Genomic DNA, 57,671 nt, shown 5'->3' on the forward strand with positions numbered 1-57,671 from the left:
CGATGCAACTCAATTGCAGGGCGATGCAACTCAATTGCAGGGCGATGCAACTCAATTGCAGGGCGATGCAAGACAATTACCAATTAAGAGACTTGTGTATACACCGTAGACCCCTAAGGGGAAGGGTAAAAAGCTTTTTGGTATGGTAAGCGATCTAATTCAAACATGCGCCCTTTCCCTTCCCCCTTGTTTTATTTATCTGAAAAACCCTGTAAGTCCAAAAATCAAATCGGATTGCAATAGTTAGAAGATAAATATAAAGTTTTATTTGCCAGAAGTGCTTCTGCTGTTTGGCAATCTAGGGGCTGGGAGAACAGGTAACCTTGACCGAATTCGCATCCTAGTTGCTGTAACCATTGAAGTTGCTGTGGTGTTTCAATACCTTCTGCAATAACATTTAATCCAAGTTGATTGCTCAAAGCAATAATGGTACTGACAACTTGGTAATTACGGTTTCCTTCCTGCATCTGACTCACAAAGGAGCGATCGATCTTCAAATTATCGGTGGGTAAGCGATGAAGATAATTGAGTGATGAATAACCAGTACCAAAATCATCAATACTAATCTGAATTTTTCTAGCTTTTAACTCAGTTAATAAATCAATTGTCTTACTGATATTCTCAATGAGCATACTCTCAGTAATTTCTAGGGCTATGGAATCCCCTGTTAAACTTGTTTGAGCGAGGATGCGATCGATGTCTTCAATTAAACTGCGTTGGCGAATATTTTGAGCAGAAAGGTTAATACTAATCTTCAGCGGCAAATGAGTAGTAAAGCTTTTTTTCCAGTTTGCCAGTTGTTGACAAGCTGTGTAAAGCATCCAGCGATCGATTTGCACAATTAACCCGGTTTCTTCGGCGATGGGAATAAATTCCCTCGGCAAAACAAACCCACGAGTCGGGTGTTGCCAGCGCAGCAATGCTTCAAATCCAATCAACCGGCCTGCTTGGGGTTGGCTTTGGGCGCCGTAGGCATCACCAAGGATATCAACAATCGGCTGGTAATAAATTACAAACTCTTCTCGTTCCAGAGCTTTGCGAATATCGGTTTCTAATGTCAGCCGATTTACGGCTTGAGTGTGCATTTTGACATCAAAAATTTTGTACGAACTTCTCTCGTGAGCTTTGGCTCGATACATAGCAATATCCGCATTTCGCAGTAAATCGGAGGCTTGACAATAATCATTTGTTCCTAAAACAATACCAATGCTTGTACTGATAACAACTTCGGCATCATCCAGTATCAATGGTGTTTGAAAATCTTTGAGGATACGCTCAGTAATTTGAATGGCTTTTTCAATACCAGAAATATCTTCTAGCAAAATTACGAATTCATCACCGCCAATGCGAGCGACTAAATCAACTTCCCGCAAATGAGTTTTTAGCTTTTGAGCAATATCCTTGAGTAATTGGTCGCCAGCTAAGTGTCCTAGACTGTCGTTGATGACTTTAAATCGGTCTAGGTCTAGAAACAAGACGGCATAACGATAACTTTCTACTCGTTTAGCTCGGCTAATGGCTAGTTCCAGCCGCTCCACCAAAAGTGTCCGATTCGGTAAATCTGTTAATGGATCGTGCAAAGCATTGTGGATAATTAACTCTTGTGCTTGTTTTTTGTCAGTTACATCCAACAAAACACCATACCAGACAATATCCCCATTCTCTCGAGACTCTGGACGAGCATTTGTCTGTACCCACTTAAGTTTGCCAGAGGGTGTAATTATTCGCCACTCGTAAGAGAATGGTTTTAAAGTTTGAGCACTCTGTGTCGCAGTTGTATAAAATTCTGCACGGTCATCAATATGAATTTGTCCAAAGCAAAGAGAGGCATTTTCTAAAACTCGATCTGGTGTTAATTCTAAAAGATCCAGACACCCTAAACTGATGTACTCAAAGGCAGCATAACCATCAGAATTGTGTACAAAGCTGTAAATCATTCCCGGTATATTAGATGCTAATGTTTGTAGCAACTTTTGGGCTTGTTTGCGCTCTGCTCGCACCTGTGCATCCCGAACTTCTCGACGCACTGCCTCTGGCAATCGATTTAAGTTATCCTTCATGACATAATCATGAGCGCCAGCTTTCATCATTTCCACAGCCAATACTTCGCCGATTGTGCCGGAAACTAAAATGAAAGGAATATCTCTGTTACTTTGCTTGGCTATTTCCAAAGCCGCAGGAGCATTGAATCCAGGCAATCTGTAATCCGAAATCATCACATCCCAGCTACCGCTATTGAGGGCTGAGTGTAGCTGTTCGGCTGTTTGGACACGGTGCCAGATTGGATTGAAACCACCACGACGCAATTCACTGAGAACTAACATAGTGTCAGTCTCAGAATCTTCAACAATCAGGACGTTCAAGGTTTCACTCATCCTACAATCTCCTTGGTAACCCATTGACTAATCCGCCAATATTTTCATTTCAATTTTTTTTAAATGCCTCCAGTATCGATAAATGAGTTAATTGAGGTTTGGCTATTGTATAATCTCCTCTATGACTCAACCAATTTTGGATTTTAGATTGGCCCGATGCCTCAAGGCGATGGCTCTGAGTAAAGAATATTAGATTTGGGATTTGAGATTTGTTCTCGCATTTTAATTCTCTTGGTCTGAAATTAGTTTTAAATTTTAGATTCAGAATATTCAATCGAAAATCTCAAATTCATCTGGGTAAGTTCCGATCTAAGGAAGCCTTAGCTTTTGATTTTCCGCAAAATCTAAAATTCGGTCAACCTGGCTTTGTCCTTCTGTGCAGTAATTACAGGCGGTTAAACTATGCTGGAAATTCCTGAATATCAAATTCGGACAAAAATCCATGAAAGTGTGAATTCACGGGTTTATAGAGGAATTCATGAACCGGATCGTTTGCCTGTAATCTTCAAGGTTTTGAAGAAAGACTACCCCACCCCAGAAGAAATCACGCGCTATAAGCTCGAATATGAAATTACACGCAGCTTATCATTAGCAGGTGTCATTGAGGCTTATGATTTCCAACAATATCAAAATACTTTTGTACTCATTTTGGAGGATTTTGGAGGAGAATCTTTAACAAAAATTATAACTACCAAAAAATTTACATTAACACAGTTTTTGAAGTTAGCAATTCAAATAACTCAGACTTTATGTGAAATTCATAGTGCAAATATTATTCATAAAGATATCAATCCATCCAATATTGTTTTCAACTCCGAAACTCAACAACTGAAAATTATTGATTTTGGGATTTCAACTGCCTTACCGCGAGAAACATTAACTATCAAAAATCCAACAGTATTAGAGGGAACACTAGCTTACATTTCTCCAGAACAAACAGCCAGAATGAACCGTTCTCTGGACTATCGAACTGATTTTTACTCTCTAGGTGCTACTTTCTATCAACTGTTGACCAATCGATTGCCCTTTGAATCCAGCGATGCGCTGGAGTTAATTCATTATCACCTAGCTTTAGAACCTGTTCCACCTCATTTTATTGACCCAGAAATTCCTGCGATGGTTTCTGAAATTGTCCTGAAACTATTAGCAAAAACACCAGAAGAACGGTATCAAAGTGCCTGGGGAATTAAAACTGATTTACAGGAGTGTCTCAACCAGGTACAACACACGGGACGAATTGAGCCTTTTTTGTTAGGGCAACAGGATATTTCTGATAAGTTTCACATCCCGGAAAAACTCTATGGCAGACAAAGGGAGGTGGAGACCTTATTAGCAGCATTTCAAAGAGTGGCAGGTGAAGAGGACGCGGTGAGGAAAGAAAACGTGGGGATGGGGAGACGCAAAGACGCCAAGGATCTTGGTGATAAATTCCCCGTGTCTTCTGGCCAAGTTGAACTGATGCTAATTGCGGGATATTCCGGTATTGGGAAGTCAGTTTTGGTGCAGGAAATTTATCGGTGGATTACACAACAACGAGGCTACTTGATTGCGGGTAAATTTGACCAGTATCAGCGCAATATACCTTATTATGCGATCGCCCAAGCTTTTGAATCACTAATCAAACAATTACTGACTGAAGACGAAGTGCAACTGGGCCGATGGCGAAAGCATCTGTTGGCTGCCCTTGGTTCAAATAGTAAGGTCATTACCCAGGTAATACCAGCATTAGAGTTAATTGTGGGTAGTCAACCAGACGTACCTGTTCTGCCGCCAACGGAAGCCCAAAATCGTTTTCACCAAGTTTTCCAGAATTTCATTAGCGTTTTTACTCACTCAGAACATCCCCTCGTCATCTTTTTGGACGATCTTCAGTGGGTAGATAATGCCTCCTTAAAGCTGATCCAATTGCTAGCTAGCGCCACCAAAGTGCAATCTTTGTTGTTAATCGGTGCATACCGAGACAACGAGGTAGATCTCAGTCATCCCCTCATGCAGATGGTCAAGGAAATTCAGCACAGTGGAGGAGTGGTAAATCAACTTTCTCTCTCTGCGTTGAGTCTAGCTGATATCAATCAGTTAATTGCCGATACATTGCACTGCCAGCTGACGGATTCTCTGTTATTAGCAGAACTAGTACAACTAAAAACTGGTGGCAATCCCTTTTTCATGAATGAATTTTTGAAATCTCTTGAGACTGAAGGGTTATTAGAATTCCATCGCCAAACTAAAAAATGGCAATGGTCGATAGAAAAAATTCGGGAGCGGGAAATTACGGATAATGTTGTATATTTGATGGCAAGAAAAATTCAAAAGCTAGACAAACAGACACAGCAAGTGTTACAGCTAGCTGCCTGCATTGGCAACTGTTTCGATCTCCAAACTCTGGCATTTGCCGCCCAAATAACCCAGCGAGAAGCCGCCCAAGCTTTAGGAGTAGCGATCGCCCAAGGGTTGATTCTGCCCCTGAGCAATGCCCACAAATCAGTGGTGTTGGATGTGCCACTAAGAACCGCTCTCCCTCCAGTAGAATACAAATTTGTCCACGATCGCATCCAGCAAGCAGCCTATTCCCTGATTCCCCAAGCCCAGCAAAGCAACATCCATTGGCGACTGGGACAGTGCTTGTTGCAAATAACTCCCACAGAACAATTAGAATCCAAAATTTTTGATATCGCCAACCAACTAAACCTGGGCAGAAAACTGCTCGAAAGTCAATCCCAGCAGCATAATTTGTCTCGATTAAACCTGATGGCAGGAGAAAAAGCCAAGGCATCAGCCGCTTATGACGCGGCTTGGAGATATTTGCAAATTGGTTTGGATCTCCTGACAACCGATAGCTGGCAAACAAATTATGACTTTACCCTGACCCTGTATAACGCAACAACAGAAGCAGCCTATCTCAGCGGTAATTTCGAGCAAGTAGAGCCACTATTTCAACAAGTACTTGACCACACAACAACCCTACTAGCCAGCTTAAAAGTTTACGATGTCAAAATTCAGACTTGTGTAGCCCAAAATAAATTACTAGAGGCAATTGAAATTGCTATAGAGTTACTTCAGCAATTAGGAGTTCACCTCCCCATCCAGCCAAGCTTTAAGGATGTCCAGCAAGCACTTTCCCAAACCGCTTGCAAATTGGCAAACAGACGCATTGAAGATTTGGTTAACCTGGCGATGATGTCCCAGCCAGAGATGCTGGCAGCAATGCAGCTTTTGTCAAGCATGTGTGCATCAGCTTATTTGGCAGTACCTCCCTTATTCCTACTGATTGTACTCAAGATGGTGGATTTGCTGGTTGAGTACGGAAACATGATGTTGGCTCCCTTTGCTTATGCTGCCTATGGAATTATTCTTTGTGGAGTTGTCTTCGAGATTGAAGCAGGCTATGAATTTGGTCAACTAGCTTTGAGTCTGCTCGATGGCCCAGATACCAAACCCATTCAAGCTAGAACCCTATTCGCGGTTACCAACCAGATTAACGTTTGGAAGACACACCTGAAAAATAGCCTCAAGCCACTCCAGGATTGCTATCAAATTGGTGTTGAGCAAGGAGATTTAGAGTTTGCTGGCTACGCGGCTATGTATTTTTGTGGTTATTCATTTGCGGCTGGTAAACCCCTGTGCGAACTCCAACTACATTTAACCAGTTATGCTCAGGCAGTAAAACAAATCAAGCATTCAGCTGGCATTGATTTTATAGAAATTTGCTGGCAGACTGTTTTGAACCTGGTTGAGGAAGTTGCCGATCCTCGGATGCTATGTGGTCAAGCTTACGATCAAGCAACTCGGCTACCCCAGATGCAGCAAACGAATTTTCACGGGGGTTTGTTCTATTTCTACCTGAATAAATTATTTCTCTGTTATTTGTTTGGCGATGCAAATCAGGCAATTGCCAATGGTCTCCTCACCCAAAAATATCTACCAGCCATGACCGGAGCGGCCTTAGCTGCCATCTTTCGGTTCTACGATTCTCTATGTCGGCTAGCAGTATATTCCCACACAGATACCGCCAAACAGTCACAGTTGCTGGAGCAGGTAGCAGAAAATCAGGCAAAAATGCAAAATTGGGCGCACCATGCCCCAATGAACTATCTGCACAAGTGGTATTTAGTAGAAGCTGAACGGCATCGGGTGTTGGGTGAGGTAGTGGAAGCAATGGACGCCTACGATCGCGCCATTGCCCTAGCGAGGGAAAACCAATACCTGCAAGAAGAAGCTCTAGCAAACGAACTAGCAGCAAAGTTTTATCTGGCAAACAACCGCATCACCATCGCCAAAGCTTATTTCCAAGAAGCAAGGTACGGTTATTTAAGGTGGGGAGCAACCGCTAAAGTCCGAGATTTGCAAAAACACTATCCCCAACTGCTAGAGATGCGGTCAGAAAAAACCACAATCCGTCAAATGAACACCACAGAATCAGCTTCAACCAAGTTAGAAGCACTTGACCTAGAAACGGTGTTGAAAGCCTCCCAGGCAATTGCCAGTGAAATTTTGTTAGATAAACTCCTGGCAAAACTGATGACAATCTTAATTGAGAATGCTGGGGCGCAAACAGGTTATCTGATTTTGCCGACACAAGATGAATGGCGCATTGAGGCCATGAAGTCCATTGGCGCTCGCCAAGTCATTTTACAATCAATTCCCCTGGAATCGATATCAAAAAACAACACACCTGAGTTGCCAACCACCCTGATCAATTACGTAGCCCGCACCCAGGAAAGTATCGTCCTGGATAATGCTGCTGCTGAAGGCAACTTTCAGTCCGAACCTTGGATTGTGTGCCATCAATCGAAATCAATTCTTTGTGCCCCACTGTTGAACCAGGGAAAACTCACCGGAATTGTGCTTTTAGAAAACAATCTCAGCACCAAGGCTTTTACCCCAGAGCGAATTGAAGTCCTGCACCTACTTTTTACTCAGGCAGCTATTTCCATTGACAATGCCCGTTTGTTAAAGCAGCAAGCAGAACTGAATGCATCGTTGCAAAGTGAAATTGTCGAACGCCAACGGGTAGAAAAAGACCGCGATCGCTTAATTGCCATGCTGGAGGCCACCACCGACTATGTTGGCATGGCAGACTCCCAAGGCAATGTCCTTTGGAATAATCTTCAGTGTCACAAATTGCTTGGTCTGTCCCCAGATGCAGACCTTTCCAGCTTGAGCATCGCCAACTATCATCCCCAGTGGGCGCTAGAGATGATTCAAAACCAAGGCCTTCCAACTGCGATTCAAGATGGAACTTGGGTTGGTGAAAACGCTTTGTTGAGTAGTGATGGCAGAGAAATTCCGGTTTCCCAAATGATCGTTGCTCACAAAGCAACAGATGGCAGTGTGGAATATTTTTCTACCATCATCCGGGATATCAGTGAGGCAAAACGTCGAGAAGCAGAACTAAAAAGAGCAGAAACAACGCTGCAAAATTTGGTTACAGGAACCGCTGCGGTTACAGGACAAGATTTTTTCCCAGCTTTGGTTCATCATATTGCCGAAGCTTTGCACGTCCCCTATGCCCTTGTCACCGAACTAGTAGAAGGCAAACTCAAAACTCTGGCTTTTTGGGCGCATGGGGCATTGCAACCACAAATATCCTACTTTCCGGCGCATACACCATGCGAATTTGCCTTGAGAGACGGATTGTTTTACTGCGAAAGCTGTATCCAGGAAATTTTCCCTGAAGACTTAGACTTAGTAGCAATGCAAGCAGATAGCTATCTGGGTATTTCCTTAAAAAATGCCAAGGGCGAACCGATTGGGAATCTTTGCATTCTTGACGTGCAACCACTGTCAGATAGGCGACGAATAGAGATCATTTTAGATGTATTTGCAGCGCGGGCAGCAGCAGAATTAGAACGCAAGAGGGCGATTGAAGCCCTGCATCAACTCAACCAGTCTTTAGAAATCAGGGTCAAACAACGAACTGCCCAACTAGAAACTGCTAATAAAGCGTTGGAGGCCTTTTCCTACTCAGTTTCTCATGATTTGCGGGCACCGTTGCGGGCGATCGATGGCTTTTCGAGAATGATGCAGGAAGACTACGGCGAACAACTCGATGCGGAAGCCAATCGTTACCTGAAAATTGTCCGCGAGAATGCCAAACGCATGGGTGAGTTGATCGATGATTTGTTGACCTTATCCCGTTTAGATCGTAAGGAAATGTCCCGGCAGCCCGTCTTTGCCAATGAGATGATTCAAATGGTGCTGAACGATTTAGCCCCGGATCGGTCGGGTCGTGAGATTGAATTGGCGATCGCCGATTTACCTGTATGTCGAGCTGACCCTTCTCTGCTCAAACAAGTTTGGATCAATCTGTTATCCAATGCTATTAAGTACACCCGCTACAAATCCGTTGCCTGCATTGAAGTGGGTTATCAGTCGATGGATGGTGAAGGAGTGTACTTCATCAGAGATAATGGCGCAGGATTTGATATGCGCTATGCCGATAAACTGTTTGGGGTCTTCCAACGTCTGCATCGGGAAGAAGAATTTGAAGGTACGGGCATCGGACTGGCGATCGTGCAACGCATTATTCAACGCCACGGAGGGCGCATTTGGGCAGAAGCAGCGATCGATCAAGGCGCGACCTTTTACTTCACTCTTCCCAATAACTAACCCATGACTGACCAACCCATCGATCGCTCCATTTGCCCATCTTCCGAGCAACCAATTTCCATTCTCTTGGTGGAAGATAATCGTACTGATGCCGAACTGACTATTCGGGCATTGCGTCGCGGCAGAATTGGTAATCAAATTCAACTGCTTGAGGATGGAGCAGCAGCTCTAGATTTTATTTTTTGTCAGGGAGATTATGCCCACCGCACCATAACAAATCAACCCAAAGTCATTTTGCTAGATTTGAAACTGCCAAAGGTGAGCGGACTAGAAGTTTTACGGCAACTCAAGTGCGATCGACGCACACAAATGATTCCGGTTGTAGTGCTAACCTCTTCCGCCGAAGACCGAGACATGATCGAGAGTTACCAGCTTGGGGTGAATAGTTACATCGTCAAACCTGTCGATTTTGAACAATTCAACCAAGCAGTCCAACAGCTTGGTTTTTATTGGGTCTTGTTTAACCAATTGCCAGTTTTATGAAGAGTGCTGATATTGGTGCAGGTATCGAATACAGTGTGGGCTTTTAGTACCCCTAAAAAGTTTACACTCAAGTCTGAGAAATATTCATTTCAAAAAGCTTACAACCTCCAATAGGAAGATTTTTTGCGAGTAAAATCAATTTCGTAGAGTACGAGTGTTTAAAGCTAAATATGAAACTTATTCGTCAAGGTTGCAGTGTAATTTTACCAGTATTAGCAGCAGTAACTTTAGCTAGCCCTGTACTTGCAGAAATCGTTAAGATTAATCTGTTGCAACTTAACGATATTTACGAAATTACTCCTGTGGAGAGCGGAACTCGTGGTGGTTTAGCGCGTGTTGCTACCCTCCGACAACAACTTTATAAGGACAACCCCCGCACCTACACTATGTTAGCCGGAGATGCTTTTAGCCCTTCGGCTTTAGGAACTGCCAAAATTAACGGTAGACCTCTGGCTGGTCAGCAAATGGTATCTGTGATGAACACCTTAGGGTTTGACTATGCAACTTTTGGCAATCACGAATTTGACCTACCACAAGACCTCTTCTATCAAAGATTGCAAGAATCTCGATTTCGCTGGGTTTCCAGTAATGTATCTGATAGTGCAGGGCAGCCCTTCAAAGGTGTTCCCCGCTCAATAATATTCAATGTCAAAGGCGATCGCACTGCTGTAGTTAGGGTAGGATTAATTGGTGTTACCCTTGATAGTAATCAACCTAAGTACGTCACTTACACCGATCCAATTGCAACAGCTAAACAGCAAGTTAGTCAACTCAAGGGTAAAGTCGATATTATAGTTGCTCTTACCCATCTTTCAATTGAAGATGACCGCAGACTAGCCGAAACCGTACCGGAAATAGACATAATTCTCGGTGGTCACGAGCATGAAAATATCCAACAATGGCGGGGTCGGGATTTTACACCGATTTTTAAAGCAGACGCTAATGCACGTACAGTTTACGTTCACCAATTGAGTTATGATACGGTTACAAGAAGCCTGGCAATTAACTCCCGACTGGTGCCGATTACTGATAAAATTCCTGACGAACCAAAAACGGCAAAGATAGTCAAAGAATGGCTAGAACGAGGTTATGAAGCATTTCGCGCCAATGGTTTTGAGCCAAATCAGCAAATTGCTCAACTGACATTTGCTTTAGATGGTTTAGAATCTAGCGTCCGCAACAAAGAAACAAAGCTGACAGAGTTAATTGCCCAGTCAATGTTAAAGGAAGTACCTGACGCAGATTTAGCCGTATTTAATGGCGGTTCAATTCGGATTGATGATGTCATTTTGCCAGGTTCAATTACCCAGTATGATGTGATTCGGATACTACCTTTTGGCGGTAAAGTTGTTGCAGTAGAGATAAATGGTGCGCTTTTGCAAAGAGTATTAGACCAAGGGCAAGCCAATAAAGGCACTGGTGGCTATCTGCAAACAGCCAAAGTTAGTCAACAAGCAAATTCAAAAAATTGGTTGATTCAAGGCCAACCTCTTGACCCTAAACGCACGTACAAAATTGCTATCAATGACTTTTTAATCAGTGGTAAAGAAAAAGGATTAGACTTCTTAAATCTTCAACAACCGGGGATTAAACTGATTGCCGAAAAACGGGATATTCGTTTTGCAATCATTGACCAGTTAAAGCTTCAGCAAGACGACAAGAGGACTCTTCAAATTAGGGGACAAGGAAAAACCCCATAGGGAAACTCTTTGCTTTGAGATCAAGCAACAGCAGTGCAAATTAAATTTCCATGCAGATATCTATAATCTCCGATAAATCTTGGCATCAAGAGACTTTCAAGCCTGTTGCCTGTTCCCTTCTATAAGTAGCGAAATAGTCGAAAAATAACTAGAGGCAAAGTACAGAGATGAAATCGATACAAGATAAACGGGCATTAGTTACAGGTGGTAACCGAGGGATTGGGTTTGCGATCGCTCAAGGTCTACTGACAAAAGGCTATGAAGTGATTATTACTTCGCGATCGCTTGACAATGCTAAACAAGCGGCTGAGAAACTTCAAGGAGAGGTAATTCCCATCGAATTGAATGTCACTGACGATCGCTCCATCAATGAAGCTGTAAAAACCCTGCACCAGAAGATTGATCGTTTAGATGTTTTGATTAATAATGCCGGCGTATATCCAGACAAAGATGTAAATATTCTCACCATTGACCGTGAGTTGCTCGATTCCACGATGAATGCCAACACGTTTGGCGCAATTCGGATGGTGCAAGCATTTTTACCCCTGTTGGAAAAATCCCCAAATGCTAGAGTTATTAACGTTTCAAGCGGTTATGGAGCATTGTCAGATTTATCTGCTGATGTCCCAAGTTACTGCCTATCGAAGCTGGCATTAAATGGGGCAACAATTATGCTGGCAGAAGCTTTGCACTCCAAAGGGATCGTTGTCAATTCCATTTGTCCGGGGTGGGTCAGAACGGATATGGGTGGGTCTTTAGCACCGCGTTCACCAGAACAAGGAGCCGACACTGCAATCTGGTTAGCTACTGATGCCCCAGGCAATATAAGCGGTAAGTTTTTGCGCGATCGCCAAGTAATTTCTTTTTAGCTTTATTTTGTTCTCACATCAGACACGACTTATAAAATTCTCCCCCAGCCTCTCCTGCCCCCTGCCATCAAACGGATGGGATATTTTTTAAATTGGAAGTCCCTCCCTCCTTCACCACCGCTACCAATTTTTCAATATGTGCTGCTTGATGAGTTGCCATTACAGATATTCTGATGCGACTTGTAGGTACTGTAGGCGGACGAATTGCTGGGGCAAAAATGCCCGCATCTGTGAGGTACTTTCCAGCTTTCAGTGCATCTGTGGCATTAGGCAATTGAAAACATAATATGGGTGATTCTGAAGGCAGTAATTTTAAATTAGGTAGATGTTCGAGCATAGCTTTCAAGTAACGCACATTTTCCCACAATTGGGCACGCCGTTGCGGTTCTTGTTGCACTATTTTGATTGCTGCTAAGGCTGCGGCTGTATCAGCAGGTGAAAGTCCAGTGGTGTAAATCCAACTCGGTGCGCGGTTCCGTAAAAAATCGATTAGGGCGCTACTTCCCGCTACATACCCGCCTAAACTAGCTAAAGCTTTACTCAAAGTACCAATTTGAATTAGGGGCTTTCCCGTACATCCAAAATATTCAACACATCCAGCCCCAGTTTTTCCTAGTATCCCAGTGGCATGAGCTTCATCAACTAGCAGCATACAGTTAAATTCATCAGCGAGATCCAACAGTGCTGGCATTGGACATAAATCGCCATCCATACTGAAGACGCTATCAGTCAGAATCAAACAGCGTCGGTAATGTTGTCGGTGGTGACTCAAGTGAGTTTTCAGTGCGACAACATCACAGTGCGGATATTCCACAATTGCTGCACCGCTGAGAATCGCCCCATTTTTCAAGCTGGAATGATTGTATTGGTCAGATAAAATCAAATCCCGCTTGCCTACCAAAGCGGTAATTGCACCCAAATTAGCTAGATACCCGGAACTAAATACCAAAGCATCTTCAGTTTGTTTGGTAGATGCGATCGCCTTTTCTAAATCTCTGTGTAATTTTCGATGTCCACTGAGTAATCTAGAACCAGTACTACCAGTACCAAATTCTTCAATAGCAGCGATCGCCGCTGTCATCAAACGTTCATCCCCAGCCAATCCCAAATAATCATTACTGGCAAAATTAATTACCTCTTGCCCAGCTAAAACCACCGTTGCACCCGGACGACCGTCAATAGTTTGTACTGAACGATACCAATCTGCCTGATGAATTGTTGCCAGAGATTTTTCTATCCAAGCATAAGGGTCATGGGGCATAGAGTTGAGTGGGGGCAGGGGGAGCAGGGGGAGAAGAAATCAGTCGTATTGGATGCAGGAATTGAGTAATTTAATTTTTGGATATCCCTAATCACAAATGACTAATGATTAATGACCAACTTGTTCGCTACTACTGAGATGAGCGATCGCTTGTTTAATCCAATCTTCTACATAGGCATCTTTTGGTAGTCCGATGTCTTCACTGACCACGTGCAAGGCGTGACTGACTTCATGGGCAGTATATCCCAAAGCGAAGAGCGTCATTTGCACTTCTTCGAGAATTCCCGGTGCAGGGCCGCCTGTGGCGACGAAGAAGCCCGCTGACTTGCGCCACTCAATCAATTTGCTTTTCAGTTCTAAACAAATGCGTTCGGCAATTTTCTTGCCGACACCAGGCGCTTGAATTAAGATTTGTGTATTGCCAGCGATAATTGCTTGGACTAAATCTGGTAGTTCCAAAGTGTCCAATAAAGCGATCGCTAAGGCTGCACCAATACCGCTAACAGTCAACAAGTGGCGAAACAAATCGCGTTCAGATGGAGAAGCAAAGCCATATAGGAATGGCACTTCTTCCCGAATTTGCAAATGGGTAAAAATTTGCGCTACTCCTCCTGAATCTGGTAACTGCTGTGCTAAGCGTTGGGGAACTTGCAAATCATACCCCAAGCCATTCACTTCCAGAGTCAGAACCACCCGATTACCACTTGTTTGAATACCAGCAACGATTCCTTTGAGATAGCTAATCATTTTAAAAAACCAAAATATTGTAATCCTTCCAGAATTCCACCTGCACAAAAATCTCGTGCTAGGTAACAACAGTTAGTCGGATACTCGTTGTGCTACTGAAGTAACTCTTTGCGAGTATTACTGACTATGATTCCCCTTTCGTTGCCTACAGCAAATAAAGCAATATCATTAATTACCACAGACAACTGTTTGTTTCACTGCAAATTTCCACTTTTGGTGCAAAAATTGCATTGCTTGACCTTTATCGCTGGTAAGGGGTACAATGTCAAGGTCTATTTCGTAACTGTAGATTAACTTTACATTTAATTTATATTTCTGCAACTCCGCCTCAAGTTGTGGTATACCTTTTGGCAGATAAGTTTTGTATTCGACATCTCCGAAAAAGTAGAGACGTTGCATTACAACGTCTCTACAAGAGTTTCAAGTAACGGATAATTAATTTTATTTGTAGTAGCGCATTTAATTTGCACAATTAGGGCGGGTAAGATGCCCACCACACAAGAGATTTATTTTTGTGAGGATGCAAATTCAAATATTTTTAGCTTAGCATCAAGCTTTGCGCCGTTACTTAGCAATTGTTTTAATCAATAAATTTGAAATATTGCAAACCTTCAATAATACCATTTGCATAGAAAGCATTAGCAAGATAACGATATTCAGTTTGATTATTGTTATACCACTCCAGTAATTCAGAACGGGCATTGCCTACAATAATACCGCGTTCTTCTCCCACGCTAAATAAAGCAATATCATTACCGGAATCTCCACAAACAACTGTTCTATCAGCAAAAAATCCGAATTTTTCTCGTATATATTTCACTGCTAGACCTTTATCTGCATAAAGCGGTAAAATATCTAAGTCTTGACTGCCGCTGTATATTATATTGAACTTGAGATTCTGGTTTTCTAATAACAACTTCAACTGAGGCAAAATTTCTTTTGCTGCGCCTTCTTCGATTAAATAACTAATCTTAAACGGACGCTGTTCAGATTCTTGCTGAAGGGTCAGTTCATTAGCAAAATTAGCAGCTATATCTACAATTAATTCACGGTTCCAACCAACCGATAACTTTGTAGACCATTCTGAGTCAGGAGTCTGACGATCGCTATCTAAATATACTTCAGTGCCTACAGAAGTTATCAGCGCATCAGGTTCTAAAAGCGATTTTTCAGAAGTTAGTTGCTTATATAATGCGAGCGATCGCCCAGTTGCATAGACTATCTTTGTACCATATTCTTGTCTATGCCGTTCTAGCTCGTGATTTAGTTCCTTTAACGCTTTGTCTTCGCCAACTAGGGTATGATCCAAATCGGTTACAAAAAGAAAAGGTTTCATAAAAGAACACATCACAAAAATAATTTGTGCAGTAAGTTAAGTATTAAGTCCGCCGACAATGACTGTAAATTTGTCGAGCTACTTAACAATTAAACCATTAGATCGACACAAGAAGGAAGAGCGAATAAAAAATTTCCTGCTGTCGGTGTCGTCCTTCATTCGTAAAGATTTAATTGAAATTAATATCACAAATTTGTCAATATGCAATTGTGCTGAAATTTATGCTCCTGACTCGTGTTTTATTCATCACTTAAAGTTTCAATTAACAAATCTACCTGCTGCTGTCGCTGTTGCAAAAAACTTTCGCACTGACGCAAATACTCAACAGCTTTGCCAAATTGGTCAAAAACCTCTTCCAATTCCAGCTCACCCGCCTCAATGCGAGCGATAATTCCTTCTATTTCAATAACCTTCGCTTCATAGTTCCAAACTTCCATCGAATCAGAACTAGAAGTACTCTTGCGTTTAACCATTCAACTCTTGGCGTCCTTGGTATCTTAGTGAGTACAGCCTCTATCTTGGCGCTTTGCGTCTACGTGACGCAAAGCGGCTTCCCCTTCGCTCTTAGCGTTCCCGCAGGGTAGGGTGGTTCGTTTATTTCCACAACCTTCAGTCTAGCAATTGTTGTTCTTTCCCAAATACCGTCCCTGCACTCCCGGTCGGTGAGCAAAGCCGAACTGCATCTCCTCATTTCCCCGCGTCCTCTTCAATGACGACGGTGACATTCTCATCTAAACTATCACCTGTATTATTGATGTAATCTAAAGCACCGCGATCGCCAAGTGTATGAGCAAGCAAGAAAAGCGCACTCCAACGAGCTATAGTTTCAATTGATTTCTCCTGTGGCAAAGTTGGGATATTTGGGTCTGGTCTAGCACCAGGAGGATTGTTAATATTTGTGATGCCATAATGATTGGCACCCTCTATAGTAATTAATGCTTTTGGAGATTCTTGAATTAAATCATAACTTGTTTGTGTTGTTTGGGGAGTTACTGATGAGCCATCTTGACTTCCTAAGATTAAAGCTATTGGAATCCCTTGATTTCTAATTGGTATAAATTTTCTAATACCTACAAATGTATTAGTTGCAAAGAAAGCTGCTGCTTGTAACTGTTGAGGACGTTGAAATTCACCCTCACAAACTGGGTAAATACAAGAATTGTCAATTGCTGTCAAACCAACTGCACCACCGAAAGAGTGTCCTAGTAATACTAGTTTATCCAAATCAAGAGTACCAGCAATTGGTGAATTTGGATTAGAGTTTTCTGCTAGCATAAAGTCTATAACATGAGAAATTTGGGATGTTTCTGGTAGCAATCCAGTAAATCCAAAATTTGGTAAAGAACGAATATGTTCAGGAACAATTACTGTAAAACCGTAACTGGCTACAATATTGGCAAATTGAGAATATTGGGATATATCAACACGCGATCCAGGTAATAATAAAGCAATGGGAGTTTTGATTTGATTAATATTTGAACTGGCAATGAGAGGATAGTAAATATCTGCGGAATCTCCATTACTGGGAATAGTCGTTTTATAGCTGTTAGCGAATTCAAATAGAGGGTCAGGGCTAAAAGTAGCTGCACCTGTGGTTCTTCCATCATCCGAAACCATTAATTTACATCCAATTATTACCAGCCAATAGGATTTAAGCAGTAAATCTCGAAGATGGTCAAGTGGCTAGCGATCGCTCTTTATATTTCTAGGCATTATAAAATAGTGTTTACTGGCTACAGCTATGTTTTAAGGATTCGTTTCAGCCATGAACTCACGAGATTTTCAACCAATATTCAAATGCTCGCAGACTCGCTAACACTGCACTATCAAATACTCTGACTCTAATTCTTACTGAGATTTTATTCATAAAACTTAAGAATTTGATAATATTGAATTTTGAAAGTTCGACTTCAGACTGGAAGTAACAGGTCAAAAAACAAAGCTTATACTGTGTATTAGTAAAAATAAAAATCAAGGAATAAAATGCCTGAATATCTAACTGGTAAACAGCCAACAACAGAGCAACTCAATGAATGGATTGAGTATTTTCATACTAATGGGTTTCTGGTGATTCCCAATATGTTGACACCGGAGCAATGTGAATTTCTAAGAAATGATTTAGATACAACTCTCAAGAAGACTGAAGGTAAAAATTATCAAAAATCCAAGAAAATAATGAAGCGAATGTTCGAGCATTCTCAGCAGAATTTAAATCTTTTTGCTTTAGAGCCAATGGTGACCTTTGCAGAACATTTAATTGGTGGCGCAAATGGAACAGGCTATTCAATAGATGATGGTATTCCTAATGCTAATATAATTCATGTTATCCACAATAACTCATTTAAAATTCCTCCAGAAACTGACGGATTAGCTAAAAATGCATGGCATCAAGACGACACACCCCATGTAATTTCGCTTGATGGGAAACCCTTGACTAATATTCGCTTGAATGTTCTTGCATTCACGGTCAATTACTACCTAAGCGATGTACTATGTGAAGAAAATGGTCCAACTCAAGTGATTCCAGGATCTCATTTGTTTGGTAAGTTGTGCGACGGTGATATTTCAGGATATGAAGACCGAATTTACAGTTGCTTGGGAGCGATGGGTTCTGCCGTTTGTTTTAACAATCAAGTATGGCATAGAGGCTCTAGAAACTCCTCCTCTATCACTCGCTACATAACGCAGATTACTTACGCCAAGAGACTGGTTGGACACAAATACGCACCCTTTATGAATTATCAAATGCCTAGCCACTGCTATGAACAAGCAGACCCAAGATTGAAGCAACTGTTAGGATTTCTTCCCAACGGCGCCTATGGTTAAAAGTGAGTGGGGCATTGGGCATGAGAAGAGGACGCGGGGACGCGGGGAAGGAAGAAGGATAGAGGGACAAACGAAAAGACTTGTTGCAAGCCATCTTTCCATCTCCCCATCTTTTCATCTCCCCATCTCCCTATCTCCCCATCTCCCCATCTTTCCATCTCCCCATCTCCCCGTTATGAAAAGACTATTTCAGACAATTTTCAGTGAATACCGCGTATTTTGGGCTGTTTTACTCTTTGGTGTAGGACTAGTGGTCACGCTAGCGCTATCGCTTTCCCAAGGAGCAGTACCTTTGAGTATGTCTGAGTTTTGGCAAGCCATTCTGCGGGAAGGCGATCCGGTTAAACAGACAATTCTCTGGGATTTGCGTCTGCCGCGTATTTGTGCGGCTATGATCGTAGGCGCAGCTTTGGGTATGTCAGGAGCTCTGCTGCAAGGAATGTTACGCAATAGTCTTGCCGATCCTTTTATTCTCGGAATTTCTGCGGGTGCAGGATTAATTGTAATTTTGATGATTGTCTGGCAAATATTCCCGATCGCCATTCCTCTAGCCGCTTGGATAGGTGCAATCTTGACTTCAGCGATCGTAATTTTACTGGGTCGTGCGGGGTCAGGAATTTCCGTTGAGCGGTTGATTTTAGGCGGCGTGGCCATCAGTTCCTTATTTGGTGCTGTGCAAAGTACCTTGCTGCTTTTAGCTGAAGACGGTCAAATTCAAATTGCGCTGAGTTGGTTAGTTGGTAGCCTCAACGGACGGGGTTGGCAAGAAATTTCTACTGCTAGTCCTTACATCATCGTTGCATTGGTGGGAGGATGCTTGCTGGCGCGATCGGTAAACGTGTTGGCTTTGGGTGATGATTTGGCTGTGGGATTGGGACTTTCATTAACGCGATCGCGCTTATTAATTGGTGGTGTCGCCACATTATTAGCCGCAGGTGCAGTCAGCATCAGCGGCTTAATTGGATTTGTCGGCCTTGTTGTTCCTCACGCTGTCCGGCTGCTAGTTGGTACAGATCACCGCTTTGTTTTGCCACTTTCCGCCCTTGCAGGTGCATGGTTACTCACCTTTGCAGATTTACTCTCTAGATTAGGAGCAGTAGAACTACCAGTAGGTTCCGTCACCGCCTTGCTGGGTTCACCGCTATTTATCTGGTTACTTTATCGTCGTTCTGCTGGGTTTAATAAATTCTGATAAGCAGCTGGGCGAAATTAAATATAAAATGTCATTGCGAACGAAGTGAAGCAATCGTCAGCCCTCTAAGTCTTCAACTGGACACACATAAAGGATGAAATCAGGCAAACCAACGACGAATTAACTCCACCTGGAAGCTATAGCTGTCCTCAACTTCCTCAATTAACTCACGTTGCAACAGCAAGTTAAGTGTAATATCAGCATCAGGAAACTGTTGTAATAAACTTTCGCGGCTGACTATAACCCCTTCCCCTTGAGCGGCGATAAAACGTAGAATAGCTTGTCCAGTGGTGTCTACTTGGTTGTTTTGAATATCAGCGAAGAAAAAGCCCCCACTTTGCAAAGCTTCTGGTATTGCTGCTTCCACGTCGGCTAAGGTTGCAAATCGCCGGATAGAGGGGTCTTGCTCGTTTTTGAGGACAATAATTTCCGCGCAGAGTAGCTGTACTAAGAATGGGTGACAGCGGGTGAGTTGCAGTACTCGCTCAACGGCATTGGGTTCATAGCGCAGCGTAAAATCTTTGACAGGACGTTCAATTAATTGTCGTGCTTCCGCTTCTTTGAGGTAGGATATATGCACAACTTGGACATTAATAAGATAACTAGCCCAGCGCTGATATTCTTCAATAGTATGGGAGCCAGCCAGTAACACCTTGAAGCGGGGACGATGTTGGATGAGGTGACGCAGCATTCCCAAAATATCCTGTTCATCAAAGCGACCTTTAGCTATGGCGTTGTCTAGCACCTCGAATTCATCTAGCGCTAGTAAGGCGGTATTTTGTTCTAGAGCCTGTTCTACTTTATCTAGCCATTCATAGAAATAAGTGAAGGGGTCAGATTTTAGTACTTCGCGGGCTAGGGACGGTAGAGTTACACCTTGCTTTTTTGCTGACTTCTCCATATCTCTAGCCAGGTTGTAGAGAAAACCTGCATGGTCGCTGGCTGATGAAGGTGCGCCTTGCAAGTCTATAAACATGGAGATGATGGAATTGGGTAGTAATTTTCCGATGTTGTTGAGGAGGGAAGTTTTACCCATACGTCGCTGACCATATAGTAGCAGAGGTGGGCGACGGTGGTCTAAAAGTAGTTGCTCGATACGTAAGCCAATGCTAGTGCGTCCAGTAAAGATTTCTAATTGCTCGTTTAGGGGTACGCCAATAATGTAGGGATTATCAATTTCTTGTAAAAGTTCAGTTGCTTGAATTAGTTCTTTTATATAGTTGCTGATTATATTAAACCAATTCTGAGCAATAGGATATAAGCGGGGAGCATACTCGTTGCTGCTGCGATTAATTTCCTGCAAGTGTGCATTTAAACGGTTTACAACACTATTGAGTATTTGACGCTGGTTATTAATACTTTTCTGATTTAAAGCAGCATTTACATCCTGACTGATGCCGTTAAAAATACTTAGCAAAGTATTTACTGGACTTCCCAGTTCGCTAGTTGCCAAACTGGAATGAGCGTTACGGATAGCTTCCATATCAGCACAGCGTTCTAATTTTCGTATATCCAATTCAATTTGTGCAGCTTTAGTAGCCCAGCGTTGGCGGCTGTCATTTAAGTAATTAACGGCTGCTTGTCCCTCAACAGGGTTACGCTCTATCACTAAGATTAGGTGCTTGTCTAAGCCAATTAAAGGTATGTATTGCAACTCATCCCAAAAGGCTGAATGCCAGCGCAATAAGGTTTTATTATCTTTACGTTGTTTATCAAGTTGATAAAGCAGGCTATTATATAGCAACACAAAGGGGTAAAAAATTGCAGGTCGCCATAGGTTTATAGTGACTCCTATGCCCCACATTGGCAAGCCCAAACCTAAGCCCAGTGGTAGATTGGCCAACATTACGCAGAAGGCTACACTGAAGAGCAGGCTCAACCTATACTGTCCAAAAAGTCCGGTGCTTAAGCTTACAATCCCTAAGATTACAACTAAGACGAAGCCCCATATTGATAAGCCTGAAGCTAATACTGATACGCCAAACACAAAAAGCAACATTATACTTAACACTAGGCTGAAGGCTACCATCAAGAACATGCCCCAGCTAAGCTTTCCCATAAATGCGCCTAAGCCTAAGAACACAATTAAGAAGACAATCAATGTCAATCCCAGTCTCAGAAGTGTAAAAGTTGAAGGCACAACTAATACTGGTACACCAAACACAAAACGCAACACTATGCCTAACACTAGGCTGAACGCTACGACGCCAAAAAACCAGCTCCAAGAGAACCTTCCGAAAAAAGCTAATGTGCCTAAGGGCAGGACAACTACTAACACGCTCCACATGAAGCCCCAACTCACTCCAAACATTACGCTCAATGTTATGCCCACTACTAACACCGAGGACACGAACCATTCTAATTGCAACAACATCATTCTTAATGCCATTAGGATCAACCCCATGTGCAACCATACAGACCACGCCACACCCCACGCCACCCAAAGCGGAATATTTTCCACTGACTGCTGTTCTAATCTGCACAAAGTCAAGCCAAGTGTTAAATTAACTAGGAAAGGCAAGACTAGATATACCTGTATCCTCAGTCTTAACAGCAAGCAACTAGTTCTGTTTATGTCGATTTCTAAGGCGTCAAAAATTTGTTTTAAGTAGTTACGTAAAGCTGTAGGACGGAAGAAAAGCCAGAATAGGATTTGCAAGCTACCTAGTATCAAATTGGGGTGCTGTTCAGGTGCATTGGTGTAGGTGTTGCTGGGTATATGTGGCAGTGGCATAGTTTGCCTGTGTGGGAAATGAAGAAATGCGAGAAAAAGGTAAAAAATCGTGTTTTTATAAGGGTTTTATAGAGATACTTTTCTTTCAATTTCTGAGAGTTTGCACCCAGGATATGCCAGAATTTTGGCGTCAGCAGTTAGTAACGGAGAGTTGTAAATTCTGGCAGTGGCTACAATAACTTGGTCAAATGGATCTCGGTGAAAACCTGTGAGGTTAGTTGATTCAACGATAATTGGAATTGTTAGTTCGAGTAGCTGCACTCCTGGATAAGCTAAAGCTTCTGTTAACCACTCCTCAATCGGATACGGTAGAGTTAGCTTGCTAATCTCTACCAATTTGGCAACTTCCCAACAAGACATGATGCTGATTCCTAACCCTTGGGATTCATATTGTTGCAGCCAGTTCTGATGTTGTTTGGTAAGTCTTGCATCACCTTGAACCCACCAAACCCATATATGGGTATCCAGTATAATCATTGCAAGACTTCCCAATCTTCCAAAGGCACGGCAGGTTCAAAAGGATCGTCATAACGGTACGGTTGTTTGCCACGCAAAGGATACAAATTCGCTTCTTGGGGACGAGTCTGAGTTTCTAGAATGATAATTTCAACGGCTTCACCTGCCTGAAATGGTAAATCTTCAAGAATCAAGGTTCCGTCTTCAGTTAATGTTGTTTCAATTCGGTGTGCTTTCATAGTTACTCCGCTAGTTCTGAATCTAATAAATGAGTAAATGATTTGATTTGTTTTAATCCTTCCTCACGCCAATTATCATTATTCTCCTCTTCTTCTAAGTTAAATAATTTTTCTCTACACAGAATTTGTAACAACAGTGGCCAGCAGTAACTTTCTGTCAAAATCCACTCTACATCTTCATCACTGAAGGGAATGGGCGAACTAGCTATTAATTCCCGCGCTTCTGTCTGAGTCAATGCTCCCAGATTTGCGGTATAGGCGAAAATATTGAAAAAGGGTGAACCGTGTCCTGTGTCGTGTGCTATTTCTATTGGTGATTCGGGGGTAGCTAAGATAAACGCCAGATTTCCGCCTGTGTGGTTAGTCGCCAAAGACCGCAAACTTTCCCAAAAGCCATCATCTAATTCTGGACAGCGTTGCAAGCCAACGCCAATTTCATCCAATAAGATGACTGTGGGAGAATGCAAATTATCGCTGACTACATCCATGAAATGATCTAAATCGCAAGGTGTTGGCAGTTGCAGTTTCAGTGATTCTAGGATGTATTTTAGTAAACCTTCTCGGCTTTGCATTCGTGCGTCTTGTAAGTCTACAAAAATCCAATGGTAATTCTCTGGATGCGGTAACCAGTCAGATTTTTGCTTAGGACGCAACTGTTGTGCTGGGGTGGTGGTGATATTTTTGAGGTAGTGCAGCAGGGATGTTTTACCGCTGCGCTTTTTGCCGATAATGGCGGCGTTTTGTAGGGGATGGCGTTTGAGTAAGTTGAAGAGGCGTTTTAATTCTTTTTCGCGCCCAAAAAAGTGACGAGGTTGCGTGATGGGTGCACCTGTGATGAAGGGTGATGCTTCGCCATTAGTTGGCTGAGGTTGAAGTGGAGAAATTTGAACTTTATTTTCTGATATTTGGATTTGTAAAGCTAATTGCAATGCTGCTTCAATTTGATTAAGTTCAGCTTCCAGACTTACTAATTTAGCTTCTTCTTGTTTGAACTGCTGTTCTAGTTTAAACTGATTTGTTGTCCCATCCTCAATTACCAGCCCTTGCCTTATCCGTTTGACTTTTTCATGCTGGATATTCCACGCCTGTTGAAGTCCGTCTCGTTTTTCCTCTAATCTAAATTGTTGTTCTGTACTTAAGGTTCGAGGTGATTGAGGTTCTGGTTCTTTGTATGCAATTTCTCGCCAGTCTAGCCCCAATTCCTGGCTAAGTTCTACGAAATTCAGATAGTCAACAGGTTTGCCAGTGAGAAAGCTTTTGACTATGGATACAGAAAGCTCGATGTGAGTAGCTAAGGACTGCTGGCTGGGATAGCCATTGCGCCCAAGTGCTGACTTGACTTGATTAATATACTCTGGGGCTACTCGAAGCGATCGCGCCATCATTTCTCATGGAGAATCTGCTGTGAGTATATCAGGTTTTTATACTAGCTAAATAGCCTTGCTGTTCAGTGATAACCTTTTGCACTCTAGAAATTTAGGAGGAAAAATAAATGATGAATTAGAAGTTATTTATTCTAACTCTTGGTGAATGAACCTCTGAGTTTTGTGTTTTTTTTACGAACCGCAAAGGACGCATTCGCGTAGCGTATCGTTAGAGAAGGACGCGAAGAAGGAAAATAAATTAATAAGGAGTTAGGAATAAATAACTCCTAACTCTTGTACAGAGGCGGTTAATTGCGTCTCTACTTTTTACAACGCACAACTCAATTCGCCGGCTTTTTGGCTAAAGCGGTGATTCTCCCGATAGTCTACAGGACAATCTATGACTGCGGGTACATCTTGGGCGAGGGCTTCTTTTAAAGTGGGAATTAAATCTAAAGCAGATTCAACTCGGTAACCTTTTAAACCCATGCTTTCGGCTAATTTGACAAAATCCGGATTACCAAAATGCACAAAAGATGAGTTTCCTTTACCAAATTGATTTTCTTGTTTCCACTCAATTAAGCCATAGCCGCCGTCATTAAAAATAATGGTGACAAATGGTGTACCGACACGCAAGGCGGTTTCTAATTCCTGAGAATTCATCATAAAACCACCATCACCTGTTACAGCAACAATTTTGCGTTTGGGATGAACGAGTTTTGCTGCTAAGGCACCAGGAATCGCAATACCCATAGCGGCAAAGCCATTGGAAATAATACAAGTATTGGGACTATGACAATGATAATGACGTGCCATCCACATTTTGTGTGCACCAACATCAGAGATGACGATATCATCTGGCCCCATTACTTGCCGTAAGTCATAAATTAACTTTTGCGGTTTAATGGGAAATCCATCATCATGGGCGTACTGTTCGTAATCAGCGCGAATATCTGTTCGTAAACTAATGGCAAAGGGATCGGGTTTACCTTGGCGGTCTGCTAATTTTAAGATTTCATAGAGGGAATCAGAAATGTCTCCCACGACTTCGGCATCAGGAATATAACTACTATCAATTTCTGCTGGATTTAAGCCTATATGCACAACTGGGATTTTGCCGTCACGATTCCATTTTTTGGGAGAAAATTCTATCAAATCATAGCCGATCGCAATTACTAAATCTGTATTATCAAATCCACATGTAATAAAGTCTCTTTGCTGCAATCCCACTGACCACAAGGCTAATTGATGTGTGTAGGGAATTACACCTTTACCCATGAAGGTATTAGCAACAGGTATATTCAGCAATGTGGCAAATTGTGTGACTGCATCACTCGCATGAGCGCGAATTGCTCCATTCCCTACTAATATTAATGGGTTAACTGCTTGGCAAATTGCGGCTGCTGCTGCCCGAATACTAGCAAAAGATGCATAGGTTTTTTCGCTATTATCTTTACGCAAAGGTTTGCCTTCTACGGGCATGGCAGCAATATTTTCTGGCAAATCGATGTGAACTGCACCAGGTTTTTCAGATTGCGATCGCTTAAATGCTTTTCTTACTACTTCTGGTGTAATACTCGGTCGAACAATTTGCTTATTCCATTTAGTAACAGGTGCAAACATCGCCACCAAATCTAAATATTGATGGGATTCAATGTGCATTCTATCTGTTCCCACTTGACCGGTAATCGCCACTAAGGGCGCACCATCGAGGTTAGCATCTGCTACCCCAGTCATCAAGTTTGTGGCCCCAGGGCCAAGAGTAGAAAGACATACTCCGGCTTTTCCGGTTAGCCGTCCATAAACATCCGCCATGAATGCTGCACCTTGTTCATGACGAGTTGTAATAAATTTAATGGAAGAATGTTTTAGCGCTTCCAAAACATGCAGGTTTTCTTCACCAGGGAGTCCAAAAATATATTGCACTCCTTCGTTTTCTAGGCACTGCACCAATAATTCTGCTGTATTCATTTTATTTCCTGACTATTGATAAATAAGACTTTAGTCATTTGTTCTTTGTCATTTGTTCTTTAACTAATGACTAATGACTAATCACTTCACCCACACGGTTTTAACGTTGACAAACTCATGTATACCTTGGACACTCAATTCTCTGCCATATCCAGAACGCTTAATACCACCAAAGGGCAATCGGGGATCGGATTTGACCATACCGTTGATAAATACGGCACCAGCTTCGATTTCTTCAACTAAGCGATCGCGTTCTCGATCGTTGGTTGTCCAAGCACTTGCACCTAAGCCAAAAGGGCTATCATTAGCGAGTTTAATGGCAGCATCGATATCTGGAACCCGGAATAATAAAGCTACTGGGCCAAAGAATTCTTCTTTTGCAATTGGTGTGTCGGGCGGGATATCTATGATAATGGTTGGCGGATAAAAGTTCCCTGGACGATCTGATAACGGATGACCACCGATGAGGACTTTCCCACCGCTTTGGGTAGCAGTTTGCACTTGTTGGTCTAAATCCTGGAGAATACCAGGAGTTGCCAGTGGTCCTATATCGGTGTCTGGTTGCATGGGATCGCCCACTTTCAGCGCCTGGAATTTATCTAACAACAATTTTTCAAATTTGTCAGCGATCGCCTCTGCGACAATAAAACGTTTTGCTGCAATACATGATTGCCCGTTATTCAACATCCGCGCTGTAGTTGCTGTGACAACTGCTGCTTCTAAATCAGCACTTGCTAACACAATAAACGGGTCGCTTCCTCCCAATTCCAAAACAGTTTTTTTAATTTGTTTGCCGGCAGCGACGGCGAGGGATATGCCTGCTGGTTCGCTTCCTGTTAAGGTGGCAGCTTTGATTCGGTCATCTGCCATTAAGTCGGCGACTTTGGCAGCCCCAATCAATAAAGTTTGAAATGCACCTTCAGGAAAACCTGCCCGACGAATAATTTCTTCAATTGCCAAGGCGCACTGCGGCACATTGGAAGCATGTTTGAGTAAGCCAACGTTTCCCGCCATCAAGGCCGGTGCGGCAAAGCGGAAAACTTGCCAAAAGGGGAAATTCCACGGCATCACTGCCAGAATTGCACCTAATGGTTGGTAGCGAACAAAACTATGACTGGCATCGGTTTTTACAGAAACATCAGCCAAGAAACCAGGGGCGTGTTCGGCGTAGTAGCGACAGACGACGGCGCATTTTTCGACTTCGCCGATGGCAGCTTTCAAAGGCTTACCCATTTCTAGAGTCATCAACTTAGCAAATTCTGCTTTGTCTTGCTCTAAAATATCGGCAGCTTTTTGTAACCAGTGCGATCTCTGGGAAAAACTCGTCTGGCGATAGTGTTCAAAAGCCTGATTCGCCAAATCGAGTTTAGCGTTAATTTCTGCATCCTTGAGTGGCTCAAAAGTTTGAATAGTTTCCCCAGTGGCGGGATTAATCGTGGCGATCGCCATTACCTGACCTCCCGTTAACAAATAGCTTGACTGTTGGCTTCCTAGTGTTACACAGATCTATTCTGGAAGCCACCACCCAAATTCTAGTCTTTTAGTTAAGAAATGGTTGCTACATATTACAGTTTCGCAATTAAACTTGAAGTAATATATACAATTTAATCGTGTATTTATACTTAAAAATTAATTGAAGAAGAAACTGGAATAGAAATACGACGAATGAACATTGGCGATCGCATTTGCTATTTTGGCGATCGTTCTATTTCAGAGATAGATACGTAGGGTGCTGCCTTCGACAGCGTAACGCACCAAAGCTTAATGGTCCGTTACTTAAGCAAAAGTAGCTGCCCAGATCCCCGACTTCTTGAAGAAGTCGGGGATCTAAATCTTGGTTAAGTAAGTACCATTCCACCCTACAAATACTTAGATTTTTCACCAAATCAAATATGATTCCTATATTTCATCGATAGTCTAGTGTGAAATTTTCCAGATTTAGTGAAAAGTCGGATGTGACCAAATAAGGCAAATATTTTGGGATTGAAGAAGAATACAGAATTCAGAATTCAGAATCAATCAGTGGGGGATTCAGACCCGCCACTGATAGCGTAGCGTTAGCGAGTACTCGAGCGTCGCGTCTTGAAGACCACCAAATTGTAGATTTGGTGGGGGTTTTAAACCCGATTATTCATCCGCCAGTCGCACAAAATACCCAACTGAATTCTGACGACTGACGCCTTTATTCTGTTTGATAAAATATGCCAATATAATAATAAGTCATAATTTAGAATTCGAGGAATTCAGCCATGACTCAAGCCTTACCCAAAGTAGTTACATTCGATGAATTCGTTGCTAAATACCCAGATAACACAGGAAAACGTTACGAACTATATGATGGAGTAGTAGTTGAAATGCCCCAACCAACAGGGGACCATGAAGAAATTGTTGTATTTTTATCTACAAAAATCACTTTAGAATATAGTCGCCTTAATTTGCCCTATGGTATACCAAAAACAGTATTAGTTAAACCAATTGAGAACGAATCAGCTTATTCGCCAGATGTGCTAGTCCTAAATCTGCCTAATTTAGTTAACGAACCTCTGTGGAAAAAACAATCAACTGTTACTCAAGCCGCATGTATTTCTTTAGTAATTGAGGTAGTGAGTACTAATTGGCGTGATGATTATTTAAAAAAATACGCTGACTATGAGGAGATGGGAATTCCTGAATATTGGATTGTCGATTATGCAGCATTGGGGGGTAGAGAATTTATTGGCAAGCCCAAACAACCGACTATTTCTGTTTGCTGTTTAGAAGAAGGTGAGTATCGCGTTAGTAAATTTCGAGGAGATGATCGGATTCAGTCAGCAATTTTTCCAGAGTTGAATTTGACGGCAGAGCAAATTTTTCTCGCTGGCACGGTCAGCTAAATTGAGCATAAAGCTATTCAACTTCATCTCAAAATTAAGTAGGATCAGCTAAATAATAGCTTTGGTACTATTGCTGTAGTAATTATTAATAGAATCCAGAAAGCGGCTGCACTCCCAAAAATCCAACTTATCCCATTTTTTGGAAGATTCTTCTCTGGGCGGGCGTCACGCCCACCCCACAATAAATAGTTAGATATTTTTTATTTGGATGTCCCTAACGTAATTAATAATTAGTGATTTTTCCCTATTCCCTATTCCCGATAATTCCCAAGCTAAAGATGAATGATTGGATTAATACTTGTTGATACTGGCTGCAATTTTGTTTGATAAACTTTCACTAATCTATCAATACCTTTGAAGCGATAATCTCCCATTTCTTGGAAATCTGAATGTTGTGAAAGCATTGCATAAGTGGCTTCACTAATTACGCATTCACTCGGAGGACAAACTCCTTCCATACGGGCTGCAAGATTTATTGTCGCGCCTAATGCTGTATAGTCTACCCTTTGGGAACTGCCAACATCTCCCACGACGGCTTTACCACTATTAATTGCAATGCGTAATTGTAGGGGTTCTTGCCAAAAATTATTAGCATTGAGATGTTCGAGACGAGTTAGCATTCCCTTAGCGGCAGCCACAGCGCGATCGGCGTGATCTAGTTGCGTTTCTGGAGCGCCAAAAAATGCCATAATACAATCGCCAATATATTTATCTAAAGTGCCGCCGCAAGTAAATACTTCTTTGAGCATTTCTTCAAATAAATTATTTAATAATTTAGCGATCGCAGTTGGTGTTAATCTTTCAGAAATTGCTGTAAAGCCAACTAAATCGGCAAATAAAATACTAATTTCGCTCTCTGATGGGGCTAAACGACCATCTGGCGACGCGCCTACAGATATCAACTGCTGCACCACCGCTGGAGAATGATACCGTTCTAGTCGGTGGCGAATCATTTCTTCAGTTTTAAGTTTCTCTACCAGCAACCAACGCTGGACGCTAGAAGCCACAAGGTTTGCTAAAGCTGAAAAAAAGCTTAGTTCTTCTTCGCCTTCATTTGCCCAATGGTAAGAAGAAAGATTGGCATCGGCATAAAGAACGCCCACAACTTTATTTTCATCCCATAAAGGCACTGCCATCGCACTACGAATGCCTTTGACTAAAATACTCTGTTCGCTAGCAAACCGTTCGTCTTGATGAGTATCACCGGTTTGAATAACGACTTTTTCTTCAAATACCTTTTGACAGATACTACGACTAATCCAGCTACCATCGGCAGGGAGATGTTTGTGTTGGGAAACATTTCTCGTGGCAGCATTTACTAACTCTAATTGCCCGCAACCATTAACATCAATTAATAATGCCAAGCGATCGATACTATCAAGATAACGAAATACAACTTGTTGCACCTGGGAAAAAATCTCTTCTATAGATGCCGCCGCGCAGAGATTTTTGGCGATATCAACTAAGTCTTTGAGACGGGCAATAGTTTTATCTTTATTGCTAATGTTGCCATCCCCACTATCAGCTGCAATCCATTGCTGTTGTAATTGTTCGACGTTATGAAGGATTGTTCTTTGCTCATTAGTTTCCGAAGTTGGCGCATACTCCGGTGTAAATGTCGATTGTGAAACAGGATTTGTGAGCAGCACTACCAGGCTAACATTACCCAGCCAAACGATATCCCCATGATGTAACTGTTGGGGACAGTTTACAAGATATTTATTTACTTGCGTGCCGTTTTTGCTGCCCAGATCTTCAATAGTCCACATACCTTCAGCCGTTTTTAAAATACGGGCATGGTTGCGGGATACTCCAGCAAAAGGTAAGTACAAGTTACATTCTGGCAGACGACCAATTGTAAATACATCTTGGTCAACTGCGATCGTTGTCTCGGTATCTCCCTCTTGTAGGCGTAGGGTGAGTTCAGTCATGAGTGTGATAGATCCATTGAAGCTACAGGTGCAAGCAACTTTTGCGTAAGTTATACCCTACAGGTTAACTCTTCACCTTTTCTTTATGACACTGTTAACTGCATTCCGACAACTGCGTGTATCTGATATTACAATAAATACGATGTGGCACGCCTAGTTAGAAATTAGTGTCAACTTCAGCTAAAACCTGTTCAAGTCTGGCTAGATCTAGTTTATAGCTATTGGTAAATTGGCGATCGCTACATCTCAGTAACAAAGTGGGAAAAGTAAGAAAAGTAGGATCTTTTGTAAAAGGAATTTACTACGCTGTTAATAAGCTGTATCTTCATATATGAGATAGACACAGTTTTTTGTTAGAGGATGTTTTAAAAGTGGTAGCTGAGGTATCCAAAATTTTAGATACCCGTACCTTCTCTTGCAAAACATAGTTAATGTTAAGTTTCAAAAGATAACTCCTAAGAATTTATTTTTAGATAACTTGAAAGTACAAATAATGTGGTTAAGTACAAGAGTAATTAGGTTTTTTAATGAAAACGAATATAGAGAGTATACAAACAATCTTGGATTGCCTGCTCATTATGAAATTCGGAGTATTGATTCTTGGTGCAATCCGCACCTTAGTTATTCGCACAACTTTCGTCTAGATTCATTAGAGCAAGTTTGGGACTTGCTCGATTGGCTGCCAATTCCGGTGTCTAGCCAGCAATATTATCTATTGTTTGCAGATGCTAACAAACAGAAGATTCCAGAAAATCATCCGAGATTAAAGCTACTGGGATACGATTTATTGGATATTGAGGACAAATCATCTTTGTGGAACTATCGACCTTGGAAAGGAGATTTAAAGCCCTTAATTCAAAAGGTCAATCAATATGGATTATTCACTTGGTCAGATGCTGCAACTGCTCAAGCTATCCTCCCCCAGGTTTGGCAAAACCACCCTCGTTCTGTTGTGAAGATTTGCGCTTTATTTGAAGTCTTGCCTTTAAAAGACTTCCAAAAATTGAAGAATAATCCAGAAGTCAAAATTCAGCAGCAAAGCCGGAGACGCCCCAGCAAGGCATCAAGGCGTCAGAATCAATTAGTGGCGGGTTTAAATGCCCCACTAAAAGATTGCTGAATTCTCAATTTGAGAATTCAGCAATCTTTTTCAATTAGGTGGGAATTCTAAAGCTATTTCACCGAGTAATCCCTTGCGAAAATCCGTTAAAAGTTGCCTTGCAGCTCGCTCAACATCACCTTTGTAACGATGCTCTGCCAAGGCGTGCAAATAGACATCTCCGGTTTCAGATATGGAATCGAGTTGGTAACGGGACTCTAGCGGTTTTTTTGGTAACAAATCTGTGGCTACAGCTTCTAAATAGTTCAGTAAATCTATTAAGGCGGCTGCTACTAGCTGATTATCGTAAGATGCTTCACCGATATCATCACAAATTGCTAATTTCAATGCTGCGTCTTGGTCTTCTAATCTCACGGGGATCACACCAGGAGCATCTAGCAATTCCAAATGTTCTGAAATTCGCACCCAGCGCAGTTGGCGAGTTACTCCAGGACGGGCTGCACTTTCTACTACTCGCCGTCCTAACAGACGGTTAATCAAAGCGGATTTACCGACATTGGGAAAACCAATCACTACAGCCCGCACTGGACGGGGTAACATGCCGCGATCGCTTCTTCTTTTATTCAGCTCTACTCCCGCGGCTTGCGCTGCCCGTGCCACTTCTGCTATACCTTTACCATGTTGAGCGTTGGTAAAATAAGGGGTTTCTCCTTGACGTTTAAACCAATCTACCCATAGCGATCGCATTTGCGGCGTAATCATATCTACTCGGTTGAGTATCAACACCCGTGTCTTACCCTCCACCCACTCAGCTATTTGGGGATGGTGAGTCGCTAAAGGAATCCGGGCATCTCGGACTTCAAACACCACATCTACGCGTTTTAGCTGTTCTTTGAGATTCTTTTCAGCTTTGGCAATGTGACCTGGATACCATTGAATCAGGTTTAATTTATAGTTTTGAGTTATAGCCATTTGTTATTTGTCCTTTGTCCTTTGTCAGTTGTCCTTTGTCCTTTGTCAGTTGTCCTTTGTCAGTTGCCCTTTGTGATAAATGACTAATGACTAATGACCAATGACTAATGACTAATGACTGTAGCCGCTTCATGTAAAATCAAACGATTCCCATCAGGGTCATAAGCATAAATTTCTCTGCCGTGGGAAGCGATGGAAATCTTTCCTGGTGGGGGATGGCCCAAAGCAGTTAAGTGGGCGATCGCATCTTCCAAGTTACTCACCTCTAAACATAAACTTATCTTACTTTTGCCATAGACACAAAGCGCCGAGTCCAAAGACATGGCTTCAAATTCCGATTCATTGGTGTCCTTTGGTTTAAAAATGCCCAATCGCATACTAGGCAAATGAAACTCAGCATAGACATTCGGAATCAAAGTAACTGGCTTTTGTTTGAGGAATTTTGTATAGAAACTCACTAAATTTTCACAATTAATCGATGCTATGGTAACAAATGCATCAATACACAGAAAAACCATATTTATCTAATACGTAAGTGGATATAATTTAGATGTCAAATCCCAATGAGTGAAATCACTTTTCTAAATAGCTTTTAGCTTCTCCCATTAATATAGCTGGCTTCTACCTATCACTCTTTGAACTTTTTGTGTACATAGCATAGGCCGTTAAGATGTCCACTTGAGAAGAACTTTATTGTAATACTATGTGGAAATGATGGTACAGTACACGTATTACACGCATTAATTGTTTATGATGCATCAAAGCTAGTCTACTCAATGAATTGTTTTAGTTCTAAAGTTTGGACATGCTAAATCTTAAAACCAGTATTTTCCTCATCGCAGTTGTCTGCATCATCGGCACAGGCTTAGTCATGTATCTACTAGGCGGCATTAACCCAGGACAAATTCAAGCTTGGCTGAAGTCTGCTGGCATCTGGGCACCAATTATCTATATTCTTGTGTATGTTGTAGCAACTGTAATGATTTTGCCCTCAACAGCACTTAATTTGACTGGTGGTGCAATTTTTGGCCCAGTATTAGGAACTATTTGGACTAGTTTAGCAGCGATTATTGCTGCGATCGTTTCTTTTACTTTTACCCGGACTATTGGACGTGAAGCAGTAGCCAAAAGACTAGCCGGAAAATGGCAAGCAATGGACGCAGAAGTGCGCCGAGCAGGATTATTTTATATGTTTGCTATTCGGTTAGTAGCAGTTATGCCCTATGGTTTAGTCAACTTCACTGCGGGGTTAACTTCGGTGAGCTTTAAAGATTACGTTCTAGGTACAAGCTTGGGCACAGTTCCTGGAGTTCTACCTTTTGTCTTGTTAGGCAGTTACGGTTTAAAGGCTTTTAGTACAGGAGATTTTTTACCAGTGATATTAGCTCTATCACTAACAGGAGTACTAGTGGCAGCAGCAACATGGTATCGTCGTCGTCGCACGTTTCCCTCAAAGGGTCTAGAGGTTCTGAAATCATCAAACAATGACACAGATCATCAAGATAACTAAACCATATTCTTCTCATCAGAGAATAATTAAATTTATGAAAAAAAGCTAGGTGCAAAACCTCGCCCGCAAGTGGCGCGAAAAAATCATTATTTACCAAGGTACGTAGAAACCCCAACGCCAGTTCTCTCAAGTCGGTAAACCCGCCCACGAGACTAGCTCCCCCTTGTGGGAAGCTGTATTTAATTTTGAATTTTGAATTTTGAATTGATTCATATCTGTTTCTTTGAGTATCAAGCGAATTATGAGGTTTTGTACATGCTTTTAAACAATGATAATGTAGAGCTTTCTGTAGTAGTTCCTATGTACAATGAGGAACCAAATATAGACTATCTGTTTGAACGATTAGTATCAGTCTTAGCTCGTTTGAACATGAAATATGAGATTGTTTGTGTGAATGACGGTAGTAAAGATAATACCCTCAGATGTTTGGTTGAGTATCATTACCGTAACCCTGCAATCAAGGTCGTTAACTTATCCCGTAATTTTGGCAAAGAAATTGCTCTTACAGCTGGCATTGATTATACAACAGGTGCAGCAGTAGTCCCAATTGATGCGGATCTCCAAGATCCACCGGAATTAATTGAGCAGCTAATTACTAAATGGCGTGAAGGTTATGACGTAGTTTATGCAACTCGTCGCTCACGTCAAGGAGAAACCTGGACTAAGCGTTTCACTGCTAGTGCTTTCTATCAAACTATAGCTAAGTTGAGCCACACTCCAATTCCCCCAAACACTGGGGATTTTCGTTTGTTAGACCGACGTGTAGTCAATGCTCTCAAACAAATGCCAGAACGGAATCGTTTTATGAAGGGTTTGTTTGCTTGGGTTGGTTTTCAGCAGACCTCAATATTATACGATCGCTCTCAACGTTATCAAGGAGCTACGAAGTGGAATTATTGGAAACTTTGGAACTTTGCTATTGATGGAATTGCTGCATTTAGTTTAATACCTTTAAAGGTTTGGAGCTACCTTGGTCTTACCATATCCTTAATTTCATTTTCATACGCCAGTTTTTTAGTAATTCGGACTTTGCTATTCGGGATTGATATTCCTGGTTATGCTTCTTTAATGGTGGCAGTACTTTTTTTAGGAGGAGTACAGCTAATGAGTTTGGGAATGATAGGTGAATATCTGGGACGCGTTTATGACGAAGTAAAAGGACGCCCACTTTATTTGGTTCGAGATTTTTACGGCTTCGTGCCTGAATCTATCAATGAAAAATCTCTTTCTTGTCGTCCATAACTAAATGAAGAGGATGTTCGATAAGTATCATTTTTGATAGATAAAAATCCTCTTTTAAATTGGAGAGCAATAAATGAATATTCAAGTTGTAAAATCCAATTGGGTTCGGGAAATTTCTACTTTATTCCTGCTGGGAATCGTTATTATATTCACTTCATTTCCTTTATCACTTTATGGAATGAACTGGTCAGATACCAGTCAAATATTTCATTTTGGCAATAGAATTTTACATGGCGATTTTCCCTATAGAGATTTTGATTACCAAACTGGATTTATCGGTATATTTATAGATGGCTTTTTTCAGAAAATATTAGGAGAAACTTACGCAAGTAGTTTAGTTGCTAGGTTGTTGGTGAAGATTACTACCGTATTTTTCTTTTATTTATCTTGTAGGCAATTTACTTCAAGGCTCATATCCTTCTCTGTCTCTAGTGGATGGGTATTCTTGCATCCCGTACTTTATCGTGGGGGAAATGATAATTATGTAACTTTGTTTTTATCAATTACTATTTTTTTGCTTATTTTGGGCTTGAACAAGTTAGATGAAAAAGCTTCATTTTTATATTTAACTACAGCCGGATTTTTTCTAGCTTTAGTGATGGCAGCACGCCAAAGCAACGGCACTATCTGTATAGTAGTTACGTTAGCAGTTCTTTTAGTCTATACTTTGAGAGATTTAAAAAGATATTTCCTGTCTGTTTTCACTCCATTTTTAATAGGAATTTTTTCAGGGTTAGGATTAATAGTAGGAATTTTATTATGGAATAATAGCTTCTGGGCAGCATTTTATCATCTTTTTATTGCTGCTTCCGAAAAAAAAGATATCAGCACTTTTTCTAGTTTAATCGATGCTTTATCAGGTGGAGCAATTTACCGTAATTCTTCTGTCCGAGACATTCTCGCATACCTAGTTCTTCCATTAGCCTTGTGTGCGATAGCTTTTCTGATTATCAGAGAAGCAGAAAAATTAGTATTTAATCAAAACTTTAATTCCGATGAATTGACAACAACACTAGATAATACAAAATGGAACTACAGAAGAGAACGAGGAATCAGATTTTTCAACAGGTATCGCGTAAGTCCTGCAATAATAGTTATTATTTTGCTAATTGTTGGTGCATTTTTGGGAAAAAAAATCTTAGGTGGGAATAATATACTTGTTTATGACATACCTAGAACATTCTTTAGTTTAGCTTTAATTGCTAGTTGTGTTTTTCCTGAGAAGAGTAAACAATTTTTCGGATTGCCATATCCAATTTTTCCATTACTAATAGCTCTCACACTAGGGACAACTTGGGCTATGCAGATGTCTTGGCCTGGTAGACCGTATACAGATGACGATGTTTTAGTTTTCTTAGCAACGCTGACTATAATTATGTCAACTAAAATTTCCACTAGATGGAAAAAAGGCTTAGCATTGGCATTTTTGTTTGTTACAGTCAGCCTATTTTCAGGACATGTGATTCGTCACTCCACTGGCGTAGAAGCAAAATATTACATCCCAGGTTTCTATCAGAATACTCGTTATCCTCTAGAACACCCAATGACAAAATTTGTGCAAGTAACCAAAGAAAAAGCACAAGCTTTTTCGATGCTCCAAGAAAATATTAAGCCTGGGGACTCTTGTTTTATATATGGCTCTGCATCAGTTTTATATACTTTACTAGATTGTCAAAATCCAACACGTATTGATATAACAAACTCAGATGCTCTGACTTTAAAGGTTGCACGCGAGGCGGTTTCTGTTTTAAAAGCGAACCCACCAAAGTGGATTGTTGATACAGGTAAAGGTGGTTTTTATATTCCACATATTTATGATGGTTCGCCAAATTTTTATGGTGCTTTCAATCAATTAAGTCCAAAGGAATTACATACAGGTTTACAAAGTTTGATTGGTGATTATCAATTAGTAACTACTGTCGAGGATCGATTCCCCAAAGGAAAAAAATTAGAAACCAGAGACCAAGATAAAGTTTTTAGGTTTCGTTTATATAAGCGCTCAATGAACAAGGCACGTTAACTATCAACAGTCAACATTTATAGCTTTTATTCTTTCCAAGCCAGTGTAAATATTAAACCGTTCTCCGCGCAAGAATCCAATTAAGGTAATTCCGAATTCCTTGGCGACAGACACCGCCAAACTACTGGGAGCAGAAACAGAACAGACGATGGGAACTCCAGCAATTGCAGATTTTTGTAAAATCTCAAAACTAGAGCGCCCGCTGACAAGGATAATATGATTTTTTAAAGGTAACTCGTCACTGAGGAATGCGGAACCAATCAATTTATCTAAAGCATTGTGACGTCCAACATCTTCGCGCAGATTTAACAATTGTCCTTGAGCATCGAAGGTGGCCGCAGCGTGTAGACCCCCTGTAGCGGTGAAGATACCTTGAGCAGCTCGGAGCTGGTCTGGTAGGCTGTGGATGATTTCAGGTGTTACTGTTAGACCAGCAAAAATCGCTGGACATCCCCGCAGATGCAAAGCCTCAAGGCTGGCTTTACCACATACCCCACAGGCGCTACTAGTGTAGAAATGACGTTCCAAAGGCTGTAAGTCTGGAATTAACCCATGCCGTAGTTCTACATTTACAATGTTATATCGCTGCTCACCATCTACTGATTTATCTACACAGTAACTAATACGTTGGATATCTTCCCTACGGTTAACGACTCCTTCAGCATAGAGAAAACCAGCAGCTAGTTCAAAATCTGCGCCTGGTGTTCGCATGGTAACAGCTACAGTTTTTTGGAAGGGAGCGAGGCGAATTTCTAAAGGTTCTTCGGTGGTGATATGGTCTAAACGCGATCGCATTTTACCATTTTCCACAATCCAAACTCGCCCTTTGGTTTTGCTACCAGCTTGTTTATTCATCACCTATCAAATTTTAGCCACCGTCAATTGTTATAAATTTTCGGGATCTATATTTAATTCTCGCAGTTTTGCTGCCAAGCGATCGGCACGTTGTTTTTCTTGTTCAGCACGTTGTTTTTCTTGTTCAGCACGTTGTTTTTCTTGTTCGGCACGTTGTTTTTCTTGTTCGGCATATTGTTTTTCTTGTTCAGCAACTTCTTCAGGGGTGGGAATGAGTACTCCTTCTGCTGTAAAGTAACGCAATTTCTGTTCATAAACACCCAAGTACAAACTTAGCTGTTGACTCCACAATAATCCTTGAGGATTCTGTTCTATGGGCTGATAAGTACCACCAACTAAGATAAATCCAGCAAATTCTAAATTTTTCGGGCCAAACCAAAAGTATTCGGGAGTGCGGAAGATGTCTTGATAAATTTGTTTTTTTAGCCCTTTATCAACCGCTGCGGTGGAATCAGAAAGTAGTTCTATAATCAAGTTGGGATATTTACCATCTTCTTGCCAAACTACCCAACTATCACGGGGCTTGCGTTCGGTATCTGACACTACAAAGAAATCTGGCCCCCGGAAATCTGAAGATTTTCGCTGGCGCGGACTATAATAAATTGTTATATTACCTGCACAAAAGAAATTATTTAGGTCACGCCACCACCAATCAAGACATTTGATTAGTAGCAACATTTGTTGCAAATGTAGGTATGTTTCCAATGGCGGCTCGTTACTTTCTAAATCTGCTGAAGGAAATATTATATCTTTTGGGAGTTCAAAATCTTTAGCGACAGACATGGCTGCAAGTTTTGGGGTGATATAAGTTTAGCGTAGCAGTAGAAATTAGAGATGCTGTTAATACTGGGAAATTTAAATTTTTTCTAACCAGGCGATCGCATTATAATCAGGAACACCTTCGAGCGATCGCTTACTTTTATCTAATAACACATTCCCTTCCGGCCAATGTACTTGCAAGTTACCTGATTGAATAGGTGCAATGTAAACTTGCCCTGGCAATTCGCCTAACTCATTTTTCAGAACTACTCGATCCTCATCCTTTAAACCCAACTTTGCCGCATCAGCAGCATTCATTAACACCGCCTCTCGCACTGCCCCGGTAATTGCATCTCTGCGTTCCTGTACCATGCTATTAAATTGTTTACCCCGGCGGGTTGCTACGAAAAAACAGCCCTCTGGTAATTCTCGCTGGCGTGGCAATAATACCCCAAAGTGCGCTTTACCATTAGGTGTAGGGAAATTCCAGCCAAAGCACAAATGTGAACCGCCATATTGAAACTGGTCACCAGCTTGCTGCAAGTGTTGAATACCAGCATACTGTGGAACGACTTGAGCAATTTCTTGACGTATTGCAGATGTCTCAGCAAAAACTAACTTGTCGGCTAAATCTGGCTTGACGCGTCTTGCCAATTCCAAAAACACTTCCCACTCTGGACGCGCTTCGCCAATACGCGGCCCTGGAATTTCTGGACTGAAAATTACCCGGCGTTCGGTGTTAGTTTCTGTAACTCCCCCTGGTATTTCATAACGAGTTGTGGCAGGTAAAAGCACTACAGTATCAGCCGGTTCCACTAACATCTGGCTGGAGAGAACAATATCCATATGCACCCGCAGGGGTATTTGCTTGAGGGCACTTTCCACGTAATCTGGTTCTGGGAGTACTTCTAGAAAATTTCCCCCCACCGAAAACAACACATCTAATTGTCCCTGATGTGCAGCGTTAATCATTTCTGGAGCAATTAAACCTTTAGTTGCTGGCACTTCAAAGCCCCAATGCTGACTTAATTGGGCAGCATTTTCTGGGGTGATGGGTTTACCGCCAGGAAATACCGTCGCATAACACCCCATCTCTGCACCACCCTGGACCCCAGAGTGACCGCGAATTGGCATCAAACCGCAACCTTCCCGACCGACGAAACCTTTGGTGAGGGCTAAGTTGATAATACTTCGCACATTATCTTCACCGCACTCATGCTGAGTAATGCCCATACTCCAAACAAATACCGCTTTTTTTGCTTCCGCGACCATTTTGGCAAAGGCGTACATTTCCTCACGAGATGCGCCAGAAAGCCTTTCTAATTCTTCCCAAGATTGGCTTTCTATGGATGCCTTAAGTTCTGCAAAACCAACTGTGTATAAATTAATAAATGACTCGTCTACCCAATTGTTGGCAATTATATGTTTAATTGTGCCATTTAAAAATGCTATGTCCCCGCCCATATTAATTAAAAAGAAATCTTCGGCAAACTTGGTACCGAAAAGGGCGCTTTCCACAATTGAGGGCACCCAGTAACGCTCCATTCCTGGCTCGCGGTAGGTGTTAATTACTACAATTTTAGTGCCAGCTTTTTTCGCATAATGCAGATATTTAACGGTAACAGGCTGATTATTGGCAACATTTGAGCCAATGAATACTAGCAAATCAGTACCAATCCAGTCTTTATAAGAACAAGTAGTAGCACCTGCACCGAGAGCGGCTTTTAACCCTGCTGTGCTGGGAGAATGACAAATACGGGCAGCATTATCTATATTATTGCTTCCCATTGCCCGCACAGCTTTTTGCGTAGCGTAGTAAGTTTCGTTAACAGTGCCGCGACTGGTAACATAAAAGCTGAGGCGGTCTGGTGTAGTGGCGCGGATGCGATTAGCAATTACCTCTAAAGCTTCATCCCAGTCCACACGACGAAAGCCTTTTTCGCCACGTTGACGAATCATCGGGTAGGGAAGTCTTCCCAAGTCGCGCAATTGGGCACTTTTTTGTTTTTGCAACTGCGAGACATTCTCTAATAGCACGGGGTCAAAAGCTGGCATGGTATTCATCCGCAACAACCGCAAACGGACATTGCACAGATGAATGCCATCTAAAGTCCAATCTTTCATCCCGGTTGTGCCGAGAGCGCAACCATCGCAAACGCCTTTATTGAGGATATTCCAACCATAGGGCAGTTGGTCACGAGAAAGCCAAATTGCCCGAAATACTTCCCAGTAGTTATTCGGGTACTGTTCGCCGATACCGAAAGGCTTCCAACTTGCCCAGTGCTGGGGCGTCCAAAATTTCTTTGGTTTTGGCAACATCACACCCTCCCTGTGAGGTGATATGGTCATTCTTCTACACTATCGTTTAGTAACATGATTTAAAAATCCGGGCACTCGGCGCTGACTATTTGCGGATGGCAGTAGTAGGTTAAGACTGTTTCTACGGTATCCCCAATCCACAGAGCGACTTTATCCGGGGATATCCCAGAGCTAATTGCCCAGTTAGCGAACGTGTGCCGCGTGGCGTACGTGTTGCAGGTCGATTTATCGGTTAAAACTACTGAAATACTTGCTATGTATACATTTTAGCAGTTTTAAACTTCGTTTTTTCTGAGTTTGTGAGAAATCCGGGCTAATCTACCTGGCAACTGTTATAAATAAAAACTCCTAACACTATGTGTTAGGAGTTGCTCTATTTACCTAGCAATTTGGGATCGCAACTAAGTCAGATTAATTAAGCGAAATTTGGCAATCTATTAATTAACTAGATCTTAGATTCAGTAACAACCCCTAATTTCTCTTGAATTCGGACTTTAGCAGCCTTGAATTCAGTAGCGAGCTGCTCACTTTGCTCTGTACTCAAGTTGTTGCGAATTCCAGCAAACATCGTGCTTTCTTCTTGACGAACGTGGTCGCCAACAATGTCCATTAGCTGTTTGACTTGATCTTTGAATTCAGGTGCAGAGGGGCTAATAGATCTAATTTGGTCTAACCGCCGCTTCATGTCAGCTTGTTCGTCGTACAGTTCTTGGGTGTTGTCTTGACCGTAGAAAGAACGTACTCTTGGGTAGACAACTTCTTCTTCAGCTTCAGCGTGGGCAGTGAGATCCTTGTAAATTTGACCGAAGTATTCTTGGATCTTTTGTGGATCGTTGCTTTGTAATAGTTCGGTAAACAGAGTATTTACCTTGTTGTGATCGAGGCGAATGACATCCTGGATATTCAAATCCTTTTTGTCACTACCTTGGGTGACAGCACTACCTACTACACCACTTACCGCAGCCAAAGCATCTTGAACACGCGCCCAAATTCCTTGATCTGCATCTTGTCCAGTTAGTTCGCGGACACCGAGAATTTCTAGAATCCCTTTGAGTTGCTCTTGGTGAGCGCGGTTTTCAAAGTTAATGGTATTCAAAGGTCCAATCGCCACCATTACATCAGCACCAACTTTCTGAGCAGCTTTGTGGACTATCAAGCCACTCGTTACTAGTTGATGTTTCAGCAATTCATGTTGAGATACTTTTTCATATAGGCTTAGCTCAGAACCTTTAAACAATTCTCTTGCTTTTTCAATGAATTCTCTCAAGTTTTTTTTAGGTTCAGCCTGAATGCCATACTGAGTAATTACAGTTTCCAAAACACCAAGGTTTTTTTCATCATCTTTGATGAAATTGCGGATGCGATCGGCAATTTCAGCATCAAGTCCTTCTCTCAAAAGGAGTTGTTCATTTTCGATGACCAATTCTTGCAGTGCTTTGATACTTGCCAATTTTACAGCAATAGCATTGCGTTTCGTATCATCTAAAGTAGCTACCATCCTGAGTTCTCCTCTAACAAAGTGTTCGGAATTATTGCTAATCTCAGGTTGACATAGAGGTGAGGGTGATTCCATCTTTCTTTTGAGCGATTGCCTTCACAACTGTGGGTAGAAAAATATCAAGTTTATTGCTGCAAAATAGAAATATGAATTAGGGCGATCGCTTTGATTTGTAATTCCAATCAGGGCAACCTATTCACTATTCATTCAAGTTGAGCAAACACCCATTCTGGAGCGAGAAAAGTATGTCTCTGGGATGATTAAACTACTCTACATTTGAACTGGATAATTAGGGCGGGCTTTTCGGCCCACCCCACAAGGGTTTAATCAAATTTACATATCCAAGCTAGTTAGATATGCAAACTAGATGTGGAACAGCCGATCGATATTGCAGTTTTCGGGTATCTGAACCACTTCTACATGCTAAGGACACAGCAATGCTGTGCCCTTAGCATGTAGTCTATTTACCTGAAAATAGCTGTAAAAGTGAAAGGATAAGTTGGCTTGTCTGATTACTGGATTACTGCTGCATCGAAGGTATACGAAATATTCTACTGAATATAGGAATTCTTACCTTGGGCTGAGGTGCAGTTATATTAGCCTGAGAAACAGAAGAGTTATTAACTGTCTCAGAGAGGATAGTCGGTTTGCTATCATTAGAATTGAGCAAATCACGCAATTGGATAGCAGAAGGTGAATTTGAAGATGCGGCACTAATATTATCAGTATTTTGACTATCGGATTTTGCCGCAGTTTGAGCATGACATGGAGTAATAGTGCAAGTCGAAGTTGTTGCTAATACCAGCATTAGCAAATTCCAAATATATTTGTGCATGGTGATTTTTCAAATTGGTTAATAATATTCCAACTTTTCAGAGCTTGTATTGTTCTCTGTCTCAAAAGAAAATCGCGGTTTTACCCAGATAACTGATTGCGCTCTCAAATAAAGCCTGTTACACATTCCTAGCTGTGACTAGAAATTTGTGCAACTTACAATATTAATAATTTAGTTATATTTGCTTTGATTTTAAACAGAAATATTACTGATTTTAAAAAAAATAGTCTTCATGATAACACTATCATTTTGGACATTAGATAAATTTAAATATAAAATTCACACATCTTGTTTTTAATAATTTGTACTTTTGATGGAGTAGCTTCGGTAAATGAATACGTGTATGCGTTCAGGGACGGATATAAATCTGAGTTTGTTAAGTAAATACTGATAAAATGATTTGCTGATAAGCTTAACAGCCGATATGCTAAAACTGTATTCGATACCGAGAACCAACAATCAAAGGATAATTTTTTGATTGATGTCGATTTGTGAAGGTTTACCATCCTCTCCAGAAACTTTTGTAGCATCTGTTCAATCTTAGACATTAAACTAGATTTCTCTGGTTAGTGATGGTAATATCCGCACTCCTATCTTCTTAAAATTTATGAAATTTAGAACCTTCAAAAATCCCTTCGTAATCATACTAGTTAGCTTCAGTCTGTTGCAGACAGCTGATGCTCAAACTTCTGTAACTGAAACCTCCAAGTTATCTCAAGAAGTTTCTGTGCTTCGCAAACAGGGTGCAAATGGGTTAGAGATATTTCTCAAATCCCACGCGAATGAGTTAAACACCTATTCTTCAGGCACAGTTTTACCTCCTGCTGCACTGCGGGCGGCTTTAGACGAACTCTGCCAACAGCGGGACTGTTACGCCTCTCGTCTGTATTGGTACACTGACATAGAACAAGCCAAAGCTGCTGCTCAAACCAGTGGTAAACCGATTCTGTCTCTGCGCTTGCTGGGCCGACTCGATCGCGATTTGAGTTGTGCTAATAGTAGGTTCTTCAGGGTAGCACTGTATCCTAATAGTGAAATTTCTCAGCTGCTTCAAGACCGCTTTATTTTGCACTGGGAATCAGTGCGCCCTGTACCACAAGTTACAATTGATTTCGGTGATGGTCGCAAGTTGGAGCGGACGATTACAGGCAATAGCATTCACTATATATTAGATGCGTCCGGTCGTCCAATCGATGCGATTCCAGGGTTATATGGCCCTAAGGCATTTGTGCGCCAGCTACAACAGGCTGAAGTAGTAGCAAAAAATTATAGCAAATTGACACCAAGCGATCGCGAGGCTTTTTTAAGAAGATACCACAGCGAGCGCTACAATTCCATCCAAGCCCAATGGCTTGCTGATTTATCCCGTCTGGGTATCGAGTCTCTCCCAAAGTTGGTGGAATCTCCCAGCAATTCCACTCAACCACCAACAGCCCAAACCGCAAGTTCCCTGGCAGTTTCTAAAATGATGGTTGAAAGACCAATGCTCACTGCGCTCCAATCTAACGCCCAACAAAATCAAAAGGCTTTAGCTGAAATTACCGACCAAGAAGCTTGGAACAAAATTGCTCAACTCTACGCCAACGATGCCAAGTTAGATAGAAATAGCATTTCTTTAATTAAAGCTAAAAAGTCTCAGCCTGCCAATGCTGCAAAAAATAATTTGCCGATAATAGTGAAAAATTTTGAAGCCGCAATGGCTTTAGATACAGTTAGAAACGAATATATATTGCACAGCCAAATTCATCAATGGTTTATGGAGGGTAACCAAACAAAGAATGTGAAAATGCTCAATCAGCAAGTATACGACCAACTCTTTTTAACTCCTAGTTCTGACCCTTGGTTGGGGCTTTTTCCCAGCGATAGCTACAGTGCAATTGATAATGATGGTATTCGTTAAGCTAATTTTGGATTTTCAGTACTAGAGTTTAGACTAGTCAGGAGTGCGCAACTGCTGAACAAATCAGTTATAAAACTTTGTTAATAAGTAGAAGGACTGAATTAAACTAAAGTTCGTAGTATGGGCTTTAGCCCTTAAAACTCCTGTTAACAGCGATAAATCGCTGACTACGAACAAAGCTCCAATCTTACATTTATAGCAGAAGGCAGAAGGCAAAAGGCAGGAGGCAGGAGGTAAAAGTATTACTATTCCCAATACTAGGAAAAACCGTAAAATCATCCCGCATTTATATAACGCCTCATTAATCATTAAGTATAATCACAGCCATCTAGGCGATCGCACTCATATCTGCCTTTAATTTCTTGATTGAAAAAGCTGCCGATTGAGTCTGAGGCATGTAAATCTTCCCAAGTATCTTCGTCTACGCCTAAGTACTGATAGATAGCGCCATTTTGAAACTCAACTTGCAAAATCTGTTCGTCGCGATCGTAGCCTACAGCCGCCGCCATTGATGAGCTAACTGGTAACATAGCAATTGGTTCTTCCTCAAAGGCTAGTGCAGTAGTTTCGGCAATCACCTCGTTCAGTTCTTGCAATCCTTCATAAGCTTGTATTGGCGCTGGAATTTCCAAAAACTCTAGCTCGTTACCCCGATCGAGTAACAACTGCAAATATCCTTCAGAGTGAGCGATCGCTACCAAACTGCTCAAGTCTACCTTAGATAGCCTCATTAATTTTACTCTCCTGTTGGCGTAGTCGGGAGTGTTAAAGTTTTATACAACATTGAAGTACTTTAATAGTATTAATGTACTATTAAAGTACTTCAATGTCAAGTTTTTCACACTTTATTTCCTTTAGGTGAGCGTACCCCTGCGGGGAAGCAAGCTACGCGTAGCGTCTCGTAGAGAAGCCGAAGCCTTGAATTTTGAATTTTGAATTGGTATCACTTGTCCTCTTTTGGTTAGGGATCTCTGCTATCAACCATTAGAGAAAATACTCTATTTAATGGATTTGGAGACAACAGTAAGGGCAGAACTGACTTTTATATATATAAAATTTATAGTTTATTGCTATTTAAATCATATTTACTTATTAAAAAATTGGTCTGATGCAAAAGATGGTTAATCTTAGATTATCTAAATGTTAAAACCTGATATTGCTGTCAGCAATTTTAATATTTCATAAACAAGGCTGAAAAATTTATTACATCTCACTCGCGAAAATAAGGAGATCCTATTGGTTAGAAAAATAGACGCGCCAAGTTTTCAGAGCAAACCGCTGGGGACGTACTTGATTGAAGCTGAACTAATTACTCCAGATCAATTAAACACAGCACTCAAGACACAAAAGTTGAGTGGTGAGCAGTTAGGAAAAATTCTGGCAAAGCATGGTTTTGTCAAGCAGGAAACCATTGAATACTTGATGTCAAACCTTGTATTGCCAGAGCGAAACAAAATCTTGAAAAATCAGTCGTATTCAAACAATCGCAAGAGCAATTATGTATCTGTAGTTGAGCCAAAGAGTTCTATCAAACCAGAAGATACGATGGTAGCGTTGCAATCAGCGCATCAATTAAAAGTATATCTTTCTGCCAACAAAACCTTCAAATTTTTGCTTGGTGTGGTATTGTTATTTGCTCTTTTCAGTCTTGTTGCTAATTACAACATCTACTATCTACCTGACTTTTTTGGGAGGGATATCTTTAGAATTCTATTCGACCTCAACAGTGAGAATAATATTCCTACACTTTACTCTGGAGTAGCTTTACTATTTTGTTCTATTCTGACCGAGATCATCTTCCAAGCTCAGAAGTTAGCTAAGAATAAAGATTCATGGCCTTGGAGAGGGTTGTCAATAGTCTTTGCTGGTTTTTCTTTAGATGAATTAATCGGTCTTCATGAAAGACTAACTAGACCATTGGCAAACATATTCAATCCCAGTGGTTTTCTTTACTACGCTTGGGTGATTGGAGGCGCTATCTTCGTACTTGGATTTTTGCTAGTGTTTGGGCGATTTATCACTACTCTTCCTAGAAAGACACGACGCTTATTTTTGATTGCTGGTGCAATCTACGTAACTGGTGCAATTGGTAGTGAATTGGTAGGCGGATACTATCATTATTACTACACTCAAAGTAATATGGTTTATTCCTCGATCGCGACCATAGAAGAGGTGCTAGAGATGCTGGGGGTAATTATTTTTATCTATGGGTTGTTGTCGTATATAAATTGCAATATGAAAGGTATAGATATAGGAATCCATCTGAATAATTCTAAGAAGCAAGACCAGAGGACTTAGCTTAAATAAAAAATACATGTTAACAGCCTCTACATGAGTTCTGTGTATCAGCTGTGGTGATTTGAAAACATCATCTAACCCGGACAAAGCCACCAAGGCTACAATGCTGTTTATTTGCCGCAGATGAGTTATGTGACGGGAGATTTGGATATTCACGATGGGGTGGTATTGGAATTATACGATGTGGTGGCGTTACCAGGGGTGCGTCGTCCAATGGCGATCGGGTTTCGCAGCGACGAAATTTGTCGGGTAGTAACGGTGGGATGAGTTAATAAAACCCCAGGACTGGGAATTCATTCCTGGGGCTGTTATACCTGACCACCTTTACCTTTTTAATGTAAAAATCTTGTAACTACTGAAGTTTGAAAAGACATATATATCTGTATTTTGTCCAAATATAATTGCATTTAACGAGAAAGTTTATGTTATTATTATCGGCTATTCAAGCGGCTAGAATAAATTTATATCTTGATATAACCCCAAAACAAAAGTTATTAGACTCTTGTAGCTAAAAGATATAATTAAAGTAATTATGTCTATTATTCTCAGCTTAAAAGCTTGCTTTTTAGGAAATAATCATTAAAAATAAAAATATCATGATTCAAACATGATTGTAGCCGAAAAAAGTGACAGAAGCCCTTACTAAAGTCCGCAATAGCGGGCTTTTTTTTTATTTGTATCTAATTAAGATCGGTCAATAAGTATTAATTTATTTTTAAAATTTAAACCAAAAAATTTTAATTTATCATTATTTTGTGTTCTCTACAGCAAGCCTATCTATATATTTGCTTGCCTGTGAATAAGTCATGTTATAAATCATGGCTAGGATTTTTATACCTAGATTTTTAGTACCACTGTTAAAAATCAGCATCTTCGGTAAATATTTCCAAATTAAAAGACTCTGAAAGCTATAAATAAAAACATAACTATAAGAATTACGTCTAAATATCTCACATGAGATAACTTTGTGAAAATGGTATTTGATTTTCTTAAAGAAATTTGAAGGCGATCGCCAAAAAGTTTTTGCTAAGTGAGAGGTTTTTTGTAAAGTCGTTTTTAATACTTAGAATAAGTTTTACACATAGACACTAAGATCTAAAGCAAAGACAACTTCTCCTCACACAGACACAGCAGAAATGGGGAAAGAAAAATAGTTCCCCTGTTTGAGTTTCCACAAGCTATATGCAAGCTTGGTCTTGCTGCTGAGAAAATATTCTATATATTTTAAGAAATATAAAGTTATGTTAAACTTAGTTACGAGTCAGCAGTCAATGGCAAAAAACATCTGACAAAAGGCTGATTTGTTAAACATTCCCACAGAACTTACAAAATGATTCTATCGACTCGTCCCGATCTAACTTCTGCCGATCAGAGACTGTCATCTTTAGTGACTGAAGAACAGCAGACTGTCACAGAAGCTGAAATGATGCAGGCTGTACGTACTTTGTTGATTGGATTAGGAGAAGACCCAGACCGCGAAGGACTAAAAGATACTCCAAAAAGAGTGATGAAAGCGTTGCAGTTTCTCACAAAAGGATATCATGAGTCTTTGGATGAATTGCTAAATGGAGCAGTCTTTACAGAAGATGCCCATGAAATGGTTTTGGTTCGGGACATCGATATTTTCAGTTCCTGCGAACATCATATTCTGCCAATTATTGGCCGTGCCCATGTTGCTTATATTCCCAATGGTAAAGTTATAGGACTATCAAAGATTGCCCGTATTTGCGAGATGTATGCACGACGTTTACAAGTGCAAGAGCGTCTGACGGTGCAAATTGCTGATGCATTGCAAGGGTTACTCAAACCCCAAGGGGTTGCAGTGGTCATAGAAGCAACCCATATGTGTATGGTAATGCGTGGTGTGCAAAAACCCGGTTCTTGGACTGCCACTAGTGCAATGCGCGGTGTTTTTGCCGAAGATGTGCGGACTCGTCAGGAATTTATGAATTTAGTACGCCACAATTCTAATTTTCATTAGATATGGCAACGAACAAGCAAGAGGCAACAGGATTGAAAGTCTCTTGATGTAGCGGTTTTACAATCGGATTATGTTTTAAACTATGCTTCAACTGCTATATCTCTAGAAATTAATTCTGCGTTACTCGAAATTTTTGTAGAGACGTAGCAGTGCTACGTCTCCACATGCAAGCCAAAGTACGTCAAAACAAGTTCAGTTGGGCCAGTATTAACAATTTCGTGTATTTCGTGTATTTCTCCTAGTTCTATCGCTACACAGTTCCCTGGAAGTAGGGGACTTCCAAATCAAAAATAATCTCGCTTTGGGAGGCAGGGAAGCAGGGGGAGCACGGGAGGCAGGGGGAGAAGAAATCAGTCGTATTGGATGCAGGGATTAAGTAATTTAATTTTTGGATGTTCCTAAGAGGTTATTGAGGGAAGTAGTAATCATTCAGGTCTCAAATCGTTGGATAATTCCACAATACCCCTAGTTCCATCAATCCGTACCCGTTGACCATCTTGCAATAGCCATGTTGCACCACGAACATCCATAACTGCGGGAATTCCGTATTCACGTGCAACGATCGCACCATGAGAAAGTCGTCCACCAGCTTCAGCAATCAATCCTCCAGCCCTTAATAACAATGGTGCCCAGCCAGAATCTGTGTAGGGTACTACTAAAATTGTATCCCGATCGATGTCCGGCACATCTTGTAAATTTCGCAACACCTTAACTCTCCCTTCGACTTGCCCGTGACTAGCTCCAATACCTTGTAAAATTTGGTCAGAGTAGAGGGCCGATGGTGCTAAGGGGTGAGGAGGTGTATTGCCGTAGACTACAAAAGGTACTTGAGTAATCTCGCTATCTTGGAAGAATTGCGATCGCCTAAATTCCACTAACTCAACCAACTTTTCAACTAAGCTGGAATCTTCACCCGCCACTAAATGCCGCACTTCATCAAAGTCTAGAAAAAAGATATCGTCTGTTTTCCTCAGCAAACCAGACTTTAGCCAAATCTTTTCTAAAGCAACGAAACACCAACGCAATTCAGCCAAAAGCCGTGAATAAACTTCGGTGACTCGTCCTTTAATATCCACCCGCCGCTGGACAAACCCACGTTTGCGCGTACCGAAAAAGATGCTATTGTTTGTGTTTTTCGCGCCTGCTTGTAGTTCGTCCCCCTGGATTAACTGCACAAACATCTGCTTGATGAGTTGGGGATTCTCCCGCCAAGTGGGAACGGAAATATCGGTTCCGACTTCACTTAAATAGCCATAATCCTGAAGCAATTCGTCAAATTCTTGCAGGATCTTCTTTCCTTCTGGAGTTTGGTGTAATTCCTGAAACACCTGCTGTGGCTCAAACTTAGATAATATCTGCTTGGCATCTGCGGCTATTGCAGCAAGCGATCGCAATGCTGCTACCTCTGGGGTGACGCTATGATCGATGTGCTTATCCTTCACCCGAAAAATCCCCTGCCTCAGGGCCGCACTCAAGGGAGCTAAAATGCTGTAATACGTCCCTCGATGCAGCAATTCCAAGATCGAGTCAATTCTTACCAACAGCTGCGGCGGTTCTAAGTTATTGATATCTTCCTGCGCCAACTCCGACAACCCAGGAATGAACTGTTTGTAATAATCCTGTTTGAAGTCCTTTTCTAAACTTAACTCTCGTTTGAGCAACCTCCCTAGTCCTGGGAAATTCTCCCAAGTTGACTTCCAAGACGGCTTACTGAGTTTCGCTCCTCTGGTTAAAAACTCCAGACTTTCCGGTGGCAATCCCATACGGATAAAAATATCTCCTAAGAGGGATGCGTTAAAGTAAGCTCTGGAATAGTGCAGAGTTGCTGTTTCAGTGAAATCTAACCCTGAAGCACGTTCGCCCAAAACTAAAGTAAAAATTTCCCCCCAAACTCCACAAGTTAAGGGACGATTAATCGACCATGTTAAAGGGTGAATTACTCCCGGAATTACTTCAGCAGCGATTTTCCGCGTCCAGATGGGTAGCAAAGTGGTGATTGGTCGAGATTGCAATACCCAAAGTGTTTGACCGTCGTAACTCCACTCGATATCTTGAGGAGTGCCATTGTAACGTTTTTCCAGTCGGTGAGCTAAATATGCAACTTGCTTGATTAGTGCTTGTGGGACTCGTCCTTCACCTTCTAATTGGACGGAGGAAGAATTTTCTGTTTCAAAAACAAAAGCGCGATATTGGTCTGGTGTGACTTTTCCGGAAACGACTTGTGTCGGGCTACCTGGGAGGGCTTCAATGATGATGGCATCACCTTGCTGGGTAATGGGGTCGCGGCTGAAAGCCACGCCAGAAAATACACTCTGGACTTGTTGTTGAATCAGCACTGCCATTGCTGTTTCATTTAAACCGCGATCGCGCCGATATTGTATAGCAGAGGGATGATTGTAGGAAGCTTGCACTTCGGCGATCGCTTGTTGTAACGCTTGGGGACTGGTAACATCTAAAACTGTTTTATACTGCCCAGCCGCAGAAGCGTGTTCTGAGTCTTCCCCAATGGCAGAAGAACGCACCACCAAGGGAGATAATTCAGATGGCTGGAGAAATTCCGTTAACAATTGTGGATCTTCATCAATTGGGGCAAGTACCCATCCCTTTGGTACTGGGTAACCCCAGCGCTTAATTTGAGATAATGTAGCTGCCTTTTCGCCGACGATGGCAGCATCTAACTCTTCATCTAAAGAAACCATTGCTCGCTCGCCGCGTAAAAATTCCAACATCGCTTGCGATTCTGTTTGTGCTTCTTGGGCTGGCAGATTCATATCGTCAGGAATTTTTGTGTAAATCCAGGCCATTAAACCAGCTAAAGCGACAGCCGCAAGCATTCTGGGGATATCACTCAGGTGTAGAAGCGTCACAAACAAAGGAAACAGCAGCAATACCCCAAATTTAACTACATGTCTGGAGTGCAGAACTGAAAAACTGATAGCTGTAAAGAAAAATACAAATATTGCCACCAGTGGGTCGTGTACGACAAATCCCCAGACGACATTTGTTGTACCTGCCCCTCTGCCTATCCAGTATCTACCGATTACCAGAGCAATGAGGGCAATTAATTCCCAAAACGAACCGCTGGGAAAGAAAGCACGGCACAGCAAGACTGCCGCGACACCTTTAAAAGCTTCTGACAAAACTGCCAGAATTCCGACAAATGTACCTCCGTGATAGAAAGCAGCCGATACACTGATGTTTCCGGTACCAACTTCTGATAATTGCTTACGTTTGAGGGCGTAAGTAATCCATCCAATCAGTGGCAATCCGCCCAAGAGAGGGCAGGCAATTAGAATAACTAAGATACCCCAAAGTTCAAACATTCTGGATTTTGGATTTTAGATTTAAATTTGCCATCTAAAATCTCAAATCTCAACTCTAAAATTTTTATGAAATTTTTGATGGTTATGAGGGGACTTTGAACAAAAAGAATTCATGAGTCAGAATTTTGAATTCTGAATTCTTCTTTAATTATTAGCTGCTTGATGGACACTTGGCGAAGACGGCGACGTTTTTGCCAGTGTCCTTCTAGGCTAATAATGGTTTTAGTTTAGTGCATAGGCAGCTTGCAGCGCCCAGATGATGAGAGCAGCGATCGATCCCAGAAGCAGCACGGTAGAGATAGTGACTACTTTTGGGGAATCTGCACCCTCAAACTTCATAATTCCTCGATTTAAGTCGGACACAGTTTTGTAATCCTCCTCTGTTACGGCATGAAACATTTGTCCGTTTTGATTGTAGTCCCTATATTGGCAGATAACGCTAAATTCCTAATATTATTTTGTTTAAGCTTTGCAACTTTTCCATCGCCATAATTACTTACTTCTTTGGGGGGATTGGTCTGATTTATACAAAGTGGGGAGGCAGGGGAGGCAGGGGGGCAGGGGGAGAAATGACTAATGACCAATGACTAAGGACTAAGGACTAATGATGAAAATATTGGTGTTTGTAATTTTGGCAGTGGCTGTGGGATTGTTTGTGTTACTTGTGTTACTAGAGATAGGATTGCGATCGCTCTTTGGCTTTGGTAATCCCCTGATTTACATTGGCGATGAGCAAATTGGTTATTTATTGGCTCCTAATCAGCGTACCCGTCGTTTTGGTAATCACATTGAAATTAATCAGTATTCTATGCGAGGTAGTCCGATTGCCAAGACGCCTGCACCTTCGACGCTGCGAGTCCTACTGTTAGGCGATTCTATTGCTAATGGCGGTTGGTGGACAGATCAGGATAATACAATATCTAGCTTGATGATGCGTTCTCTGACATCAGCGACTAACAGTAATTATCAGCAAGTAGAAGTGTTAAATGCTTCAGCTAACTCTTGGGGGCCAAGAAATGAATTAGCTTATTTACAAAAATTTAGCAATTTTAACGCCCAGGTAATAGTATTACTAATTAATACCGATGATTTGTTTGCTACTGCTCCGACTTCTTTACCAGTGGGACGCGATCGCAACTATCCAGTGAGGAAACCATCATTGGCATTGGTGGAAGTTTGGCAGCGTTATCTCACCAAGCAAAAGCCAATTCCGGAGATGAAAGCAGTGCATAATGAAGCAGGCGATCGCGTTGGGATTAATCTGGAGGCGATCGGTAAAATTCAAGGGCTAACTCGCCAAACCAACAGCGAATTTTTGCTTGTCATGACTCCCTTGCTAAGAGAAATTGGCGAACCAGGTTCCCGTGATTATGAAATTAAAGCACGCCAGCGCTTGAACGATTTTACCAAAGCGCAGCAAATTAACTATATCGACTTTTTACCGATATTTAATTCAAATCCTGACCCGAAAAGTTTGTTTCACGACCACATTCACCTTAACTTGCAAGGCAATCAATTTGTTAGTGAAATTATAGAGCGATCGCTTTTAGAAATCTTAACTAAGTCCCATTCGCAAATTCTTTAGCATTGTTTCTCACAGTCTTCTGAATTCTGTTTGATCAAGTTTCTCGAATCCAAAGTGCTAGCCCTCCGCCACGCCCACGAGCTGCAATGAAATCTTCTGTGACTAAAAAGAAGGCAAAGAAGGGTAGTTTAGCTATGGGCTGGCTATAAAAATCCTCGGACTCGACTTTACCAGAGCGAATCTTTCTGTTGTAAACAACACGACCGAACAGACTGATGAACATATAGTTAAAGTCAAATGCCAACAAATTTTTCTTACCCGTATATTGCATTGGCCCAGTCAGCTTTAACAATAGAGGAAATAATTCAACTTGATTACCAATTTCGCCTTTACCTAAACCCCGTTCTAAATTTGCACTAAAGGAAATATAAATTGCGACAAATTTGGGCACATACAAACCCTTGCCTAATACAATTCCTCCTCGTTCCCTAACTTTTTTTGTACCAGTGGCAAAGCAAAGCCGCCATTTTCCTACAAGAGATTCAAACCCATAGTTCAGCCGTTGTTGCTTGGCAGTTTTTTCTGCTTGTAATAATGCATTTACTAATATTTCAGCAGTAGGACGTGTAGCCTTTTGTCCTCGATACGCAGCCGCAGCCTGGGATAGCACGGTCACAAAGTCAGATGTCAAATCAGCCATCGCGATCAGCCTCACTATTTTTTTGTGATACTTCAAAAGTGCGTAGTTTACCGCCGTAGGTATCGCCTCTATCCTAAAGTTACAGGACTTACGCAATAACTACGATTTTACGTCATTACGAGCGGAGCGAAGTAATCGCCAAAAACTCTGGGATTGCTTACCTACACTACGTTTCGGTCGCAATGACAATATCGGTGTTGCGTAAGTCCTAAGTTAATGACCACCAGTGGTAGCAAGTTAGACCAGAGATTAGATCATGTTGTTTCATATCCGAACTTGATATTAATCAGAGCATGACCAACTTGGACGCATATTAAAGACTTTCGAGAATTTTTAGCACTTCTGCTGCTGACTGATATCGTTGAGAAAAGTCGAAATGTACCATTTTGTTTAAGATAATAACTAACTCGTTTGTAACCTCAGCTAATTCGCGCCAACTGTGCCAAATTTCTGTATTACCATCAGGTTCAGTTTGGATAATGACTTCACCAGTATTTGTATCTCTACGAAATACTCTTGGATCTACTCCAGTTAAAGCTTGTATACCCATAATTCCCAATGCATAAATATCGCTGTTGAGTTTTGGTAATCCACTCATTTGCTCAGAAGGAGCATAACTAGGAGTACCAATTGAAATAGTTTGATCTTCTTTTTGTTGGGGGTGAATTTGTTTAACAGCACCAAAGTCAATTAAAACAATGTGCCGATCTGATTCTCGTCTAATTAAGTTACTAGGTTTGATATCTCGATGAATTACACCATAGCTGTGAACAAAAACAAGCACGTGTAAAACTTCTTTGAGTATCTCCACAACTTCAGTTTGTTTGAGTCGTGTACCTGAGGCTAGCTCTTTATCCATAGCGTGCCCCCGGATAAATTCTTGCACTAAAGAAAATTGGCGGTTTTCTTCAAAAAAAGCTAACAATTGGGGAATCTGTGGATGCTTACCCAAAGTTTCTAAAATTTCTGCTTCCGCGTCAAATAAGCGTCTGACAACATTTAAATATTCTGTATCTTGGCGGGGAGGCCGTAATTGCTTAACTACACACTGGGGATTACCAGGGCGCTTGATATCCTCAGCCAAATAAGTATTACTAAATCCTCCAGAACCCAAATTTTCAGTAATTCTGTAGCGGTTGTTTAGTAGCGTGCCTACTGCAATTTCTTGCCCGATAGAATCAGCAATGACTGTTGGCGCTTCATTGGAAGCATCACCCCGTTGCCTTAAAAGAGCTTGCAATTCGATAATTAATTGTTGGTGTTCTTGAACTCGTTGCGTAATTTCTTTTTGCTCTTGCTTGGTTTGATAAGCGGTATAGGCAAGGACACTTCCGCCAGTAAATACTAACCCCAACATCGGAGGTATTACTGGTAACCATCCAGCTTGAGTAAAAATAATAAAATTACCTGCAAATAAAACAGCTAGGGCTGTTGCTCCTGCCAATCCTAAAGCTAAAGGATGCTGAATTCGCCATACTAATAAGCCACCAACTAAAGTCCATCCCCATATCCAAAGAACTTTACCCCACTCAGGAATAAACCAAAATAGAGGTTGTTGGTTAAGAACAACACTGAGAATTTGACTAACACTTTGGGCATGAATTTCAATTCCTGCCATCTTGCCAGAATTATCTGACTTACCACTAGTAAATGGCGTATTAAAAATGTCATTTAAACTATTTGCTGTTGAACCAATTAAAACAATACGGTCTTTAATTAAATCTGGTTTAACTTTATCCTCAAGCACTTCTGTAATTGTTACCTGCTGGGCAATTTTATGACCAGAACGGTAATTAAGCAGGATTTGGTAACCGCTGGTATCGGCTTTTTCATACCCACCAGCATTACTTTGCAGGGGTTTAAATACAATATTTCGTAATTTTAATTCTTTATTTGGAGTAAATTCTG

41 protein-coding genes and 2 pseudogenes (1 of these 43 running past the window's edge) are annotated in these 57,671 nt (G+C 41.4%); 16 read left to right on the top strand and 27 right to left on the bottom strand.

All coding sequences use genetic code 11. The features are described from left to right. Positions 1-224: 224 nt before the first annotated feature. Positions 225-2,375, bottom strand: a complete 2,151-nt coding sequence (locus ACM0OY_RS16300) for a putative bifunctional diguanylate cyclase/phosphodiesterase (RefSeq protein WP_414569889.1) — start codon at positions 2,373-2,375, stop codon at positions 225-227. A gap of 402 nt (positions 2,376-2,777) precedes the next feature. On the opposite strand from ACM0OY_RS16300, the gene ACM0OY_RS16305 reads away from it, so the two are divergent. The 4 genes from ACM0OY_RS16305 (at position 2,778) to ACM0OY_RS16320 (ending at position 12,036) form a co-directional block, all read left to right on the top strand. Beyond that, entirely contained in the window at positions 2,778-8,984 is a 6,207-nt protein-coding gene (locus tag ACM0OY_RS16305; RefSeq protein WP_414569890.1) for an AAA family ATPase, read from the top strand. Positions 8,985-8,987: 3 nt separating this feature from the next. Further along, positions 8,988-9,467, top strand: a complete 480-nt coding sequence (locus ACM0OY_RS16310) for a response regulator (protein ID WP_414569891.1) — start codon at positions 8,988-8,990, stop codon at positions 9,465-9,467. A gap of 170 nt (positions 9,468-9,637) precedes the next feature. Next, entirely contained in the window at positions 9,638-11,167 is a 1,530-nt protein-coding gene (locus tag ACM0OY_RS16315; protein ID WP_414569892.1) for a bifunctional metallophosphatase/5'-nucleotidase, read from the top strand. 167 nt (positions 11,168-11,334) lie between these two features. Then, positions 11,335-12,036: an SDR family NAD(P)-dependent oxidoreductase gene (locus tag ACM0OY_RS16320; protein ID WP_414569893.1), complete on the top strand. Its 702-nt coding sequence runs from the start codon at positions 11,335-11,337 to the stop codon at positions 12,034-12,036. A gap of 67 nt (positions 12,037-12,103) precedes the next feature. On the opposite strand, the gene bioF is transcribed toward ACM0OY_RS16320, so the two are convergent. The 6 genes and pseudogenes from bioF to ACM0OY_RS16350 form a co-directional block, all read right to left on the bottom strand. Continuing rightward, on the bottom strand, positions 12,104-13,297 hold the full coding sequence (gene bioF / locus ACM0OY_RS16325) for an 8-amino-7-oxononanoate synthase (protein WP_414569894.1): 1,194 nt from the start codon (positions 13,295-13,297) through the stop codon (positions 12,104-12,106). A 108-nt stretch (positions 13,298-13,405) separates the two neighbouring features. Continuing rightward, a complete protein-coding gene (gene ruvA / locus ACM0OY_RS16330) occupies positions 13,406-14,044 on the bottom strand; it encodes a Holliday junction branch migration protein RuvA (RefSeq protein WP_414569895.1) in 639 nt (212 codons plus the stop codon). Next, positions 14,041-14,386, bottom strand: a pseudogene (locus tag ACM0OY_RS16335) (HAD family hydrolase); the annotation flags it as partial. The pseudogene ACM0OY_RS16335 and the gene ruvA, both read right to left, overlap by 4 nt. Positions 14,387-14,624: 238 nt before the next feature. Next, entirely contained in the window at positions 14,625-15,380 is a 756-nt protein-coding gene (locus ACM0OY_RS16340; protein ID WP_414569896.1) for a sucrose-phosphate phosphatase, read from the bottom strand. Between the two features lie 239 nt (positions 15,381-15,619). Further along, positions 15,620-15,853: an exodeoxyribonuclease VII small subunit gene (gene xseB, locus ACM0OY_RS16345; protein WP_414569897.1), complete on the bottom strand. Its 234-nt coding sequence runs from the start codon at positions 15,851-15,853 to the stop codon at positions 15,620-15,622. 214 nt (positions 15,854-16,067) lie between these two features. Further along, positions 16,068-16,997: an alpha/beta hydrolase family protein gene (locus ACM0OY_RS16350; protein ID WP_414569898.1), complete on the bottom strand. Its 930-nt coding sequence runs from the start codon at positions 16,995-16,997 to the stop codon at positions 16,068-16,070. Positions 16,998-17,363: 366 nt separating this feature from the next. Here ACM0OY_RS16350 and ACM0OY_RS16355 point away from each other — a divergent pair, with 366 nt between their 5' ends. Then, the gene (locus ACM0OY_RS16355; protein ID WP_414569899.1) at positions 17,364-18,206 is read left to right on the top strand and encodes a phytanoyl-CoA dioxygenase family protein; all 843 of its coding nucleotides are present in this window, start codon (positions 17,364-17,366) and stop codon (positions 18,204-18,206) included. Positions 18,207-18,381: 175 nt separating this feature from the next. Next, complete coding sequence (locus tag ACM0OY_RS16360) at positions 18,382-19,398, top strand: FecCD family ABC transporter permease (protein WP_414569900.1); 1,017 nt, start codon at positions 18,382-18,384, stop codon at positions 19,396-19,398. A 100-nt stretch (positions 19,399-19,498) separates the two neighbouring features. Here the strand turns inward: ACM0OY_RS16360 and ACM0OY_RS16365 are convergent, their stop codons facing one another. From ACM0OY_RS16365 to ACM0OY_RS16390, 6 genes are all read right to left on the bottom strand, one after another. Next, complete coding sequence (locus ACM0OY_RS16365) at positions 19,499-22,132, bottom strand: AAA family ATPase (RefSeq protein WP_414569901.1); 2,634 nt, start codon at positions 22,130-22,132, stop codon at positions 19,499-19,501. A 66-nt stretch (positions 22,133-22,198) separates the two neighbouring features. Beyond that, positions 22,199-22,609 (bottom strand): type II toxin-antitoxin system VapC family toxin, encoded by a 411-nt coding sequence (locus ACM0OY_RS16370; RefSeq protein WP_414569902.1) that lies wholly within the window; start codon positions 22,607-22,609, stop codon positions 22,199-22,201. Continuing rightward, a complete protein-coding gene (locus ACM0OY_RS16375; RefSeq protein WP_414569903.1) occupies positions 22,606-22,827 on the bottom strand; it encodes a hypothetical protein in 222 nt (73 codons plus the stop codon). Before ACM0OY_RS16375 ends, ACM0OY_RS16370 begins: the two co-directional genes overlap by 4 nt. Positions 22,828-22,829: 2 nt before the next feature. Further along, positions 22,830-24,212 (bottom strand): ATP-binding protein, encoded by a 1,383-nt coding sequence (locus tag ACM0OY_RS16380; protein WP_414569904.1) that lies wholly within the window; start codon positions 24,210-24,212, stop codon positions 22,830-22,832. A 306-nt stretch (positions 24,213-24,518) separates the two neighbouring features. Next, the gene (locus ACM0OY_RS16385; protein ID WP_414569905.1) at positions 24,519-26,162 is read right to left on the bottom strand and encodes an acetolactate synthase large subunit; all 1,644 of its coding nucleotides are present in this window, start codon (positions 26,160-26,162) and stop codon (positions 24,519-24,521) included. 81 nt (positions 26,163-26,243) lie between these two features. Then, positions 26,244-27,611, bottom strand: a complete 1,368-nt coding sequence (locus ACM0OY_RS16390; protein WP_414569949.1) for an NAD-dependent succinate-semialdehyde dehydrogenase — start codon at positions 27,609-27,611, stop codon at positions 26,244-26,246. Between the two features lie 800 nt (positions 27,612-28,411). On the opposite strand from ACM0OY_RS16390, the gene ACM0OY_RS16395 reads away from it, so the two are divergent. Next, entirely contained in the window at positions 28,412-29,035 is a 624-nt protein-coding gene (locus tag ACM0OY_RS16395; RefSeq protein WP_414569906.1) for a Uma2 family endonuclease, read from the top strand. Positions 29,036-29,307: 272 nt separating this feature from the next. Here ACM0OY_RS16395 and ACM0OY_RS16400 read toward each other — a convergent pair whose 3' ends face one another. After that, positions 29,308-30,966, bottom strand: a complete 1,659-nt coding sequence (locus tag ACM0OY_RS16400) for an adenylate/guanylate cyclase domain-containing protein (RefSeq protein WP_414569907.1) — start codon at positions 30,964-30,966, stop codon at positions 29,308-29,310. A gap of 493 nt (positions 30,967-31,459) precedes the next feature. Here ACM0OY_RS16400 and ACM0OY_RS16405 point away from each other — a divergent pair, with 493 nt between their 5' ends. Further along, positions 31,460-32,086 (top strand): hypothetical protein, encoded by a 627-nt coding sequence (locus ACM0OY_RS16405; protein WP_414569908.1) that lies wholly within the window; start codon positions 31,460-31,462, stop codon positions 32,084-32,086. Positions 32,087-32,116: 30 nt separating this feature from the next. Here the strand turns inward: ACM0OY_RS16405 and ylqF are convergent, their stop codons facing one another. Continuing rightward, the gene (ylqF, locus tag ACM0OY_RS16410) at positions 32,117-32,998 is read right to left on the bottom strand and encodes a ribosome biogenesis GTPase YlqF (RefSeq protein WP_414569909.1); all 882 of its coding nucleotides are present in this window, start codon (positions 32,996-32,998) and stop codon (positions 32,117-32,119) included. Positions 32,999-33,102: 104 nt separating this feature from the next. Beyond that, positions 33,103-33,516: a VOC family protein gene (locus ACM0OY_RS16415; RefSeq protein ID WP_414569910.1), complete on the bottom strand. Its 414-nt coding sequence runs from the start codon at positions 33,514-33,516 to the stop codon at positions 33,103-33,105. Positions 33,517-33,803: 287 nt separating this feature from the next. On the opposite strand from ACM0OY_RS16415, the gene ACM0OY_RS16420 reads away from it, so the two are divergent. The 3 genes from ACM0OY_RS16420 to ACM0OY_RS16430 all read left to right on the top strand — a co-directional run bounded on the left by ACM0OY_RS16420 (position 33,804) and on the right by ACM0OY_RS16430 (position 37,770). Next, positions 33,804-34,508: a TVP38/TMEM64 family protein gene (locus tag ACM0OY_RS16420; RefSeq protein ID WP_414569911.1), complete on the top strand. Its 705-nt coding sequence runs from the start codon at positions 33,804-33,806 to the stop codon at positions 34,506-34,508. Between the two features lie 255 nt (positions 34,509-34,763). Next, complete coding sequence (locus ACM0OY_RS16425; RefSeq protein WP_414569912.1) at positions 34,764-35,750, top strand: glycosyltransferase family 2 protein; 987 nt, start codon at positions 34,764-34,766, stop codon at positions 35,748-35,750. 73 nt (positions 35,751-35,823) lie between these two features. Beyond that, on the top strand, positions 35,824-37,770 hold the full coding sequence (locus ACM0OY_RS16430; protein WP_414569913.1) for a hypothetical protein: 1,947 nt from the start codon (positions 35,824-35,826) through the stop codon (positions 37,768-37,770). A gap of 3 nt (positions 37,771-37,773) precedes the next feature. Here the strand turns inward: ACM0OY_RS16430 and fdhD are convergent, their stop codons facing one another. From fdhD to ACM0OY_RS16455, 5 genes are all read right to left on the bottom strand, one after another. Continuing rightward, positions 37,774-38,625, bottom strand: coding sequence for a formate dehydrogenase accessory sulfurtransferase FdhD (gene fdhD / locus ACM0OY_RS16435; RefSeq protein WP_414569914.1), 852 nt, complete (start codon positions 38,623-38,625; stop codon positions 37,774-37,776). Positions 38,626-38,655: 30 nt separating this feature from the next. Then, the gene (locus ACM0OY_RS16440) at positions 38,656-39,408 is read right to left on the bottom strand and encodes a Uma2 family endonuclease (RefSeq protein ID WP_414569915.1); all 753 of its coding nucleotides are present in this window, start codon (positions 39,406-39,408) and stop codon (positions 38,656-38,658) included. Between the two features lie 72 nt (positions 39,409-39,480). Continuing rightward, positions 39,481-41,703, bottom strand: a complete 2,223-nt coding sequence (locus ACM0OY_RS16445; RefSeq protein WP_414569916.1) for an FdhF/YdeP family oxidoreductase — start codon at positions 41,701-41,703, stop codon at positions 39,481-39,483. Positions 41,704-42,148: 445 nt separating this feature from the next. Beyond that, positions 42,149-43,201 (bottom strand): hemerythrin domain-containing protein, encoded by a 1,053-nt coding sequence (locus ACM0OY_RS16450; RefSeq protein WP_414569917.1) that lies wholly within the window; start codon positions 43,199-43,201, stop codon positions 42,149-42,151. A gap of 520 nt (positions 43,202-43,721) precedes the next feature. After that, on the bottom strand, positions 43,722-44,036 hold the full coding sequence (locus ACM0OY_RS16455) for a hypothetical protein (RefSeq protein WP_414569918.1): 315 nt from the start codon (positions 44,034-44,036) through the stop codon (positions 43,722-43,724). 607 nt (positions 44,037-44,643) lie between these two features. Between ACM0OY_RS16455 and ACM0OY_RS16460 the strand changes: the two genes are divergently transcribed. Next, positions 44,644-45,936 carry a hypothetical protein gene (locus ACM0OY_RS16460; protein WP_414569919.1) on the top strand — a complete coding sequence of 431 codons (1,293 nt, stop codon included), beginning with the start codon at positions 44,644-44,646 and terminating at the stop codon, positions 45,934-45,936. A gap of 308 nt (positions 45,937-46,244) precedes the next feature. Here the strand turns inward: ACM0OY_RS16460 and ACM0OY_RS16465 are convergent, their stop codons facing one another. Next, entirely contained in the window at positions 46,245-46,667 is a 423-nt protein-coding gene (locus ACM0OY_RS16465) for a KTSC domain-containing protein (RefSeq protein ID WP_414569920.1), read from the bottom strand. A 505-nt stretch (positions 46,668-47,172) separates the two neighbouring features. Between ACM0OY_RS16465 and ACM0OY_RS16470 the strand changes: the two genes are divergently transcribed. The 3 genes from ACM0OY_RS16470 (at position 47,173) to folE (ending at position 50,215) form a co-directional block, all read left to right on the top strand. Continuing rightward, positions 47,173-48,234, top strand: a complete 1,062-nt coding sequence (locus ACM0OY_RS16470; protein WP_414569921.1) for a hypothetical protein — start codon at positions 47,173-47,175, stop codon at positions 48,232-48,234. A 123-nt stretch (positions 48,235-48,357) separates the two neighbouring features. Beyond that, positions 48,358-48,501, top strand: a complete 144-nt coding sequence (locus ACM0OY_RS16475; RefSeq protein WP_414569922.1) for a hypothetical protein — start codon at positions 48,358-48,360, stop codon at positions 48,499-48,501. Positions 48,502-49,564: 1,063 nt separating this feature from the next. Continuing rightward, the gene (folE, locus tag ACM0OY_RS16480) at positions 49,565-50,215 is read left to right on the top strand and encodes a GTP cyclohydrolase I FolE (protein ID WP_414569923.1); all 651 of its coding nucleotides are present in this window, start codon (positions 49,565-49,567) and stop codon (positions 50,213-50,215) included. A 152-nt stretch (positions 50,216-50,367) separates the two neighbouring features. Here folE and ACM0OY_RS16485 read toward each other — a convergent pair. The 3 genes and pseudogenes from ACM0OY_RS16485 to ACM0OY_RS16495 all read right to left on the bottom strand — a co-directional run. Beyond that, a pseudogene (locus tag ACM0OY_RS16485) lies at positions 50,368-50,490 on the bottom strand (cupin domain-containing protein); the annotation flags it as partial. Positions 50,491-50,640: 150 nt separating this feature from the next. Further along, on the bottom strand, positions 50,641-53,538 hold the full coding sequence (locus ACM0OY_RS16490; RefSeq protein ID WP_414569924.1) for a glycerol-3-phosphate acyltransferase: 2,898 nt from the start codon (positions 53,536-53,538) through the stop codon (positions 50,641-50,643). 222 nt (positions 53,539-53,760) lie between these two features. Further along, complete coding sequence (locus tag ACM0OY_RS16495) at positions 53,761-53,937, bottom strand: hypothetical protein (RefSeq protein ID WP_171974087.1); 177 nt, start codon at positions 53,935-53,937, stop codon at positions 53,761-53,763. A 208-nt stretch (positions 53,938-54,145) separates the two neighbouring features. On the opposite strand from ACM0OY_RS16495, the gene ACM0OY_RS16500 reads away from it, so the two are divergent. Continuing rightward, the gene (locus ACM0OY_RS16500) at positions 54,146-55,123 is read left to right on the top strand and encodes an SGNH/GDSL hydrolase family protein (RefSeq protein ID WP_414569950.1); all 978 of its coding nucleotides are present in this window, start codon (positions 54,146-54,148) and stop codon (positions 55,121-55,123) included. 34 nt (positions 55,124-55,157) lie between these two features. Here the strand turns inward: ACM0OY_RS16500 and ACM0OY_RS16505 are convergent, their stop codons facing one another. Both ACM0OY_RS16505 and ACM0OY_RS16510 read right to left on the bottom strand, forming a co-directional pair. Next, positions 55,158-55,763, bottom strand: coding sequence for a hypothetical protein (locus tag ACM0OY_RS16505; RefSeq protein ID WP_414569925.1), 606 nt, complete (start codon positions 55,761-55,763; stop codon positions 55,158-55,160). A 313-nt stretch (positions 55,764-56,076) separates the two neighbouring features. Beyond that, a protein-coding gene (locus ACM0OY_RS16510; RefSeq protein WP_414569926.1) for a CHASE2 domain-containing protein crosses the window boundary here: on the bottom strand, positions 56,077-57,671 show its 3' portion. The gene runs 586 nt beyond the window's last position; only the last 1,595 of its 2,181 coding nucleotides appear in the window; its start codon lies beyond the right edge, outside the window; its stop codon occupies positions 56,077-56,079.

Origin of the sequence: Nostoc sp. CCY 9925 (assembly GCF_963920935.1) — a bacterium.
Lineage (GTDB): Bacteria > Cyanobacteriota > Cyanobacteriia > Cyanobacteriales > Nostocaceae > Nostoc.

Excerpts from the sequence above, each read along its gene's own strand:
- ACM0OY_RS16315 (WP_414569892.1), top strand. The coding sequence starts at position 9,638 with ATGAAACTTATTCGTCAAGGTTGCAGTGTAATTTTACCAGTATTAGCA.
- ACM0OY_RS16370 (WP_414569902.1), bottom strand. The coding sequence starts at position 22,609 with ATGATTATACTGGATACCCATATATGGGTTTGGTGGGTTCAAGGTGAT.
- ACM0OY_RS16475 (WP_414569922.1), top strand. The coding sequence starts at position 48,358 with ATGAGTTATGTGACGGGAGATTTGGATATTCACGATGGGGTGGTATTG.
- fdhD (WP_414569914.1), bottom strand. The coding sequence starts at position 38,625 with ATGAATAAACAAGCTGGTAGCAAAACCAAAGGGCGAGTTTGGATTGTG.
- ACM0OY_RS16430 (WP_414569913.1), top strand. The coding sequence starts at position 35,824 with ATGAATATTCAAGTTGTAAAATCCAATTGGGTTCGGGAAATTTCTACT.
- ACM0OY_RS16395 (WP_414569906.1), top strand. The coding sequence starts at position 28,412 with ATGACTCAAGCCTTACCCAAAGTAGTTACATTCGATGAATTCGTTGCT.
- xseB (WP_414569897.1), bottom strand. The coding sequence starts at position 15,853 with ATGGTTAAACGCAAGAGTACTTCTAGTTCTGATTCGATGGAAGTTTGG.
- ACM0OY_RS16415 (WP_414569910.1), bottom strand. The coding sequence starts at position 33,516 with ATGGTTTTTCTGTGTATTGATGCATTTGTTACCATAGCATCGATTAAT.
- ACM0OY_RS16390 (WP_414569949.1), bottom strand. The coding sequence starts at position 27,611 with ATGGCGATCGCCACGATTAATCCCGCCACTGGGGAAACTATTCAAACT.
- ACM0OY_RS16385 (WP_414569905.1), bottom strand. The coding sequence starts at position 26,162 with ATGAATACAGCAGAATTATTGGTGCAGTGCCTAGAAAACGAAGGAGTG.
- ACM0OY_RS16360 (WP_414569900.1), top strand. The coding sequence starts at position 18,382 with ATGAAAAGACTATTTCAGACAATTTTCAGTGAATACCGCGTATTTTGG.
- ACM0OY_RS16440 (WP_414569915.1), bottom strand. The coding sequence starts at position 39,408 with ATGTCTGTCGCTAAAGATTTTGAACTCCCAAAAGATATAATATTTCCT.
- ACM0OY_RS16320 (WP_414569893.1), top strand. The coding sequence starts at position 11,335 with ATGAAATCGATACAAGATAAACGGGCATTAGTTACAGGTGGTAACCGA.
- ACM0OY_RS16380 (WP_414569904.1), bottom strand. The coding sequence starts at position 24,212 with ATGATGGCGCGATCGCTTCGAGTAGCCCCAGAGTATATTAATCAAGTC.
- ACM0OY_RS16490 (WP_414569924.1), bottom strand. The coding sequence starts at position 53,538 with ATGTTTGAACTTTGGGGTATCTTAGTTATTCTAATTGCCTGCCCTCTC.
- ACM0OY_RS16350 (WP_414569898.1), bottom strand. The coding sequence starts at position 16,997 with ATGGTTTCGGATGATGGAAGAACCACAGGTGCAGCTACTTTTAGCCCT.
- ACM0OY_RS16455 (WP_414569918.1), bottom strand. The coding sequence starts at position 44,036 with ATGCACAAATATATTTGGAATTTGCTAATGCTGGTATTAGCAACAACT.
- ACM0OY_RS16420 (WP_414569911.1), top strand. The coding sequence starts at position 33,804 with ATGCTAAATCTTAAAACCAGTATTTTCCTCATCGCAGTTGTCTGCATC.
- ACM0OY_RS16465 (WP_414569920.1), bottom strand. The coding sequence starts at position 46,667 with ATGAGGCTATCTAAGGTAGACTTGAGCAGTTTGGTAGCGATCGCTCAC.
- ACM0OY_RS16310 (WP_414569891.1), top strand. The coding sequence starts at position 8,988 with ATGACTGACCAACCCATCGATCGCTCCATTTGCCCATCTTCCGAGCAA.
- ylqF (WP_414569909.1), bottom strand. The coding sequence starts at position 32,998 with ATGGCTATAACTCAAAACTATAAATTAAACCTGATTCAATGGTATCCA.
- ACM0OY_RS16375 (WP_414569903.1), bottom strand. The coding sequence starts at position 22,827 with ATGAAAGCACACCGAATTGAAACAACATTAACTGAAGACGGAACCTTG.
- ACM0OY_RS16355 (WP_414569899.1), top strand. The coding sequence starts at position 17,364 with ATGCCTGAATATCTAACTGGTAAACAGCCAACAACAGAGCAACTCAAT.
- ACM0OY_RS16305 (WP_414569890.1), top strand. The coding sequence starts at position 2,778 with ATGCTGGAAATTCCTGAATATCAAATTCGGACAAAAATCCATGAAAGT.
- ACM0OY_RS16405 (WP_414569908.1), top strand. The coding sequence starts at position 31,460 with ATGTGGTTAAGTACAAGAGTAATTAGGTTTTTTAATGAAAACGAATAT.
- ACM0OY_RS16425 (WP_414569912.1), top strand. The coding sequence starts at position 34,764 with ATGCTTTTAAACAATGATAATGTAGAGCTTTCTGTAGTAGTTCCTATG.
- bioF (WP_414569894.1), bottom strand. The coding sequence starts at position 13,297 with ATGCCCCATGACCCTTATGCTTGGATAGAAAAATCTCTGGCAACAATT.
- ACM0OY_RS16460 (WP_414569919.1), top strand. The coding sequence starts at position 44,644 with ATGAAATTTAGAACCTTCAAAAATCCCTTCGTAATCATACTAGTTAGC.
- ACM0OY_RS16505 (WP_414569925.1), bottom strand. The coding sequence starts at position 55,763 with ATGGCTGATTTGACATCTGACTTTGTGACCGTGCTATCCCAGGCTGCG.
- ACM0OY_RS16495 (WP_171974087.1), bottom strand. The coding sequence starts at position 53,937 with ATGTTTCATGCCGTAACAGAGGAGGATTACAAAACTGTGTCCGACTTA.
- ACM0OY_RS16365 (WP_414569901.1), bottom strand. The coding sequence starts at position 22,132 with ATGCCACTGCCACATATACCCAGCAACACCTACACCAATGCACCTGAA.
- ACM0OY_RS16340 (WP_414569896.1), bottom strand. The coding sequence starts at position 15,380 with ATGAAACCTTTTCTTTTTGTAACCGATTTGGATCATACCCTAGTTGGC.
- ACM0OY_RS16445 (WP_414569916.1), bottom strand. The coding sequence starts at position 41,703 with ATGTTGCCAAAACCAAAGAAATTTTGGACGCCCCAGCACTGGGCAAGT.
- ruvA (WP_414569895.1), bottom strand. The coding sequence starts at position 14,044 with ATGATTAGCTATCTCAAAGGAATCGTTGCTGGTATTCAAACAAGTGGT.
- ACM0OY_RS16500 (WP_414569950.1), top strand. The coding sequence starts at position 54,146 with ATGAAAATATTGGTGTTTGTAATTTTGGCAGTGGCTGTGGGATTGTTT.
- folE (WP_414569923.1), top strand. The coding sequence starts at position 49,565 with ATGATTCTATCGACTCGTCCCGATCTAACTTCTGCCGATCAGAGACTG.
- ACM0OY_RS16450 (WP_414569917.1), bottom strand. The coding sequence starts at position 43,201 with ATGGTAGCTACTTTAGATGATACGAAACGCAATGCTATTGCTGTAAAA.
- ACM0OY_RS16400 (WP_414569907.1), bottom strand. The coding sequence starts at position 30,966 with ATGACTGAACTCACCCTACGCCTACAAGAGGGAGATACCGAGACAACG.
- ACM0OY_RS16300 (WP_414569889.1), bottom strand. The coding sequence starts at position 2,375 with ATGAGTGAAACCTTGAACGTCCTGATTGTTGAAGATTCTGAGACTGAC.